This is a genomic window from Nocardia alba NBRC 108234 (genome assembly GCF_001612665.1).
Taxonomy (GTDB): Bacteria; Actinomycetota; Actinomycetes; order Mycobacteriales; family Mycobacteriaceae; genus Nocardia; species Nocardia alba.
The window spans coordinates 57,672-108,735 of record NZ_BDAX01000035.1; the positions used below are offsets into that span (position 1 = coordinate 57,672).

Genomic DNA, 51,064 nt, shown 5'->3' on the forward strand with positions numbered 1-51,064 from the left:
ACCGCCGAGCTCACCGCCGCGGTGAAGCACGAGGGTCCGGTCCACGTGCACTACGCCGACGGCTGGGATTTCCTGGCGAACGCGCAGGCGGCGGGTACCCGCTACGACGTGATCGTCATCGATCTGCCCGACGAGCGCGTCGAGGACGCCCAGCACAACCGGCTCTACGAGTCGGAGTTCCTGTCCCGATGTAAGGCACTGCTCGCTCCCGGCGGCGTGCTGTCGGCGCAGGCCGGTTGCGCGACCATGTGGCGCAACGAGACGCTGAAGCGTTCGTGGGGTCGTTTCCACGAGCAGTTCGCCACCGTGGTCCCCTACGGCAGCGACGAGCACGAGTGGACCTTCCTGTTCGGTCTGAACGAGAAGATCGACGACCCGGTCCGCGGCATGCGCGACCGTCTCGCCCTGCTCCCCTACCGTGCCGCGACCATCGACGCACGGGCGCTGGAGCGCGGCGCGGTCGAGCCGTACGCCCTGCGCGGCTGATTCTCGCGCGCGAAGGCGGTGATCCGGAGGTTGCGGGTCACCGCCTTCGTCGTCCGGCGGGCCGATCCGATGCTGTTCACGGATTCATTGGTCCACCGAACGGCGATCGGGTGACACTGTCTGTACCGCGCCGCCGGACGGCGCGCTACCGCCAGCGACGAATCGAGCCCGCAGTGCCCCCTACGCAGTCGTCCACGGACGGCGTGATGCCGGTCCACCGGCCATCCGACCATCGCCCCCGCCTCGACGCGCTGTCCACGGCGGGTGTCGCCGCGTTCACGGAGTTGTTCACCACCGCGCCGGAGACGACAGCAGCCGATTTCGGCCGACTGACCGGCGATCTGGTGATGCGGTCCTTCCCCGCGACAGGCACCCGGTTGCTGGGACCGCTGATGGACCGTCCCGCCTACTTCTGGGTAGGCAAGTCCTTTCGTCACGTGGACGGCGGGATGGCATTCGGGCACAACATCTTCCGTCTGCTCGGCGGTATGCGGGCACTGAACTTCGTGGCAACGGTCGGCGCCTCCGCGGTCGACGGACGCGCGGCCGTGCGATTGGACTACGACGATCTCCGAGCCGGAAAGCCCGGACCCGCCCGCCGGATCTACGACGAGCTGCGCGAGATAGAACCGGGCCTGTGGTTGGGACCCAGCTACTTCAAGCGCGGCGCGACACTGACCTCCATGGGCTGGTTCGCCCTGGATGCCTCGATCGAGTTCGACGGTCCGCTGTGAGCCGTCCCCGCGCTCTCGCCCGGTGACGGTGCCCGGGCCGGGACTCACCCGGCCCGGTACCGATGATTCACTCCGTGGCGGCTCGACGGGCGCGATACTCGGTGACATTCACGCCACCGACGCCCCAATCCGTCAGCGGCACTTCATCGATCACGACGTAGGTGCTGTCGGGTGCCTTGCCGAGTACTTCGCGGAGCAGATCGGTGACGCCCCTGATGAGCTGCGCCTTCTGGTCGGTGGTGACGCCTTCGTCGGTGACCTTGATGTTCACGTACGGCATGAGCATGTCCTTTCGATGGTGCAGCTCTCACAGGGATGACCGGAAGTCGAGCCGCTGCGCACCCGAATCCGTCGCGTGGAAACGCTTTTCGCTGATTCAGGCAGCTCGGCCGGCAACGAAGCCGCCGTCGACCGGCAGGATGTGACCGGTGACGAACTCGGCGTCGACGAGATACAGCACGGCCGCGGTGGTGTCGGCGACCTCGCCGATCCGGTTCAGCAACGCCAGCGCACCCGATGCGCGCTCGTCGCCGTCACCGAACAGCGGCGTGCGGATGATGCCGGGGGCCACCGCGTTCACCCGGATTCCGGCGGCTGCGAGCTCGGCGGCCAGGCTGGTGGTGAGCGCGTGCACGCCGCCCTTGCTGACGAGCGCGGCCGAGGCTGGTAGACCGGCGAGGGCGTGGTCGATCAGAACCGTGCCGATGTTGACGATGCTGCCGCCATCGCCCTGGGCCAGCAGCTGCCGCACGACAGCCTGGGTGGTGAGATAGGTGCCCTTGAGGTTTCCGCCGAGGTAGCGATCGAGTTCGGCCTCGGTGACGTCGACGAACGGCGTGGCCCCGAAGACGCCCGCGCTGTTGATCAGCCCGTCGAGCCGGCCGAACCGATCGAGTGCGGTGCGCACATACGCCGAACCTGTTGCGGGCGAGGCGATGTCACCGGCCACGGCGGCCACCCGCGTGGGCGCCGCCAGTTCGGCGGCGACGGCGGCGAGCTTGTCGGCGTCGCGCCCGCCGAGGACGACATTGTCACCGCGAGCGACGAGAGCCCGAGCGACATCACGCCCGATGCCGCTGGAACCACCGGTCACCACGACCGTCTTCGATGTGGACATGAACTTTTCCTCTCGATAAATATACGACCGGTCGTCTTGGAATGACGACCGCGAGGCTGACGACCCGAAGGGCCGATGATGACAGTGAGGCCGACACCGGATCGGCGCCGACCGGAGTTACGGTCGGAAGTAGTCGTCGAGCAGCCGACGAAGGCATTTGTCGAGCGGCTCGACAGTGCGGTCGATCTTCATCCGGATCACCGCGCCCTCCCAGGATTCGAGGAGCAGATCCGCCAGATCCACGGCGTCGATGTCGGCGCGCACGGTGCCCTGCGCCTGTGCCGCACGCAGCGCACCGGCGATACCGTCGCGCCAGACGGCCCAGGCCTTGGACAGCGACGTCCGCAGCAGCTCACTGCCTTCCAGCTCGCCCCCGAGGTTGGCGATCAGGCAGCCGCCGGTGTATTCAGCGGCGACGAAATCGTCGGTCAGGGTCGCGAAGAAGGCACGGATACCGGCGAGTGGGTCTGGCGCCGCGGCGAACGCGGCGGCGAGGGTGCGTTGCACGCACTGCGAGTGATGCTCGATGACCGCCTGCGCGAAGCTCTCCTTGCTGTCGAAGTAGTTGTAGAACGAGCCTTTCGGCACGCCGACCTTGTCGAGCACCTGTTTGATGCCGGTGCCGTGATAGCCGTTGGACAGCAGGCCGATCGCGCCCTCCTCGATGAGAAGAGCTCTCGTGTCGTCGCTGCGCCGTGGTCGTGCCATGCGAGAACTATACGACCGGTCGTCTAGGAATGGCAAGAGCGACCCTCTCATCGTGGGAACTATGCGACCTCAGTCGTCGTCGACACCGCGTGCGGCCAGTGCCTCACCCATCGCGTCGGCGGTCCGCAGCGCCCGCACCAGTACCGGGGTGACCAGCGCGGTCGCCGACCAGGACACCCCCCGCGCGCGCCGCGCCTCGCCGACCTCGTGGACGATCTGCGCCAGCAAAGGAACGCACCGAATGGTCAGCGCGAGAAGCAGACCCACCCGCTCCGGGTTCACTCCGACGCGTCGCAGCGGACCGAGCGCGCGAGTGAGCGCGTCGAGCATGGCGGTGACCCGCGTGGTCACCGTGACCAGTGCCGCCAGGGCCACCGATACCAGCAACACCCCGCAGACCACCACAGCCCGCGCCGGCGAGGTGGTGAGCAGCTGGAAGACCCCGATGATCACGGTCATCCACAGCACCGGACGCACCTGGGCGTAGGCCACCCGCCAGGAGACACGGGCGAGCGCGAACAAGCCCGCCACCAGCGCCACGGCGACCAGCACGCCGAGCGGAGCGCGGACGAACACTGTCATCGCGAGGATCGAGATCAGCAACAGCGCCAGCTTCAGCCCCGCGGGCATGCGGTGCAGCGGCGAGTCGCCGGGGCAGTACAGGCCGATCATCCGATCAGGTGCCGATACGCCTCGATCGCCGCCGCGGGTGGGCCGTCGAAGACGACGGAGCCGTTGTCCAGCACCACGACTCGATCGAACCCGTCGAGCAAGCCGAGCTGGTGGGTCACCACGATCACCTGCTGATCGAGCGCGTTCAGCGCCTGGGATACCCGTCGGGCATTGCGCAGATCGAGCAGCGTGGTCGGCTCGTCGGCGACGATCACCTCGGGTTCGCGGATCAGCGCGGAACCGATGGCCAGCAGCTGCTTCTGCCCACCGGAGAGCAGGTGGGCCGGATGGTCGGTGTGCGCGGCGAGGCCGAAACGGTCGAGCACACGCTGTACCCGGTCCGCGATCTCGGTCTTGCTCAGGCCACTGCGGCGCAGCGAGAACGCCAGGTCCTCGGCGACCGTCGGCATCACGATCTGGGTGTCGGGATCGGTGAACACGAAGCCGACTTTGCGCCGCACCTGCGCGCCCTTGCGGGCGACGTCGAGCCCGTCGACGGTGACGGTGCCGGTGGTCGGCTTCAGCAATCCGTTGAGCATGCGGGCCAGCGTCGATTTGCCCGACCCGTTGGCGCCGATGAAACCGACCCGCCGTTCGGTGATCCGCAGATCGATCGCACGCAGCACGGTCCGGTCACCGAAGCGGTGTCCCACCGCGTCGATGACGATCTCGCTCACGGCGCGCCGCGATCAGGCACGGATCAGTCCGGGATAGGCGCGATGCACGCCCTTGGCGACCACCGTGGCGATCACGACCTTGGACAGGTCTCCCGGGATGAAGGCGAAGTTGGTCGACACCGCCGCCCACGGACTCAGATCCGTGCGCACCAGCAGTCCGGCGGTACCGAACAGGTAGATGATCACGATGCCGCCGAAGGCGTTGATCAGCAGGCCGAACACGATCGGATACTTCGGCAGGATCCTCGCGGTCAACAGCCCGATCACCAGCGTCGCCGGAATCCAGCCGATCAGGTAACCGGCGGTCGGCGAGGCCAGCGCGGTGAGTCCGGTGCGGCCACCGGACAGCAGCGGCAGTCCGACCATGGTGAGCGCGATGAACACCGCCACCGCGGCCGTGCCCTTGCGCGCGCCCAGGATCGCACCGGTGAGGATCACCCCGAGTGTCTGCAGCGTGATCGGCACCCCGCTGAACCCGACGGTGATCGCGCCGGGCAGGCCGAGCGCGGCGATCAGGGCCGCGAACACCGCGATCTGCGCCATGTCCCGTGCGGTGAACGCGGTTGCCCACTTCGGGGATTTCTCGACTTCGGGCACGGCGAACATCCTTCACTACAGAATTGAACAACGTTCAAAATAGCAGGCGACCAGGACAGTGTCACAACCACATCGACGGTGTGGGGCACGTCGCACCGGGGGCATACCGACTGCAAGCGCCGGGCCTGAACTACCCCGGCGCCAACTGCTTGCGCGCGTGACCGGGCCGCGTTCGGCCGAAGCCCGCGGCGGCCTCCGCGCGGAAAGCGGAAACGCGGTTATCGGTCCAGCCGGGCGTTGAGAATCCGGGCGATCTCGGCCATCGCTGCGGGTTGGGTCATTTCGAGGTGGCCCGCGTCGATGTCGAACATCGATATCTGCCCGCGAACCACTCGCGCCCAGCCCTCGTGACCCGCGGCGTCGGATCGCCGCTCCCTGGTGGCGGTGAAATAGAGCATGTCGCTGTCCACGACCGCGGGACGCCACGCACCGGCCGCCCGGATCGCCAGGTTGTAGGCATCGGTCAGGCGCTGGATCCGCGCGGCGTCGATACCGAGGCTGCCGCCCAGCTGCCGTTCGATCAGCTCGGCGGCCTCCTCGGCGGTCGCCTCGGCGCTGACGACATCGACGCCCATGACCGGGCCGAGATTGCTGATCAGCTCGCCGGCCGTGACAGCGCGCAGCGTCGACTCGTCGACACCGCCCACCTCGGCGTCCAACAGCGCCAGCAGCGCGACCTGCTCACCGGCGGCGCGCATCTCGACAGCGATGGCATGGGCGATCGCACCACCCAGTGACCAGCCGAGCAGGTGGTAGGGCCCGTGTGGCTGCACCGCGCGAATCTCGTCGAAGTAGCGCGCGGCCATCTCCTCGATCGAGGTCGGGCCGGGGAGCTCGCCGCCGATCTGCGGCGCCTGGATGCCGTAGATCGGTCGACCGTCGGAGAGGTAGCGGTCGAGTGTGCGGTAGCACCACGACAGGCCGACGGCCGGGTGGATGCAGAACAGTGGGGCTCGCGCACCCTCGGTCCGGATCGGCAGCAGCGTGTCGAAGCCGGCATCGGTCCCCTCGACGGCGGCACCGGAGCTGATCCTGGACTCGATTCGCTTGGCCAGGTCGGCCGGGCACGGATCGGACAGCATCCAGCTGATCGGCACCTCGTAGTCGATTTCCTTGCGCAACTCGCTCACCACCTGCACCGACTTCAGCGAGTTACCGCCCAGGGCGTAGAAGTCGTCATCCGCGCCCACGCGGTCCACACCGAGTACGGTGCCGAAGGCCCGGGCGACCTCGCCTTCCAGCCACGACGAGGGCTCGCGGAACTCCGCTACCGCGAGCACCGGCTCCGGCAGCCGCAGCCGGTCCAGCTTGCCCGACGAGCTCACGGGCACGGTGTCGAGCACCATCATCGTGGCGGGCACCATGTAGTCGGGCAGTTTGGTCGACGCGTGCGCCGACACCGCCGCGGTGTCGACCGTGCCGCCTGTGGCGGGCACGAGGTAGGCGACGAGGTGCTCCATCACGCCGATGGGGCGCACCACCGCGATCGCCCGCGCGACGCCGGGGTGCTCGGCCAGGACCGACTCGATCTCGCCGAGTTCGATCCGCAGGCCACGCAGCTTCACCTGGAAATCGGTGCGGCCCAGGTAGTCCAATTCCCCGGTCCGGCGCCAGCGCACCAGGTCGCCGGTGCGGTACAGACGCTCGCCGTCACCGTACGGGTCGGGCACGAACCGTTCCGCGGTGAGGCCGGGACGGGACTGGTAGCCGCGCGCGAGCTGGGTGCCCGCCAGGTACAGCTCCCCCGCGACACCGGGAGGAACCGGCTGTAACCGGTCGTCGAGGACGTAGGCGCGCGTGTTCCACACCGGGGAGCCCATCGGCATGGTCGCGCTCTCCGCGTCGGTCACCCGATGCGCGGTCGAGCACACGGTGGCTTCGGTCGGCCCGTACAGATTGTGCAGCGCGACCCCGGGAGCGAGTCTGCGTGCCGCGGCCACCGTCTCGGGGCTGAACTCCTCACCACCGACCAGCAGCGTCCGCAACGACTCGAGCGACCGCGCGGGCGCCATGTCGGCGAGCACCGCCAGCATCGACGGCACGAGCGCGGTGAAGGTGACCCGCTGGGCGGCGATGATGTCGGCGAGGTAGGCCGGGTCGGTATGCCCGTACGCGCGGGCGATCACCAGTCGCGCACCCACCGCCATGGGCGCGAACAGCTCCCACACCGACATGTCGAACGTAGCCGGGGACTTCTGTAGCACGACGTCATCGTGGGTCAGCGCGTAGGTGTCGTCGACCCACCGCAGCTGGTTGACCACCGAACGGTGCGATATCGCAACACCTTTCGGTCGTCCGGTCGATCCCGAGGTGAAGATCACGTAGGCGACATTGTGCCCTCGCAGTGGTGCGAGCCGATCGGCGTCGGTCACCGGACCGTCATCGAATCCGGACAGGTCGAGCCCCTCGAGCGACGACAGCTCCAGCACCGGTGCGGCGATGGACATCATGTAGGCGACGCGGTCCGCAGGCAGGTCCGGGTCGACCGGCACATATCCGCCGCCGGCCGCGTGCACCGCGTAGACGGCGACGTACTGGTCCAGCGAACGCCGCATCCGCAACGCCACCAACGACTCCGGACCCACGCCACGCGAGATCAGATACCGCGCCAACCGGGCGACCCGCGACGCGAATTCCGCGTACGTCAACGTCTGCTCGCCTGCGGTCACCGCGGGCAGGTCCGCGTACACGCGCACGGAGTGGTCGAACAGGGAGGTGAGCGTCTCGCCCCGCGGGAGGCGGTGCTCGGTCGAATTCCACTGCGTCAGAATGGTTTCACGCTCATCGGCGCCGAGCAGATCCACCTCGCGGACCGGCTGTGTCGAATCGGTCACCGCCGCGGCGAGCATTCGCAGCAGGCGATCGACGATCTCTGTCGCGGTCGTCGCGTCGAACAGATCGCTCGCGTAGATCAGCCCGCCGCTGATGCCGACCGGGTCACCGGCGGCATCGTAGGAATCCGACAGGGTGATCAGCAGATCGAACAGCGCGATGTCGGTCTCGGCCGTCACGGCCGACGCCGTGAGCTCGGGAAGTTCGAACCGGGCGTCGGTGACGTTCTGGAACGCCAGCATCACCTGGAACAGCGGATGGTGGGCGTGCGAGCGCACCGGGTTCAGCTCCTGCACCAGCCGCTCGAACGGAACATCGGCGTGCCCGAACGCGGCCAGATCGGTCTCGCGCTGGTGTTCGAGCAGCTCGGTGATGGTCATCGTCGGCGTCAACCGGGTCCGCAGCACCAGGGTGTTGACGAACATCCCGACCAGATCGTCGAGTTCGGGCTCACCACGTCCCGCGAACGGCGTGCCGATCGCGACGTCGTCGGTATCGGCCAACCGGGCCAGCGTGGCCGCGAGCGCGGCGTGGAAGACCATGAACAGCGTGGTGTTGTGTGCTCGCGCGACCCGCTGCAATCCCGCGTGCAGTTCGGCGTCGACAGTGATCGGTACGCTCGCGCCCGCATGGGTCTGCACGGGCGGACGCGGTCGATCGGTCGGCAGCCCGAGCAGCACCGGCAATTGCGCCAACTCGCTTGTCCAGTAATCGATCTGGGCGTGCAGAAGTGACTCCGGATCGTCCTCGGCGCCCAGGACCGTGCGCTGCCAGATCGCGTAGTCGGCGTACTGCACCGGTAGCGGCGCCAGATTCGGCGTCTCCCCGAGCAGGTGTGCCGCGTACGCGGTCATCATGTCCCGTGCCAGCGGACCGAGCGAGGACCCGTCGCAGGAAATGTGGTGCACCACCACGGCCAGCACCCACTCGTTCGGCTCGAGCTCGTACAACCGGACCCGCACCGGCCCTTCGACCGTCACGTCGAACGACGTCGAGACGAACTCCGACAGCGACTCGGCCAGTTCCGGTTCCGCGACCGAGAGCACGGTCATCGGCGCGGATGCCGGCGCGCCCGACAGCACCACCTGCGATGGCGCACCCTCGGCATAGGGGTACACGGTCCGCAGTACTTCGTGCCGATCCAGCACGTACTCGAGCGCGGCGCGCAGCGCGTCGAGATTCAACTGCCCCGACATCCGGAGCACGATCGGAATGCTGTAGGCGGCCGAGCCCGGCTCCAGCCGGTTCAGGAACCACATCCGCTGCTGTGCGTACGACAGCGGAATGCGCTCGGGTCGGGGCTGCGCGGTCAGCGCGACCCGACCGGTGTCGGCCTGGGTTTCGGCGCGCGCGGCCAACCTCGCGACCGTCGGCGCTTCGAAGATCGCCGACACCGGGATGGTCACGTCGAGCGCCGCGCCGATCCGCGCGGCGACCCGGGTGGCCACCAGGCTGTTGCCGCCGAGGTCGAAGAAGTCGTCGTCGGCGCCGACGGGACCGTCGCTGCCCAAGACGTCGGCGAAGACGCCCGCCACTATCTCCTCCGCCGGTGACGCCGGAGCGCGGAATCGCTTGGCCTGCACCACGGGTGCGGGCAGGGCCGCGCGGTCGAGTTTTCCGTTCGGCGACAGCGGGATCGCGTCGAGCATCATCACCGCGGCGGGCACCAGGTACGACGGCAGCGCCTCGACCAGCGCCGCGCGCAGCTGTTCGCCCGACGGGCTCGCCCCGGCTTCGGGCACCACATAGGACACCAACCGCGCCGGCCCCTCGCCCGCACGCCACGGCAGGGTGACCGCGTACGCCACCTCCGCCCGCGCGCTCAGCACCGCGTCGATCTCGCCCAGCTCGACCCGGTAGCCGCGGATCTTCACCTGGAAATCGTTGCGCCCCAAGAACTCCAGCTCGCCGCCGACGTTCCAGCGCACCACATCGCCGGTGCGGTACATGCGGCGTCCCGATTCCGCGAACGGATGCGCCACGAACCGCGCCGCATCGGTGCCCACCCGGTTCAGATAGCCGCGCGCCAGCGCCGAACCCGCCAGATACAGCTCGCCGGCTACCCCGACCGGCACCGGCCGCAGCCGCGCGTCCAGGACCAGCGCCTGTATCCCCGGCAGCGGGACACCGATCGTCGGCCGATCCTCGGGCGCCAGCGGGCCTGTCGCCGTGGCGATGATCGTGGCCTCGGTCGGCCCGTAGAGCACCTGGAACTTCCGGGCGCCCGCGACGTCGGTACCCGCCCATCGGCTCACCAGATCCGCCGGGACCTCCTCGCCGCCCGACATCACCAGCCGCAAGTCGTCGAGCCCCGCCGGATCCACCGACGCGAGCGCGGCCGGGGTGATGAAGGCGTGGGTGACCCGCCGCGTGCGCAAGAACTCGGCCAGCTCACCGCCGCCGTAGATCCCCGTCGGCGCCACGATCAACGCACCGGCCCCACTGACCGCGATCAGGATCTCCAGCAGCGCGGCATCGAACGACGGCGACGCGAAGTGCAACACCCTCGACGAGTGCCCGAGCGCGCGGTCGGCGCGCCGCCCCGAGACGAAGTCGGCGATGCCGGAATGGGTGACGGCGACGCCCTTGGGCACTCCGGTGGATCCGGAGGTGAAGACCACGTAGGCGACGTCCGCTGGCCGCAGCGGGCGCGGGCGCTCGTCATCACTGATCGGGCCGCTCGCCTCCGTGTCGATCCGCGCGGCGACGGCCGGGTCGTCGAGCACGATCCAGTCCACCGCACCGGGCAGCTGGGCACGCACCGATGACACCGTGATACCCAGCGTCGCACCGGAATCCGACATCATCTGCGCGATCCGGCCTTCGGGATAGCTCGGGTCGACGGGCACATACGCCGCACCCGACTGCACCACCGCCCACCACGCGACGACGGATTCCATCGACCGCGCCACGGCCACCAGCACCGGACGCTCCGGTCCCGCGCCACGGCCGATCAGCGTTCTCGCCAGCCGACTCGATCGTTCGCTCAGCTGGGCGTAGGACATCGTGGTGTCCCCCGCGACGACGGCGATACCGTCGCCGTTGTCGCGGACGGCGGCGGCGAACACCTCCGGCAGCGTGGCCGACGGCTCCGACACCTCCACGGTGTGCGTCCCGACCCGCGAGGTGAGCGCCGCGCGCTCATCGGCTTCCAGCCAGTCGATATCGCCGACGACAACGGTGGGATCGTCGGCGACGGCTTCCAGTACCCGCACCAGCCGCCGGACGATCGACGCCGCGGTCGGCTCGTCGAACAGGTCCTGGGCGAAGGTCAGCATTCCCGACATGCCCTGGGCCGCACCGTCATCGCCGGTCGCGTCGGCCAGCACCAATTGCAGGTCGAACTGGATCGACCCGGTGTTCACGTCCGCGCGCGCGACCCGGACCTCGGGCAGCGCCACATCGACCGTCGAGACGTTCTGGAACGCCAAGGCCACCTGGAACAACGGATGGCGCGCCGCCGATCGCTCCGGGTTCAGCTCCTCCACGATCCGCTCGAACGGTACGTCCGCGTGCTCGAAGGCGAGCAGGTCGGTCTCCCGGGTGCGCATCAGCGTCTCGGCGAACGACTCGCCCGTATCCACCCGGGTCCGCAATGCCAGGGTGTTCACGAACATGCCGACCAGATCGTCCAGACCCGGCTCGCCCCGCCCCGCCACCGGGGTGCCGATCACTACGTCGTCGCTGCCGCTCAGGCGCGCCAACACCGTTGCCAGCGCCGCGTGCATCACCATGAACAGCGAGGTCCCCCGCGACCGTGCCAGGGCCACCAGCCGCTCGTGCAGGCTCGCATCGAGCTCTACCGGCACCCGGCCGCCCGACAGCGACGCGACCGCGGGCCGTGGCCGGTCCGTCGGTAGTTCCAGCCGATCCGGCGCACCCGCGAGCGTCGAGCGCCAGAATTCCAGCTGCTCCGACATCAACGACCCCGGATCGTCGGCGGCCCCCAGCATCTGCCGTTGCCACCACGCGAAATCCGCGTACTGCACGGCGAGTGGTTCCCATTCCGGCGCCTGCCCGGCCAGTCTCGCGACATAGGCCACCATCACGTCACGGGCCAGTGGCCCCATCGACTGACCGTCACCGGCGATGTGATGGACCACGAGCACCAGCAGGAATTCCCCGGTGCCACCGTCGCGCTCGGCGCCGAGCGCGAACAGTCCCACTCGCATCGGCACTCGCTCGGTCACGTCGAATCCGCCCCGCACGAACTCGCCCACCACCTCCGCGACCGCATCCGCGGGCACCTGGACCGGCACCACCGACACCGAGTGCTCATCGAGCACGACCTGTCGCGGCTCACCCGCGGTTTCGGGATAGATCGTCCGTAGTACCTCGTGCCGTCCGACCACATCGGCGAGTGCCGCCGACAGCGCCTCGGTGTCCAGGCGTCCGGACAACCGCAGCATCACCGGAATGTTGTGCACCGCGGAGTCCGGCTCGAACCGGTTCAGGAACCACATCCGCTGCTGTGCCAGCGACAGCGGCACAGCGTCGGAGTGCACTCCCGCCAGCAGCGGCAACCGACCCCCACCGCGCAGCCCCGCCGCCAGCTCGGCCAAGCCGCCGACGGTCGGCGCCTCGAAGACCGACCGCACCGGAACACGTGTGTCCAGGGCCGCGCCCAGGCGCGCCACCACTGTCGAAGCGCTCAGCGAATCGCCGCCCAGGGCGAAGAAGTCGTCGTCCACTCCCACCCGATCCACGTCGAGCACCTGCTCGAAGGTCCGCGCGACCAGCTCTTGCACCCCGGGCGACGGCGCCCGGAATTCTCGTGTGCGGGCAACCGGCTCGGGCAACCGCTCGCGATCGAGCTTGCCGTTGACGGTGAGCGGCATCTGCGCCAGCACCATCACCGCGGACGGCACCGAGGACCGGGGCAATACCTCGGCCAGCGCCGCACGCACCTGCTCGCCCGATACCTCCGTCCCGGGCTCGGGCACCACATACGACACCAGCACCCCGCGCTCGCCATCGTGACGCGGCACCGTCACCGCGTACGCCACGTCCGCACGCGCGTCGAGCACCGCGTCGATCTCCCCCAGCTCGACCCGGACGCCGTGCACCTTCACCTGGAAGTCGTTGCGCCCCAGGAACTCCAGCTCGCCGTCGGCGCCGCGCCGCACCAGGTCACCGGTGCGGTACATCCGCTGCCCCGGCCCCGCGAACGGGCAGGCGACGAACCGCGCCGCGGTCAGCCCCATCCTGGCCGCGTACCCATCGGCCAGGCCCACGCCGAACAGGTAGAGCTCGCCCGCGACACCGGAGGGCACGGGCCGCAACCAGGTATCGAGGACGACGACCGCGACCGGGCCCACCGGCCTGCCGATCGTGATCGCGGCACCGGGCACCAGCGCCTCGCCTGCGGTGGCCCAGATGGTGGCTTCGCTCGGACCGTAGAGATTGATCATGGTGCGTCGCGGCGCCCACCGGTCGACCAGTTCCGGCCCGACCGGCTCCCCGGCTGTCGCCAGTACGCGCAGGTCGTCGAGACCGTCGCACGAGACGGTCGCCAGCGCCGAAGGGGTGATCACGGCATGTGAGACATGTTCGCGCCGTAGCAGATCCGCCAACTCCGGTCCGGCGTAGACGTCGGCGGGCGAGATGACCAGTCGGCCGCCCGAGCCGTGCGCCATCAGCAACTCGAACACCGAGGCGTCGAAGCTGGGCGAGGCCACCTGCACCACCACCGACGTCGGGTCGACGCCGAGGATCCGCCGCTGCGCCGCGACGATATCGGCCAGGCCGCGATGGCTGACGAACACACCCTTGGGTACACCGGTCGACCCGGAGGTGTAGCTCACGTACACGATCTGATCGCGTCGAATCGGTCCGCCGCGTTCGGCGTCGGTGATCGGCGGCGTGGCAACCGGGTCCACGGCATCGAGCGTCGGTTCCTGGTCGAGGACCAGCCAGTCGACGTCGTCGGGGAGGTGTTTCCTGGTGGACGCGTCGGTCAGCCCGACCGTGGTCTTCGAGTCCGACAGCAGGAATTCGATCCGCTCCGACGGCAGGATCGGATCTATCGGAAGGAAGGCGGCGCCGGTCTTGGCCACGGCCCACAGGGCGGCCGTGGCCGCCGGGGATCGCGGAAGCACCGCAGCGACGATCTGTCCCCGCCGGACGCCGTGGCGCAGCAGGATTCGGGCCAGCCGGGTGGATCGCTCGTCGAGCTGACGGTAGGTCAGGTCGGTGCCGTCGTATCGCACGGCGATCGCGTCGGGTTCGGCGACGGCCCGCGCGGCGAGGATTCGGTCCAGCGTGTCCGGGATCGCCTGGTCCGCAACCGAAATCGGCCACGACGGCCCCGTTTCCTCGTCGAGCAGCAGCTCACCCAGCCGGACGTCGGCGTCGACGGCGATCCGGGCGAGCAACTCGACGAACCGGTCGAGGATCCTCCGCGCCGCCGCGGTGCCGAACGCGCGGTCGTGGAATCGCAGGGTGATCCGCAGGCCCTGCGCTTCGCCGTGCTCGGACTGCTTCGGTTCCACGACCAGGCTCAGCGGGTACGGCGTCGCGTCGACACCGCTGAGTTCGTCCACCCGCAGGCCCGCCGAATCGATGAGCCGCTGCAATACCGTGCGATCGACGGGGAACGACTGGAAAGTGACAGCGGTGTCGAAGAGCTCGGGCAGACCGACGCTGCGGTGGATCTCGGGTAGGCCGATGTGGTGATGGTCGAGCATGCGGGCGTGCTCGGCCTGGATGCCGATCAGCAACTCGCGCACCGTCGAGGTGGGTTCGAGCGGGACCCGGACGGGCACCGTGGTCAAGAACATGCCGAGCGTCTGCTCGACCAGCGGCAACTCCGGTGGCCGTCCCGACACCGCGGAGCCGAAGATCACATCGGTCTCCCCGGTCAGCACACGCAGATTCAGCGCCCAGGCCGCGGCGACCGTGGTGTTGAGGGTGACGGCCGCCTCCGCCGCGACTCGGCGCAGTCGCGCGAAACGATCAGCGGTCAGCTCGGCCACGGCCTCGGCGGCGGAGACCGAACCCACCGCGGCTACGTCGCGCGACACCCGAGTGGGGGCTTCGACATCCGAAAATGCCTGCGCCCATGCGGCTTTGGATGCGGCACTGTCCTGGCGACCCAGCCAGGACAGGTAGTCGCGGTAGGAGGGAGCGGGTCCGGCGGAATCGATGTGGTCGGGAGATCCGTAGTAGTCGAGCAGTTCTCGCATCAGCAACGGCATCGACCAGCCGTCCAGGATGGCGTGGTGGTTGGTGACGAGCAGCCGGAAGGACCGCGCGTCGAGGCGGATCAGCGTCAGGCGCAGCAGTGGCGGAGCAGACAGGTCGAAGCCCGCCGCCGCGTCGGCCGCGGCGATCGATTCCGGGGACCGCGCATCGCCACCACCGGCGAGATCGATCTCCCGGAACTCGATCTCGACGTGGTCGAGCACGATCTGGTACGGCCCGTTCGTCGTCTCCACGAAGGCGGCCCGCAGGATGTCGTGGCGCTCGACCAGTGCCGCGGCGGCCCGGCGCAGGCGCTCACCGTCGACCGCGCCGGTGAATCCGATCATCGTCTGGACGGTGTAGTTGTCCCCGGCATCGGCGTCGAACGTCGAGTGGAAATACACCCCGGATTGCATGGGCGACAACGGCCATACATCGGACAGGCCGCGGTAGCGCTGCTCTAGCCGTGCGATGTCGGGTGGGGTGAGCGCGACGAGCGGCGAATCCGAGGCGCGTTCCGCCACCGGCGCCGCGTCGTCGCGTGCCATCGCGGCGAGGGCGGCGACTGTCTTGGCCTCGAATACATCTCGGGGCGTGAAGGTGAGCCCGGCGGATCTGGCCAGCGCCACCAGACGCATCGAGACGATACTGTCCCCGCCGAGCGCGAAGAAGTTGCTGTCGGCGGACACGGTGTCGAGATGGAGCACCTCGGCGAAGAGCTTCGCCACCACCCGCTCGGTGGGCGTCGACGGTGTTCTGCCGCCGGAGTCGGCGTCGAAGGCCCTCTGCCGCAATGCTTTCCGGTCGAGCTTGCCGGTCGGAGTACGCGGCATCTCCTCGAGCTGCACGATCGCCGCGGGATTCATATAGTGCGGCAGCGTGCCCGAGAGGTCCTCGCGCAGTGCCGCCACATCGATCGCGGCACCCGAGGCGGAGACGACATAGGACACCAGCACCGGTTCGCCGGCGGGCCCCTGCACCACGACCGTGGCGACGCTCGCCACGTCCGGGTGCCGGACGAGGTGGGCATCGATTTCCCCCGGCTCGATCCGCAGGCCGTGAATCTTGACCTGCTGATCGCGCCGGTCCAGGTATTCCAGTTCCGACCCGGCACGGCCACGGACCCACCGCACGGAATCACCGGTGCGGTAGATCCGTTCGCCACCCGTGGATCGCGGATCCGCGACGAAGCGCGACGCGCTCACACCCGGTCGATCGAGGTAACCGCGGGCGAGTCCGGGTCCACCGAGATAGAGTTCGCCCGCGACCCCGACCGGCGCCGGTCGCAACCACCGGTCGAGAACCAGCGCGGACACGCCGCGGATCGGGCCGCCGATCGTCACCGCCTCGCCGGGTGCGAGGGCGTCCGATCCCGTCGCCCAGATCGTGGCTTCGGTCGGTCCGTAGTGATTCATCAGCCGTCGCCCGTGCGCCCACCGATTCACGGTGTCGGACCCGGTCGCTTCGCCGACGACCGCCAGCGTCGTCAACGACGGCGTCCGGGACGGATCCATGGTCTTGAGCACCGTGGGTGTGATGATCGCGTGCGAAACCCGCTGTGCCCGAATCAATTCCTCGAGGTCGGTCCCGGCGTACACCTGCGGCGGCGCCACCACGAGACAGGCGCCACTGCCGTGCGCCAGCAGCAATTCCGACAGACACGCGTCGAACCCCGGCGACGCGACCTGCAACACCACCGATTCCGTACCGACGTCGAAGGCGTCGGCCTGCGCGGACACGAGGTCGGCCAGCCCGCGATGGCTGAGGTGGACCGCCTTCGGCTTGCCGGTCGATCCGGACGTATAGATCACATACGCCGCGTTGTCGGCCGACAGCCGAGCGGCCTCGATCTCGGACACCCGGGCGATACCTTCGTCCGCGACGGGAGCCGAGGCGTCCAGCGTCAACCAGTCGACCGTATCCGGAAGGCGTTGCGCGGCATCGCCGGTCGTCACGCCGACGCGTGTCCCGGAGTCGGCCAGCAACTCCGCGATCCGTGCGGCGGGATTGCCGGGATCCAGTGGCAGGAATGCGGCGCCGGTCTTGGCCACCGCCCAGATCGCGATCACCAGTTCGGCCGAACGGGGAACGGCCAACGCGACGATCGACTCGGCGCGCGCGCCTCGGCGAGCCAGCTGATGGGCGAAATCGTCGGCGCGGCGCTCCAGTTCCCGATAGGTCAGGGCGGTGTCACCGCACCGCAGGGCCACGGCATCCGGATACTTGCGCGCGGTGTCCCACAGGATCTCGCGCAGCACGAGTTCGGCGGCGGGCGGCTCGTCGTTGCCGCCCGAAAGTAGTTGGGCCCGTTCGGAATCCCAGCAGGCGGAGATCTCGACGACCTTGCGCGCGGGGTGGCTGATGATCTGTGTGAGCAGCAGTTCGAAACGTTCGAGCAGCGTGCGAACCTCGGGCGCGTCGAACCGGTCGGTGGCGAACTTCAGCGCCACCGTGAAGGTGGCGGGCTTGTCGGCGGCGTCCGATCGACGGTCGCGACTCGGCGGGGAAACCTGCAAACTCAGTGGATACGGGGTGGCATCGTGTGCGGTGACCTCCACGAACCGCAGGCCGGCCTCGGAGAGATTGCGCGCCAGCAGTTCCCGGTCGAGCGGATAGGACTCGAGCACCGTCGCGGTGTCGAACATCTCGGTGATACCGGTGGCCCGTTGCAGTTCCGCCAACCCGATGTACTGGTGATCCAGCATGGCGGCCTGCTCGGACTGCACCCGGCCGAGCAGGTCGGCGACGGTTTCGTCGGGTTCGAGTCGGACGCGAACGGGTAGCGTGTTGACGAGGAGCCCGACCATGCGCTCGATATCGGGGATCTGCGGCGGGCGGTGCGCGATCGTATTGCCGAACACCACGTCCGAGCGTCCGGTCAGCGCGGCCACCAGCAAGGCCCACGCGACCTGCAGGGCCGTGTTGGCGGTGACGCCGTGTGAGCGGCCCAGATCGAGCAGCGCGGCGGTAGTCGCGGCATCAAGGTCCAGTTCGACCTCACCCGCCTGCGCGGTGACCGACCGATCCGGGCTGCCCGTGACCCGCGTCGGACTGTCGATTCCGGCGAGCGTCCGCTGCCACGCGGCGATCGCGGCGTCGCGATCCTGAGCTCGCAGCCACCGCAGATACTCCCGGTACGAACGCGGGGGCGCGAGCGCGGCGGTATCGCCGTCGGAGCTGTACAGCGAGAGCAACTCGTGGATCAGCAGCGGCATCGACCAGCCGTCCAGCACGAGATGGTGGTTGGTGACCAGCAATCGGAAGGTATCGATATCGGTGCGCACGAGGTGGAAACGCACCAGCGGCGGGTGGGCCGGGTCGAACGGCGCCGTCGCCGCCGTCGCGAGTCGCCGCAGCGCGTGTTCGCGCCGACCGGGATCGATGATGTCGGTGATACTCGACTCGCCCCAATCGACTTCGGTGTCGCGCACCACGACCTGACGCGGCCCGTCGGCGCTCGCGACGAAGGCGGTCCGCAGGCTGTCGTGCCGGTCGATGAGCACCTGCGCGGCCCGCCGCATCCGCGCACCGTCCACCTGCCCGGCGAACGTCAGCCCCACCTGCACGATGTAGCCGTCGTCGCCGTCCCGGTCGTAGACCGTGTGGAACAGCAGGCCCGACTGCAGGGCGGTGAGCGGCCACACATCGAGCATCGACGGGTATTCGTCCAGCCAGTGATCGACGTCGTCCTGCGAGACCTCGGTGAGCGGGAAATCGGAGGGAGTGAAGCCGAATCCGGTGTCGGACCGGACGTGATCGGCCAGCGCGCCCAGCGCGCGAGCCCACAGTCGCGCGAGCTCGTCGACCTCGTCCTCGCTCAGCACCTGTGCGGCGAACTCCCAGGTCACGTCGAGTTCGAGGCCGTCGCTCCCTTCTTCGGCGAGCGCATTGACATCGAGCACGGCTGCCAGCGCCATCGCCGGATCGCTCGTCGCGGTCAGGGCGGTGAACTCGCTGGTGGGCGCCCATGGCATCGAGCGTTCACCCATGCCGACCCGGCCGAGGTAGTTGAAACTGATCTGGGGTTCTGGCAGGTCCGCGAGCTCGGCCCGGCCCTGGGAATCGAGATGACGCAGCACCTGATAGCCGAGGCCGTCGCCGGGCACCGCGCGCAGCTGCTCCTTCACCCGCTTGATCGCCCGGCCCGCCCCCGCGCCGCCGGCCATGGCATCGTCGAGGTCGACCTCGTCGCAGTCGAGCCGGACCGGGAAGCGGGTGGTGAACCAGCCCACGGTGGCGCTGAGATCGGCGCCGGGCACGGCCCGCTCCTCGCGGCCGTGCCCCTCCAGTGAGATCAACTCGCCTTCGGCCGCCGTCTTGCCCCGCCTGCGCCGCCACTCACCCAGTGCCAGGACCAGCGCCGCAAGCAGCGGATCGTTGGCACCGCAGTGGAATCGGTCCGGAATGGTCGTGAGAACCGCCTCGGTGACCGACGCCGGGATGCGCTGACGCACCCGGCCCGCCGTGGCCCCGACGTCACGATCCGGATCCAGACGCCGCGATCCGAGTAGCTGGTCGCCTCCCGCGAGGATGGCTTTCCACCCGTCGAGCTCCGCCGACCGTCTGTCCGGCGCCCCCTCGACCAATCCGTGCGCCCACCGCCGGAACGAGGTGGTGGCCGGGCCGAATCGCGCTTCGCCGCCGTCGCGGATCTGCGACCAGGCCTGCGCGAGGGCGGTGAGAATGATCCGCCACGACACCACGTCGACGGCGAGATGGTGGACCACCAGCCACATCAGGTCGGGTGCCGAACCGTGGCCATCCCGCATCCAGACGGCTTGCACGAGCACACCGTTGCCCGGATCCAGTCGATCCGCGGCCTTCTGCAGGTGCCGGTCGACTTCGGCGGCGTCACGTCGATCGAGCCGAACGTCGACGAGCGCGGCGTCCGGGTCGACCGATTTCGGCTCGAGTACCTCGACGTGCCGATCAGCGCCGTCGACGCGCAAGACCGCGCGCAGCATGTCGTGGCGATCCAGCAGCGTCCCCAGCGTGCGCACGAGACCCGCTCGATCGACCCCTTCGGGCAGCTGGACGAGCGCGGCCTGCCCGAATCGGTCGAAATGACCGCGATCGAGCATCGCGTACATGATCGGCGACAACGGCAGCGGTCCTACGCCGCCGCCGGGCAACTCGGCCAATACGGGGGTATCGCTGCCCTGCGATGCCGTGGCCGTGGCCGCCAAGCCCGCGACGGTCTTGTGCACGAACACGTCCTGGGTGGAGAAACTCAATCCCTCGGCCTTGGCCCGCGCCACCAGCCGGATAGACAGAATACTGTCGCCGCCCAGGGCGAAGAAGCTGTCGTCCGCCCCGACGAGGGGCGCGCCGAGCACCTCGGTGAACAGCGTCGCGACCGCCTTCTCCCTGGCGGTGGCCGGCGGTCGGCCGACCGGCGCGGTGCCGAATTCCGGCTTCGGCAGCGCCTTGCGATCGAGCTTGCCGAAGGCATTCACCGGCAGGCTGTCCAACGCGAGGATCACCGCCGGGACCATGTGCGGCGGTAGCGAGTCGCGGGCGAAGCGTTCGAGTTCGAGCGGTTCGATCCGACGGCCATCGACCGGGACCACGTAGGAGGCCAGCACGGTCGTGCCCACGTTGTTGGGCACCGGCACCGTCACCGACAGATCCACGTCCTCGTGAGTGGTCAGCGTGGCGTCGACGTCGCCCGGTTCGATCCGGTATCCGCGGATCTTGACCTGGAAGTCGCTGCGTCCGGCCAATTCCAGCGTCATTTCGGCGTTGTCGCCGGTCCAGCGCGCGATATCGCCGGTGCGGTACATCCGCTCACCGAAACCGCCGTACGGGTCCGCGATGAACCGGGCGGCGGTTTCGACGAACAGATGGCTGTACCCACGGGCCAATCCCGGCCCGGCGAGGTACAGCTCGCCCACGGTGTTCTTCGGCACCGGTTGCAGCGCCCGGTCCAGCACCATCGCCGAGACGCCGCGCAGGGGCCCGCCGACCTCGTGGGCGTGGCCGGGTCTGAGCAGGGCGCCGACGGCCGTCACGGTGGCCTCGGTGGGACCGTACTCGTTGTACATGGACAACGACGAGGTCCACCGCTCGATGACGTGCGCAGGACAGGCGTCGCCGCCGACCACGACGACGCGCAGATCGGTCGCCGACTGCGGGTCGACGGTCGACAGCATCGTGGGCGTGAGCGTCAGGTGGGTCACGTGCTCATCGGCCAGCAGCCGGGTGAGCGGTTCGCCGCCGGTGACCTCGGGCGGCACGATCACCAGCGTGGATCCGCTCGCGAAGCAGGTCAGGAACTGTTCCATGGAGGCGTCGAAACTGGGCGAGAGCGCATAGGACACCCGCGAGGTCGTGTCGATTCCGTACGTGTCGGCGCGGTCGGCAACCAGATTCGCGAGCCCGGTATGGGTGACCTGGACGCCCTTCGGCGCGCCGGTGGAACCCGAGGTATAGGTGATATAGGCGATATTGGACGGCCGGAGCGGGCGGATACGGTCGCCCTCGGTGAACGGGCCGCTCGCGGCGTCGCCGTCGACCATGGTCGCATCGTCGAGAACCACGGCACGCATCGCCGACGGGAGCCGGTCACGCAGAGGGTCGATCGTGATCGCCACGGTCGCGCCGCTGTCGGCGACCATATGCTCCACCCGCTTACGCGGGTACTCGGGGTCCATCTGGACGAACGCGGCACCGCATTTCGCGACCGCCCACGTCGCCACGACGGATTCCACCGAGCGATGCAGCATGATCGCCACCGCCGTGTCCGGTCCACAACCCAGCGCGCTCAGCTGCCGGGCCAGCTGGGAGGACCTGGCGTCCAGCTCGCCGTAGGTCATCGTCTGCCCGGCCGAGATGATCGCGCACCCGCTCCGGTTCCGGCGCGCGCTCTCGGTCAGAATCTCCGGGAGCAGGCGTGTTCGCACGCCGCGTTGCCCCCGCACCCGCGGCAACGCGGACCGCTCCGGTCCATCGAGCAGCGACAGTCGGGCGATCGGGCATTGCGCTCCCCCGGCGAGGAATTCGTGCAGGAACATGCGGAACCGCCGATGGTGATCGGCGAGCTCGTCCGGGGTGTAGGCATTCGGATTTCCCTGGAAGTCGATATGGGTACTGTCCTTGCCGGCGCCCGGGTAGATATTGACGAAGAGGTCGGCGGTGGGGCCCGAGGTGAGGACATTCAGGCGGCCGGTGGTGTTGCCCAGCACCACCTCGTTCTCGATCATCATGAGATTCACGGCCGGTCCGAAGGACGCCGCCTCGTCGCGCGCGATACCCATGTCGTGGAAGATGTCCTCCTGGCGGTAGCGCTGGCGCCGCAGCGCACTCGTCAACTCGCTCTGTACCGCGGCGATCAGTTCACCGACGTTGCGGCCGGCCACCTCGATCCGCAGGGGGACCACGTTGGCCACCATCCCCCCGGAACGGCGCAGCACCGCGGAGTGCCGACCCGAGACCGGCAGGCTCAGCATGACTTCGTCGCTTCCGGTCATCCGCGCGAGGTAGGCGGCGAACGCGGCGACGATGATCGGAGCCACGCTGCGGCCCTGTTCGAGCGCGACGCTGTTCAGCAGACTCGCGGTGTCGTCGGGCAGTTCGGTACTGACCAGCGTGGGATGGATGGTCGGCTTGCCGACGCGACCGGACAGGCTGACAGCGGGCGGCGCGCCCTCCAGGTGTTCGAGCCAGTAGCTGCGGTCGTTGTCGAAACGGGTGGAATCCCGGTAGGCCAGATCCTGCTCGACGATGACACCGAGGTCCTGCGCCGCACACGGCGCCGGTTCCTCGGACTTCACCCAGGCGTTGTACAGCTCGGTCATCCGGTGCAGCATCGTTACCGCGGCGAATCCGTCCAGCGCGATGTGGTGCGCGCGCTGGTACCAGAGGTAATGGTCCTCGCCGACCTCGAAGACGATGCTCGTCACGAGGTCGTCGTTCGACATGTCCAGCGGCGTGGAGTAGTCCTGAGTCATCAGCTCGCGCGCGGTCGCGACCGGATCGGCGTGCCGGCGCAGGTCCATCACAGAGACCGGGGCTCCACGTTCCTCGTCGACGAACTGACGCGGCTCCCCGTCGACCTCGGTCAGTCGCGTATGCCCGGACCCGAACTCGCGACTGGCGGTTCTACAGGCCCGCGCGAGCAGTTCGGCGTCCAGCTCGCCGACGATCTCGACGTACTGGGCCACCGAGATCGGTGACGAATCCGTCAGGTGCTGGGCAAACCAGATCCCCCGCTGCGCCGCCGTCAGTGGAAAGACATCGGGTGACGGGCCCCCACTGCCGTTGGAGCCGGCGCTGGAACCGTTGCCCGATTCCACGTTTCGGGAAGAACGGAATGCGCCGATTTCCAGCCACTTCGACCCATCCGTACTGCCATCGATGCGACTCTGTCGGGCCATTTCGACCTCCATTGATACCGCTCGTTTCAAGAGGTCGATTATATAGCCGAAAAGTTGCCATATTTGCTTGGAGAAACCTTGCAACATGGTCACGAACGAAGAATCGGAAGTTTACGAACCAGCGGACATCCCGCTCGGCGCCACCGCTCACGGCACCGAGATCGACGCACTCACCGGCGGGTCGGATCGACCACCGATCCATCGTCGGACCAACTCGCCGCGCATGGATCCGATACCGAATTCAGCACGATTCAGAATCGATCAGCAAATTTTTCACAGACCCTTGCCGCGCCGCCATGATCGCTATACCGTGTCGTGGGGGCCATGGGGAGACAACAACAGAGCACGAACCGGTGTACCAGCGGCTATGCGGCAAACAGGTTCCGATGATCAGTCACGTGCACGCTGCCGACGGGTCCACCACCCCACGGTCGACCGCGAAATACCGAACTACGGCGTGGCCTGTTTCGAACGCGCCAGCATCAGTTGGGCATCGAATACAGCGGGAGACTCAGGACTCCCCATCCGACTACCGGATCCCCCAAACAAAAGAATGCCAATAGTTAGCTGACGAAATTTTTTGACCGGCCGAAGTAGGGAAATTTATCGCCGCAGAATCCCCGCCCATACTCCACGGGCGAGGGATGAACAAACCACTGCGCGAAATACAATTCACGATGTCGGTGACGATTGTCGCTCGAACAGATCAGAAAGGCCGCTTGGACCGGATGACCGCCGCGAGGTACTCGTAGTCCGCGGCGCGCGCGGACGACCCCCGATAGGCGAGCCCGATCGTGCGGCCCGGAGCGGGGGCCGCGAAGCGGGCGGTGTCCAGGCTCGCGCGCGTGGTCTCGGCGGCCACCGCCATCTCCGGGATGAGCGTCACCCCGAGCCCGCCCGCCACGCACTGCACCACCGTGGTCAGCGACGCGGCCCTGGTATCGCCGACCGTCCCCGGTTGCACGTCGGCCGAGCGGCACAGGTCCAGGGTCTGATCACGCAGGCAGTGACCCTCGTCCAGCAGCAACAGCGGCAGGTCGGCGAGCGCGGGCGCGGCCAGGTCGGTGCGGCCGGCGAGCTCGTGACCGCGCGGGGTGACCAGCACGAATTCCTCGCTGTAGAGCGGAATCTCCACGAGGCCGTTGGCCTCGGTCGGCAGCGCGAGCACCGCCACGTCCAGCACACCCGTGCGCAGCCCGTCCAGCAGCCGCGCGGTCTGGTCCTCGACCACCTGGGGCAGCACCCCGGGCAGCTTGCGACGTAACTCGGGCAGCAGTTCGGGCAGCACATAGGGGGCGACGGTCGGAATGATGCCCACGCGCAAGGTGCCGCCGAGGGTGTCGCCCGTCGCCGACGCGACGAATCGCTCGGCCGCCTCCAGCGTCGCGATGGCCTGCGGCAGCAACCGCATCCCGGCGGCCGTCACCAACACGCGACGGGTGCTGCGCTCGATCAACTGGAGCCCGAGTCCGTTTTCCAGTGATGCCAGGGCCTGCGATAACGTGGGTTGACTCACAGTCAAACGCGCTGCGGCGGTGCCGAAATGCCGGTATTCGGCGACGGCAACGAACGCACGCAGCTGCGACAGGGTTGGCTGATAAGTCTGATCGCTCACGCCTATCAGTGTACGTCCAGCAATCGGCTTTACCTTTCAGTAGGCTCACATCAACCCCACACCACGAATGAGGAGACGACGCATGGCTCTGCTGACCATCGGCGACCAGTTCCCGGCATACAACCTCAAGGCCGTCATCGGAGGCGACCTCTCCAAGGTCGACGCACAGCAGCCCGATGACTACTTCACCCAGATCACCAGCGACGACCACGCGGGCAAGTGGCGCATCGTGTTCTTCTGGCCCAAGGACTTCACCTTCGTGTGCCCGACCGAGATCGCCGCGTTCGGCAAGCTGAACGACGAGTTCGCCGACCGCGACACCCAGGTGCTCGGCGCCTCGGTGGACAACGAGTTCGTGCACTTCCAGTGGCGCGCCCAGCACGAGGATCTCAAGACCCTGCCCTTCCCGATCCTGTCGGACCTCAAGCGTGAACTGGCCATCGCCACCGGCGTTCTCAACGCCGACGGGGTCGCCGATCGCGCCACCTTCATCGTGGATCCGAACAACGAGGTGCAGTTCGTCTCGGTGACCGCCGGTTCGGTCGGCCGCAATGTCGACGAGGTGCTGCGCGTGCTCGACGCCCTGCAGTCCGACGAGCTGTGCGCCTGCAACTGGAAGAAGGGCGACCCGACGATCAACGTGGGCGAACTCCTTTCGGCCAGCGTCTGATTCACCCTTTTCCACCGAAACATCCCAGAGGAGCCCCACTGTCATGAGCATCGAGAACCTGAAGAACTCTCTTCCCGAGTACGCCAAGGACCTCAAGCTCAATCTGTCGTCGCTGGCACGCACCACGGTGCTCAACGAGCAGCAGCTGTGGGGCACCCTGCTGGCCTCGGCCGCCGCCACGCGTTCGGACACCACCCTGCGCGAGATCGCCGAAGAGGCCGCCGACGTGCTCTCGGCCGAGGCGTACGACGCGGCGCTGGGCGCCGCGTCGATCATGGGCATGAACAACGTGTTCTACCGCGGTAAGGCGTTCCTGGACGGTCGCTACGACGATCTGCGCGCGGGTCTGCGGATGAACATCATCGGCAACCCCGGCGTCGACAAGGCCGACTTCGAGCTGTGGTCGTTCGCGGTGTCCTCGATCAACGGCTGCGCGCACTGCCTCGAGGCGCACGAGAAGACCCTGCGCGAGGCCGGTGTGTCACGCGAGGTGATCTTCGAGTCGCTGCGTGCGGCGGCGATCGTCGCCGGTGTCGGCCAGGCGGTGGCGTCCACCGAGGCGCTGGCCTCGGCTGCCGTCTGATTCGTCGCCTTTCGCACCCTTTTTCAGGCGCTGAGCGGCCCCGATCCGGATTCCGGGTCGGGGCCGCCGCCGTGCTCGCGGCGGGCCCGTCGCGGTTCGATGGGCGCCGCCGCGCGGCCGGTAGGCTCGCGATCATGAACGCACATGATGTGCCCGATACCCCGAACATCCAGGTCGAGGTCGTCCGAGTGTTCACCGATCCGGCCGGAAATCTCGGCAATGCGCTCGGCATCGCCCGCTCCGACGACGTCGTCGCCCTCGACAAGCAGGAACTGGCGGCACGGCTGGGATTCAGCGAGACCACGGTGGTCTCCGACCCTGTCGACGGCGTCGCCGACGTGCGCATCTACACCCCCGTCGTGGAGTTGCCCTTCGCCGGGCATCCCACTGTCGGCACAGCGTGGTGGCTCGATCTGCGGCGCACGCCCGTGCACACCCTGCGGGTGCCCGCGGGGACGGTGCCCGTCGACCGCACCGACGGACTGACCTGGATCACCGCGCGCGCCGAGTGGGCGCCGAAATTCGCCTTCCAGCAACTGGATTCGGTCGACGAGCTAGCGGCATTGGCACCCGTCGACTTCACCGACGGCCAGCATTTCTTCTGGGCCTGGACCGACGAGTCACGCGGCGCGCTGCGCGCCAGGATGTTCGCGCCCGCGATGGGCATCGCCGAGGACGAGGCGACCGGTGCGGCGGCGGTGGCGCTCACCGCGCAGTTGCGCCGCGGGCTGATCATCACCCAGGGACAAGGCTCACAGCTCTACACCGAGTGGGACTCCGACGGGTGGGTTCGCCTCGGCGGACGCGTTGCCGAAGACCACGTGGTGGTGCTCTAACCCTCCGGCTGACCGCCGAAGCGGCGCAGCCACGGCGGTTTGGCCGTCCAGTGGCCGCGACGCTGCGGCGCGGTGCCCAGATCGGCGAGGATGCGGGTCTCGAGTGCGCGGGGCGGGGTGTGCTGGTCGTCCGCGGCCAGTAGCGCGAGCACATCGTGCACCCCACGTACCCGGGTGGCGAACTGCGACAGACTGTCCGGCGTGGTGGCGGCGAGTTTGTTCTCGATGTGGTGGTGTTCGAGTTCGGCGACCGCGTCGAGCGCGTAGGCGTCGGCCAGCGACAGCACCGAGCCGGGCGGGCTCCACGGCTGTTTGGCCGTCCACCGGGGAATCCGCTGTTCGGCGAGCCGTTCGATGCCCTCGGCCAGCAGCCTCGTGACCATCGGTACCCGCATGCCCAGTTCGCGGCCGATGGCGCGGTAGGTTCGGCCACCGTAGTAGGCGAGGACGAAGATCTCGCAGTGGCTGTCGAGCGGGTCCTCGAAGCCGAGTCTGGCCGCGGCTGCCAGCCACGGCATGTCGTCGCCGCGCAGGTCCAGGCGCAGGCGCTGGACCGCGAGGCGATGGATCTGGGCCAGGAGCCAGGACTGGTCGGCGGTGAACGCCGGGCTGTCGCGGCCGGGCGCGTCGGCATGGTCGCGCCCGAGATGTTCGAAGTCGATGCCGGGGTAGGCAGCGCCCGGTCGGTCGACCTCGGCAGGGCCGAAGCTCCGCAGGTCGGCTCCGACCTGGTCGGTTCCGACGCCGTCCTGGCCTGCGGCCTCGCACGCGTGATCCGAGTGCGGTCGTCGGTCGCGGGGATCTGCGCTCTCGCGCCCTGAGACAGAGCAGTCGACGAGATGATCCGAGGCCCGAGAACTGGAGTCGTCGACACGGTCGAGGGGGCGGGAACCGTCGGGTGAGTAGACGATGCCACGGCCGAAGGCGATGTCCATCGCACCGTAGTCGGGCGTCAGATCGGACCGCTGCTCGGTCGCGACGAACGCCGAACGGCCCCACGGTGTCCCGAGGTCCGGCCCGGGAAGGGGCAACGGGGCGGTCATCGCGTCTTCCCCGGATTCCGTGGTGGGCGAATCGGGTTCCCGGTCGGCGTCGTCCTCGGCGGCGATCCACTGCGCCGATCTCGCACGGCGATAGCCTTCGCGGACAACGTCTTCGGCGGCACCGCGGCGATGTAGCACCCGCAGGGCCAGCCCGAACGCGGCGGCGCCGGTGGCGTGGTAGAGCGCGCGCATCTCCTCACGATCGTCGGCACCGGACCGGATCGGCGGAACCCGCGCACCGCCGCCGCGCGACCCCGGTGGCGGTTGGGGACCGCGCTGCCCGCTCATCGTCGAATTCCTGCCCGCACTAAGGCAATTCGCAGCGCGAGCGGTTGTGGATCGGTATTCACCGCCCGATCGCGGCGATCAACATGAACGCGGTCCCGATATCCATCACCACATGGGGCACCAGCGCCGAGGTCAGCGGGTGGGAACCGGCGGGATGGACGAAGCGATGCCAGCGTGAGCGGTGACCAGCCGACCCGAGGGCCAGCAGCGCGTCGAGGCCGAACAGCACCGCCAGCACCAGGGCTGGCCACCTCGCCCCGCCGGCGCCGTGCGCCGCCGTGTGCCCGGCCATCGCGTACAGCATCGCCGCGGCGGCGACGGTGTGGTAGCCCAGCGCCAGCACCCCGTCGGGCGCCGAACCGGCGCGCCACCCCCGCACACGTTCGGCGAGCAGGATCGCGAAGGCCACGGTGAGGGCGGTCAGCAGCCCGCGCATCGCGTGCGGGTCGGTGGCGGCGGGGAACACCAGCATCACCAGCATGACCAGGCACATGAGCAGGTGCGCGCTGTCGGACGCGGTATCGACCCGGTATGTCGACGGGGTTCGCCTGATCAACCGGGTCGCCACGATCAGCGCTGCCAGCACGAACGCGACGACCACCGGCCACCGGACGAACGCGTATTGCTCCACGAAATCGGCCACACCCCACCACTTTCGAGTCGACACCCGCCCCACCATGCTCGCATCCCGGCGGGGGCCACGGGCTGTTTTCCGAGGTCGCGCGCATCCGACGGAGGTGTCCCTCCGTTCGCCGCCCCGGTGAGATCGCCCCGGGCGGAACCGACCCGGTGCATCGGGCGTCGAGCTCGACCCGCAAACTGGACTGATGACCGACAACCCGATCGGCGCGGTCGGCCGACTCCGGGTGGTGGCCGATGATCTCTCCGGCGCCGCTATCGCTGCCCTGCTGGCCGCGCATCACGCGGAAATGGCGGACACCTCCCCCGCCGAGAGCATGCACGCCCTCGACCTCACCGCCCTGCGTGATCCGGCGGTCACGGTGTGGAGCGCGTGGACCGGCGACGACCTCCTCGGGTGCGGCGCGCTGAAGGAACTCGATGCCGAGCACGCCGAGATCAAGTCCATGCGCACCGCCGACGGACACACCGGGCGCGGGGTGGCCGCCGCCGTGCTCGCCCACCTGGTCGCGGTGGGCCGAGAACGCGGGTACCGGCGGCTGAGCCTGGAGACCGGCGCCGAGGACTTCTTCGCCCCGGCCCGCCGCCTCTACCTGCGCCACGGCTTCACCGAATGCGGCCCGTTCGGCGACTACTCCGCCGACCCGCTGAGCCGATTCTTCACCCTGCGGCTCGTACCCGGCTGATCCCGCATGCGGACATCGGCGCAATGTGGCGGTATCGCGTCCGCCTCACCACCACCGATACCCGTGTTCGCCCGCACGGAGCGCGGCGGCCTCGTACCAGTCCGGGCCCACCAACGGGTCTCGCCGACAGGTCCGGTGTGGATCGACAGCCGAATCAGCCGAGGGCGCGGGCGAATCCGTCGGCCAGTTCAGCGACCTGGGCATCGGTCATGACGAACGACGGCGAGATCTGCATGGCGCCCGCACCGGCCGCGCGGCCGGAGATGCCGTGTTGGCGCAGGGTTTTCACCAGGGCGGGCCCCTCGGACGGGTCGACGAGCTGCACGGCCGCCACCGCACCGAGACCGCTGCGGATCTCGGCGACGCGGGGGTGCTCGGCCAACGGTGCCAACGCGGTGTGCAACGTGGACTCGAGGCGGGCAGCCTCCTCGAGCAGACCCTCACGCTCGATGATGGCGAGGTTGGCCAGGGCCGCGGCGGCCGCACCGGCGTGACCGCCGTAGGTGTAGCCGTGGCGGAACCAGGTGCCGCCGGCGAAGAAGGGCTCGGCCAGGTGCGGGGCGATGAAGACCGCGCCCATCGGGAGGTAACCGGAGGTGAGGCCCTTGGCGGTGGTCATCAGGTCGGGCCGCAGATCGAAGCGGGTGGAGGCGAACCAGGAGCCGCCGATGCGGCCGAACCCGGTGACCACCTCGTCGGCGACGAACAGGATGTCGTGCTCGCGGCAGATCTGGCGGACCTCGGCCAGGTAACCCTCGGGCGGCAGGTACACCCCGCCCGCGCCGATGATCGGTTCGCAGAAGAACGCGGCGATCTGTTCGGCGCCGACCTCGTCGATCAGGGCGAGCAGTGATTTCGCGTCGTCCCATTCGACCGTGCGGGTGTCGGCGACCAGCACGCCGTAGCCCTCCTTGTTCGGCGTCAGACCGCCGAGCGAGGTGCTCGCGTAGTGCATGCCGTGGTAGGCCAACCGGCGACCGACCAGGATCTTCTTGTCGGTACGGCCCTGTTCGTGCCAGTAGCGGCGGGCCAATTTGGCCGCTGTCTCCACCGAATCGGAGCCACCGGAGGTGAAGAAGATCTTGCTGCCCGCCACGGGAGCGATCGACGACAGTTTCTCGGCGAGTTCCTGGGTGGGCGCCTCGGTGAGGTCGCCGAAGTTGGAGTAGTGCGCGATGGTGCGCAGCTGATCGGCGACGGCGTCGGCGATCTCGCCGCGGCCGTGGCCGACGTTGGCGAACCACAGCCCGGCGGTGGCGTCGAGATACCGCGTGCCCGCTGTGTCGAAGACATGAGCGCCTTCACCGCGAGCGATAACGAACGCACCGTCACGATCGACGGCACCCATGTCGGCGAATCCGTGCCAGAGCGCATTCATGGCTCCACATTTACCCCACCACGCCGACCGGCGCGTGCCGGGCCCGCCGCTGGGTCAGCCCGCCGACTCGCGTTCGCGCCACCGAGCGGGCAGATCGCCCAGGCTCGCCATCGCGACCGCGAGTACCACGAACACCACGAGCAGCACCGCCAACCCGATCGTCAGCGACACGTATCCCTGCGTCCGTGGGTCGATGAACGGGTACGGATACCAGTCGGCGATCGGGCCGCGGATCAGGCTGTAGACGCCGTAGGCGACCGGGAAGATCAGCCACAGACCGATCAGCTCGGGAGTGGGTCGCAGGCGTCGCGCCATCGCGACGAACAACCAGTCGAACAGCAGGACCAGCGGCAGGATGCGATGCAGGATGTCGTTGATCCACCGGTCCACGAGCATCACGTCGACATTCGCCAGCAGGACCGCGTAGACGACCATCGTGATGAGCATGTAGAGCGTGACCGCGCCACGCAGGATCTGCCACCGCGAGCTCTGCGGCGCTGCCAGGCCGCCGACCAGCAACACGAGCACGGCCGCGATATTGGACTCGATGGTGAAGTAGCTCAGGAAATTCGTGAGCGAGAACGTCGCCGAGTCGATGTTGCGCAACGGTATCCACACCAGCGCCACGATTCCGAGCAGCCCGAAACCGAGCCGGTAGGCCCTGATCCACCACGCCGTTCGCACCGATGCGCTCATGCTGTGTGCCTTTCACAGGGTCGGGCGACCCGCGTGCTGACGCGAAGCGCCAGCCGGGCGCGCATTCCCGGATCCTCGCATGAGCGAGGGCCCCCGACCGGGACCTCGTGCGCGCAAGATCGTCGCGTCCCGTGGTGGGGCCCCGACGCGCGGACCACGACGGGTGGGTGCTGTGGTGTGTCGTCGGTCTCGGCGAGTATGCCGGGCAGACACGCGCGGGAAAAACCGGTGGCGGGCTTCGCTAGGCTGGTAGGCGCAATGACCAGGACAGCTAGCACCGGAACCCGCGCGCTGCGCACCCGCCTGGCGGAGGTCTCGCTGCGCGACGAACATCGGCTCCAGCGCAAGCTCGACCGTGCGCGCCCCGACGATCTGCCCGCACTAGAGGCCGAGATCGCCACCGCCGCCACCCGCGTGGCCAACCGCCGCGCGGCGCTTCCGCAGATCACCTACCCGGAACAACTTCCCGTTTCCGCGCGTCGCGACGATATCGCCGCCGCCATCGCCGCCAACCAGGTCGTGATCGTGGCCGGTGAGACGGGTTCGGGCAAGACCACCCAGATCCCGAAGATCTGCCTCGAACTCGGTCGCGGTATCCGTGGCACCATCGGGCACACCCAGCCGCGCCGGCTCGCCGCGCGCACCGTGGCCGAACGCATCGCCGACGAGCTCGGCGGCGAACTCGGCGACGTGATCGGCTACACCGTCCGCTTCACCGATCAGGCTTCCGATCGCACGCTGGTCAAACTGATGACCGACGGCATCCTGCTCGCCGAGATCCAGCGCGACCGGATGCTGCGCCGCTACGACACGATCATCATCGACGAGGCCCACGAACGCAGCCTCAATATCGACTTCCTGCTCGGGTACCTGAAACAGTTGCTGCCGCGCCGTCCCGATCTCAAGGTGATCATCACCTCGGCGACGATCGATCCCGAACTGTTCGCCCGCCATTTCGCCGACGCGAACGGCACACCCGCGCCGATCGTCGAGGTGTCGGGCCGGTCCTATCCGGTGGAGTTGCGGTACCGGCCGCTGTCGCTGGAACTGCCCGGATCCGACGAGGACGAGGACACCCGTGTCGTCGACCGCGACCCCACCGACGCCATCGCCGACGGAGTTGTCGAGCTGTTCGCCGAAGGCGACGGCGATGTGCTGGTATTCCTGTCGGGCGAACGCGAGATCCGCGACACCGCCGACGCCCTGCGCGATCTGAAACTGCCCCGCACCGAGATCGTGCCGCTGTACGCGCGCTTGTCGGCCGCCGAGCAGCACCGGGTGTTCGCCCCGCATACCGGTCGCCGGGTGGTGCTGGCCACCAATGTCGCCGAGACCTCGCTGACCGTGCCGGGCATCCGCTACGTCATCGACCCCGGCACCGCGCGCATCTCGCGCTATTCGATGCGCACCAAGGTGCAGCGGCTACCCATCGAAGAAGTCTCGCAGGCCTCGGCTCGGCAGCGATCGGGTCGCTGCGGCCGTGTGGCGGACGGCATCTGTATCCGGCTGTACTCCGAGGACGATTTCGAGGCGCGGCCCGCGTTCACCGAGCCGGAGATCCTGCGCACCAACCTCGCCGCCGTGATCCTGCAGATGACGGCGCTGGGACTGGGCGATATCGAGAGCTTCCCGTTCGTGGAGGCCCCCGACCGTCGGGCCATCCGCGACGGAATCGCGCTGCTCGAAGAGCTGGGCGCGCTGGCGCACGGCAGCACGAAATCCGTTGACGGCGACACGGATTCGGGCAAGCACCTCACGCTCACCCCGATCGGGCGGGAGATGGCGCAGCTGCCGGTGGACCCGCGGATGGCGCGAATGCTCGTCGAGGCGCAGCGCAACGGGTGCCTCGACGAGGTGCTGATCATCGTGGCGGCGCTGTCGATCCAGGATGTGCGCGAACGCCCCGTCGAACATCAGCAGGCCGCCGACGCCCAGCACGCGCGCTTCGTCGTCGAGGGCTCGGACTTCCTGGCCTACCTGCGCCTGTGGGATTACCTCACCGAGCAGCGCAAGTCGCTGTCGTCCAACCAGTTCCGCCGGATGTGCCGCGACGAGTTCCTGCACTACCTGCGCATCAGGGAGTGGCAGGACCTGCACGGTCAGTTGCGCACCATCGCCCGCGGGATGGGCTGGAACGACCCGGGCGCACGGGCGAATTCCGAACACGAGGCGCCGGCTTCCGGAGCGGGCCGATCCGCAGCGGGCGAGGGCTCTCGCCAGGGCGGACAGCCTCGACGATCCCGTGGCCGCGGACCCGACGTGGGGCAACGCGGGAAGGACGGGCCCCAGCGCGGGAACGACGCAGCACAGCACGGAGACAACCCGGCGCAGCGCGGAACCGAGCCGGCGCAGCGCGAAAACAACACGGCGCAGCGTGGAAACGACGGGGCGCGGCGCGGGAACGAGCCGGCCCAGCGTGGCAGGCAGTCCGGCCGGGCCGCGGTGAAATCCCTTCGGGCGTCTTCGGATTCCGCCGACGAGGATGCGATGCCGTGGCCGAGTGCCCAGATCCACCAGTCGCTACTGGCGGGCATGCTCTCGCATATCGGCGTCCGCGAGGCGGAATCGCGCGAGTTCCTCGGGGCGCGCAACGCGAAGTTCATGATCTTTCCCGGGTCGTCGCTGGCCAAGAAGGCGCCACGCTGGGTGATGGCGGCCGAACTGGTGGAGACCTCGCGGCTGTGGGGGCGGATCGCGGCGAAGGTGGAGCCGGAGTGGGCCGAACGGCTCGCCGGCGACCTGGTGAAACGGACCTACTCCGAACCACATTGGTCGGCCAAGCGCGGATCGGCTCGCGCCTACGAGCGCGCCACGCTGTACGGGGTGCCGTTGGTGACCGGGCGTCCCGTCGACTTCGGGCGCATCGACCCCGAACAGTCGCGCGAGCTGTTTCTGCGCCACGCCCTGGTACAGGGTGAATGGCAGACGCGGCACGGGTTCTTCGCCCGCAATCGCGCCCTCATCGACGATGTGGCCGACCTCGAGCATCGGGCCCGGCGCCGCGACATCCTCGTCGACGACGAAGTGCTCTTCGAGTTCTACGACAAGCGAATTCCCGCCGACATCGTGTCGGTGCGCCATTTCGACAGCTGGTGGCGCAAGACCGAACGCGCCGACCCCGCACTGCTGGACTTCTCGACCGACACCGTGGTCAATGCCGGTGTCGCCGCCCTCGACCCCACCGATTTCCCCGACGCGTGGCGGCAGGGTGAACTCAGCTTTCCGCTCACCTACCAGTTCGAGCCGGGCCGAGACGACGACGGCGTCACCGCGCGGATCCCGGTGGAACAACTCGCGCACGTGCGCGCGGTCGGCTTCGACTGGCTGGTGCCGGGGATGCGCGAGGAACTGGCCGCCGCGTTCATCAAAACGCTCCCGAAAACCTTGCGGCGCGCGGTCGTTCCCGCACCGGACTTCGCGTCGGCGGCGTTACGCGGGCTGACCCCGCGCGCCGAACCGCTGCGCACGGGACTGTCGCGGGAGCTGTCGCGACTGGGTTCGGTGACCATCACCGCCGACGATCTCTCCCCCACGGCGCTGCCCGATCACCTGCGGATGACCTTCGCCGCTGTCGATCGCGACGGCAAGGTACTCGCCAAGAGCAAGAGCCTGCCGCAGCTGAAAGCACAACTGGCCGAACAGGTTTCGGCGTCGGTGGCCCGCGCCACCGCCGGTGCCGAACGCGCGCCCGCGACAGTGTGGACCTCGGAGTCCCTCGGTTCGGTTGCGCCGACCGTGAGCCGCGAAGTCGCCGGTCAGACAGTGACCGGCTATCCGGCGCTCGTTCCCGAGGGCGAAGGGGTGGCGGTGCGGGTGCTCAGCTCACCGGGAGAACAGGCCGCCGCGATGCGGGCCGGTGTGCGCACCCTGCTCCTGGCCGCGATCCCCACCTCGACCCGGGCGGTCACCGCCGGACTGCCCGCTCGCGATCGACTGGCACTGAGTCAGAACCCCGACGGCTCCCTGGACAAGCTGGTCGAGGACTGCCGCAGCGCCGCCGCCGACGAACTGATCGCCAAGGCGGGCGGCCCGGTTCGCTCGCCGCAGGAGTTCGACGCGCTGGTGGCCGCCGTCCGCCCGCAGCTGTCGACGGCGGTCGTCGCGTTGATCCGTACCGTCGTGCCCGTGCTGGCCGCCGCCCAGCAGGCGCGGGCCGCGCTGGCCGACACCCTCGAAGCCGATATCGCCGACGATGTGCGTCAGCAGCTCGACGACCTGCTGTTTCCCGGATTCGTCGCCGAATGGGGCCGGGTGCGGCTACGCGAACTCCCACGCTACCTGCTCGCCGCGGCCCACCGCCTGGAAGCACTGCCGGGGTCGGCGGTGCGTGACCGGCAGGCGATGGTCGAGGTGGACCGGATGCTCACCGCCTACGACAAGCTCGTTGGCGCGCTGCCCCCGGCGCGCAAGAACGCGCGCGAGGTCACCGAGATCTGGTGGATGATCGAGGAACTGCGCGTCAGCCTGTTCGCCCAGAAGCTGGGCACGCCGTATCCGGTGTCGGCCAAGCGCATCGAGAAGGCGATCGGCTCGATCCGACGCTGACCGGCGCGGCAGGGACGTGGATCAGTCGACCGCGGCGGCCGCGCGAGCAGCCCGCATCTCGGTGATCTCGCGTTCGAAATCGGCTGCGCTCGTGAAGGATCGGTACACCGAGGCGAAGCGTAGATAGGCCACCTCGTCGAGGTCGCGCAGGGGGCCGAGGATGGCGAGGCCGACCTCGTGACTCGGCACCTCCGGAGATCCCTTGGCGCGCACCGCGTCTTCGACCTGCTGGGCGAGCAGGTTCAGGGCGTCGTCGTCGACCTCGCGGCCCTGGCAGGCTCGGCGCACACCGACGATCACCTTCTCCCGGCTGAACGGCTCGGTCACGCCACTGCGCTTGACCACCGACAGGACCGCGGTCTCGACGGTGGTGAATCGGCGGGCGCAGCTCGGGCAGGAACGACGACGGCGGATCGCCGTACCCTCCTCGGCTTCCCGCGAGTCGACGACGCGCGAGTCGGGGTGTCGGCAGTACGGGCAATGCATCCGAGGGTTCCTTCGTCGATGCGCATTTCTATTCCATGGCTCTTGACAGGATACCGGTCAGGATGGCACAAGCTGCCACTGCGTGGTCAGGTCCGCGATGATGTCGGGAAGTCGGGCGAGCATCCGGCCCCGGTCGAGTTTGACGGCGAACGGTTCGCGATACACCGTCGCCGCGCGTGCCGCGTCGGTCGCGAGCTCGAGATGGCGCGGCAGCAGGTCGGCGGTGATGTAATCCCAGCGAGATTCGCGGTCGGCCCAATTGAACGCGGGCAGCGGCGTCCGCAGGCCGAGCGGACGCCCCGCGGCGACCGGCGACCACACCGTGACCGGGGCGTACACGCCGGGAGCGCGGGTACCGGGGACGGCGGGCTTGCCCGCGACCGTGGTGACATAGGTGAGCACTCGCCCCATGCCGCCGCGACCGCGTGCGGTCGCGTCCCACTGGTCGGCGACGATCTGGTTCTGTTCCCGATCGGCCATGGCGACCAGCGCGGCGGCGCGGCCCGCTTCGGTGCCGCCGTCGATCCCCGTCCACGCCGCCCGCATGCCGTCGTCGAGCAGGCCGGCCGCGTGCATCTCGTCGATGCCCGCCATCCCGTCGGCGAGGTAGGCCTCGTGCATGGGAACCAGGTCGATGAAGATGTGTTTCTGCATGATCGCCAGCCGCGTCTGATACCAGGCGAGGTCGGCGGCGGTCAGACTGGGGGCGCGGACGGCCAGGTCGGTGATATCGGCCGGGACGCCGGTGCGCAGTTCCGGCGGGGTGGCACCCAGCAGGTCGGCGACGACGTTGCCCAGTTCGTGTATCCCGCCGACGGACACCACGCCGCCGATATCGCCGACGTCGAAGAAGCCGGCGGCGAAGGACGCGCCCGCGATGCCCGCCATGCCCGCCCAGTAGAGATCGGAGCGCGTGGCGGCGAGGCGGAAGTAGTTCACATACACCTGGCTGAAGGTGGTGGAATTGGCCGCGACGCCGCGCTCGGGTGCCCAGGCGTCGAGGTCGATCGCGGCGTTGTCGGTAGCCACGACGAGCCAGTACTGGTGCAGCAGCGTCGCGTACCGCGTGGGGTCGATGCCGTCCGCACGGGCCTGGGTCAGCGCGTCGCGCAGCGGTTGCCGCGTCGAGGGCAGCTCCGGGTGCAGACCGCCGCCGTATTCGCCGTCACCGTTGAGCGTGGGCAGGTCGAGGTAGGCGAGGTAGGCGGGAGCCGCGTGCGCGGCGGGAGCCAGTAGCGCACCGAGCAGTACAACGAGCAGTACAACGATCGAGCAGCGGCGCACCGAAACCTCACATCCGAGTTCGATCGGGGCACCGCCCCGATTCAGGATGCCCGTCACCGTAGCAACGTGTTCTAGTTTCAGGACGCGATTCGTCGATACCGCCGATCTGCCGTACTTCCGGCAGCGCCGCGAAAATATTGTCCGCGCAGCGATATTCGACTCATCGCCCCGGGGTGAGCTGCGTACCGAACCCCGCCTGCCCGGAAATGCCAGGGGTGGTCGAGTCGACCCGGTCGACGAAACCGCCCGCACGCACATGCGCCAGCCCGAGGAAAGCCACGACGATCAGCGCGGTCATCAGCGCCGTGACGGCCAGCGCGGCCAATCCGACCTTGGCCTGCTCTACCCGGCGCAGCGGATGGACGCCTCGCGCACGTCCCGCGCGCACGGGACCGCGGGCGTAGAGCGAGAGTTCACTGCGCGGCGCGTGGTGCCGCGGACCGCGATCGGCCGGCGGCCGTACGAGGTCGCGGGTTCGGTGCGCAGGCGTGGCGCGGGGCACGGTGGCGAAGGCGAGATCGAGTTCGGCGTCGGTGAGTTCGATCCGCCGGGGGGCGCGGACGATGTCGCCCGGTTCGACAACGGGCAGGGCGTTCGCGGGCGCGCTCAGGACGCCGGATCGAACGATACTGCGCACGATTTCCGCCGGCGCGTGCGTAGGAGCGGGCCGAGGCGGGGCCGGTAGTGAGATGGACTCGGTCGACGACGCTTCGGCGGCGTGCCGTTCGGCGCCCGCCCGCCGCGGCATCGCCGATCGGACCACCGCGAAAGGACGTGGGGCGCGGGCGGTCCGGCGCCGACGGAGCATCGGCTCCGGCTCGTCGGTACGCAGGGCGCTGGTTGCTGTGCTCATCGGAAGAACCTCCGGGGTGGTGTACTCCACTGCTGCGAGAAAGTGCTGATGAGGCGGCAATGCCTCCCGGTATTCGAACACCTGTGCGATGAACTGATGTTCGATTTCTACCAGATCCCCGAGCTGCTGTCAGCACGAAACGCCCGACATGCTCGAACAGATGTTTGATAGTTCGGCGTGGCACGACTAGCCTCGAGATGGCGAATTCGACAACTGGAAGGGCGGGACACGGTGACCCACACAGACGACACGGGTGACGAAAGCGGCACCGGCACCGTCACATCGGGATCCGGAACGGATCTCACCGTGCGTCAACGCACGGTCCTCGATGTCATCCGTTCCTCGGTGACCGAACGCGGCTATCCGCCCAGCATCCGCGAGATCGGCGACGCCGTCGGTCTCACCTCCACCTCCTCGGTGGCCCATCAACTGCGCGCCCTGGAACGCAAGGGCTACCTGCGCCGGGATCCGAATCGACCGCGCGCGGTGAATGTTCGCGGGCTCGACGAGGCGGTCCACTCGGTCACCGCACTGCCGCAGCAGACCGACGAGGTCGACCCGAGCCGCCCGACACCGACGTTCGTCCCCGTCCTCGGCCGGATCGCCGCCGGTGGCCCGATCCTGGCCGAGCAGGCCGTGGAAGACGTGTTCCCGCTGCCGCGCGAACTCGTCGGCGAGGGTTCGCTGTTCCTGCTCAAGGTCGTCGGCCAGTCGATGATCGACGCGGCCATCTGCGACGGCGACTTCGTGGTGGTGCGCCAGCAGAACGTCGCCGAGGGTGGCGACATCGTCGCCGCGATGATCGACGGCGAGGCCACCGTGAAGACCTTCAAGCGCAGCGGCAAGGACGTGTGGCTGATGCCGCACAACCCGCACTTCGAACCCATCCCCGGCAACGACGCGCAAATTCTGGGCAAGGTCGTCACTGTGATCCGCAAGGTCTAGCGGCGCGCGGTCTCGGTCATCTCCCAGATCAGCAGCTCGACGGCGGTCAGCGCGGTGACGCGGTGGCCGCCGGTGGCGGTGAGGCGGACGGCGTCGCCCTGCTCCAGGGTGCCGTAGCCCTCGTAGTCGGCGGTGCCGCGCGCGAGGAAGACGTGACCGTAGGGCGCGTCGGGGACCGTGATCGTGCGCCCCGGGTCCAGCCGCGCGACATGGAAGGCGGCATGACGATTGCCGATGCCGATCGCTGCCTCGCCCCGATGGCGCGGCAGCCCGGATGCCACCGCCACGAGCGCGTTGCGGGCGAGTTCACCTTCGATATCGAGTTCCTGATAACTCGGGGCGAGGCCCGTCGTGTCCGGCGGGATCCACATCTGCACCACATGCAGGCGTTCCTTCTCCCGGTAGCCCGCCCCGTTGCGCTCCGAATGCAGGATGCCCGTGCCCGCGCTCATCCGTTGCGCGAGGCCGGGACGGATGAGGCCCGAGTGTCCGGCCGAATCCTGGTGCACCACGGTGCCCTCCAGTACCCAGGTGAGGATCTCGGTATCGCGGTGCTGATGGGTATCGAAACCCTCGCCGGGGTCGACGATGTCCTCGTTGTGCACGAGCAGCAGCCCGTGCGCGTGGTCCTCGAGCACGAAGTTGCCGGTGACCGGGAACGACTGGCGCGAGTCGAGCCATTCGTTGCGCCAGCGCCTGCGGTCGGCGCCGGGCACGACCTGGACGTGTTCGGTCACGGTCATCGCCACCCTCTCATTATCCGGACCCTGGTCCGCATAACTGGGTAACGGAATCGGCGCCGCGCGCATTCCGCACCCCCACAAGTGCGGCTGTCGGCGCCGATCAGGCGATGGCGGTCACCAGGGCAGCGCGTCGCGCAGGCGGCCGACCAGCGTGCGGCCGCGGTCGCGGTCACGCTCGTTGAACAGGAACTGCAGTTCCTCCTCCAGCCCCTTACGCACCACATCCCGCAGATCGGCGGACGCGCCGTCGAGATCGTCGGCCTCCAGCCACGGCGTGGGGTCGATCGGCGCGCCCGCCGAGAAGTAGAACCGCTCGGGGCGGGGCAACGGCGTCGGACCGACGCCCTTCACCAGCGGCGGGCTCAGCTCAGGATTGATGCCGAGCAGGCGGCAGGTCCAGCGCAGCGGCGACATCACCGGGTGCTGGCCGTCGAAGACGATGTCGTAGGCATCGTCGATACCGATCATCGCCAGCGGCACGATCGGCACGCCCGCCTGGATCGCCATCCGCGCGAAACCCGTGCGACCCTCCCACTTCAGCTCGTACTTCTCGCCGGCGCGGCGGATCGCCTCACGGCCGCCCCCGGGGAACACCACCACCGCTTCCCCTCGCTCGAGCAGCGCGAGGCAGTTCGAGCGCGTGCCGCGGACCACGCCGAAATGATGCAGGAAATCCCGCACGCCGGGCACCATCAGCACGTGCTCGGCCAGGCCGCGCACCAGCCTGCCGCGCACGCGCAGGATCTCCGGCAGGAGCAGTGGCGCATCGATCGCGCCGAGCAGATTGTGGTTGGCCACGATCAGCACCGGTCCCTGCGCCGGAATATTCTCCAGACCGTAGAACTTCGGACTCGTCCACGCCCGCAGCGGCGCGAGTACCGCCTCGAACGCGCGGATATCGCCCGCACTGGGCGCCGGACTCAGCGGCGCTCCGTCCGAGAGAACAGGGTCCGAGAGAACAGGGTCCGAGAGAACAGGGGCGCCCACCGCGACCCCGTTCCCCGTCCCATCGTTGTTACCTTGATGGTCGTTCGACATAACACCCTCCTGCTGTCGATATTCGACCATAGCGTCCGAAAATCCCTGTGTCGCATCGGCATTTGTCCGCAACCAGCGGGCAAATCAGCGAAAAAGATCAGTTCAGCACCGGCTCCGCGGGGCCGGAATGCGCGTACTCGGACAGGGCCGCGGCCAAGGCGTGCGGCACGCGCGCGCGAACCCGGGTACCACCCTCCTCGTGCTCGGCGGTGACGATCCGGCCGTCCGCGTGGATGCGGGCGAGCAGGTCGCCACGGCTGTAGGGCAACAGCACGCTGATGTCGACATCGAGTCCACCGAGTACCTCCGAGAGCCGCTCGCGCAACTCCTCCACGCCCGCGCCGGTCTGCGCGGACACGAAGGCCGCCTGCGACAGCAGGCCCCGCAACCGGGTGAGCTCGTTGGGGTCCGCGGCGTCGATCTTGTTGACCACCAGCAGCTCCGGCGGCGCGGGCGTGCCCTGCTCCCTGATCACGTCGGTGATCACCTCGCGCACCGCCCTGATCTGTTCCAGCGGCAACGGATCGGCGCCGTCGACGACATGCAGCAGCAGATCGGCGCCGGTGACCTCTTCCAGGGTCGAACGGAAGGCCTCGACCAGCTGGGTCGGCAGGTGGCGGACGAAGCCGACGGTGTCGGTGAACACCATCTCGCGACCGTCGTCGAGCGCGGCCCGGCGGGTGGTCGGGTCCAGGGTGGCGAACAGCGCGTCCTGCACGAGCAAGCCCGCGCCGGTGAGCGCGTTCATCAGACTGGATTTGCCCGCGTTGGTGTAGCCGACGATCGCGATCGAGGGCACTCCGCTCTCATTGCGACGCGCGCGCATCGTGTCGCGGGCGGTCTTCATCTCCCGGATCTCGCGACGCAGTTTGGCCATCCGCTCGCGAATCCGGCGGCGATCGGTTTCGATCTTGGTCTCACCGGGACCTCGGGTGCCGACGCCGCCGCCGGCGCCACCCGCCCGGCCACCGGCCTGACGCGACATCGACTCACCCCAGCCACGCAGGCGAGGCAGCATGTACTCCATCTGCGCCAGCGCGACCTGGGCCTTGCCCTCGCGCGAGGTGGCGTGCTGGGCGAAGATGTCGAGGATCAGCGCGGTGCGGTCGATGACCTTCACCTTGACGACCTTCTCCAGCGCGGTGAGCTGCGCCGGGGTGAGTTCACCGTCGCAGATCACCGTGTCGGCGCCGCTGTCGAGAACGACCGTGCGCAGCTCCTCGGCCTTGCCGGAGCCGATATAGGTGGCCGGATCGGGCTTGTCGCGGCGCTGGATCAGCGCCTCGAGGACCTCCGAGCCCGCCGTCTCCGCGAGCGCGGCCAGCTCGACCATGCTCGCGTCGGCCTGGGCCACACTGCCCGTGGTCCAGACACCGACCAGTACCACGCGCTCGAGGCGCAGCTGCCGGTACTCGACCTCGGTGATATCGGTGAGTTCGGTGGACAGACCGGCGACACGGCGCAGCGACGTGCGCTCGTCGAGCTGCATCTCGCCGACCGTCGGATCGGCCGCCCAACCGGGCTGTTTCATGCGGGCCGCGTGGCGGGCCAGCGCGTCATCGACGTCGCCGCGATCGGCGGTGACATCGGGATCGGCCGCGGTGGTGTGCTCGGCCGATGTGGTTTCTGTGGGTTCTACTGGTTTCGTCATACGCTCTCCATGCTGCCACGTCCGGGTGACAGCGTGCACGGGGTTATCGGTCCGCCTGCGCGTCCCACCAGGAACGCGACAGTGTTCCCGAGGCCACCAGCACCGAGGGGCCGCGCAACCAGGCGCGTCCGTCGGCGATCCCGACGCGCACCTGTCCCCCGGGTACCCGCACGGTGACCTCGCCGTTGCCGGTGCCGATCGGCACACCGGCGGCGGTCAGCGCGGCAGCGGCCGCCGCTACGGTTCCGGTGCCGCAGGAACGGGTCTCGCCCACGCCGCGTTCGTACACGCGCATGTCCACGGAGTTGTCGGTGTCGAGCGCGGTGAGGATCTCGACATTCACCCCGTGCGGGAACAGATCGGGGTCGAAGCCGGGGGAAACACTCAGGTCGAGCTTGGCGAGCGCGTCGACGGTCAGGCTGTCGTCGACGCAGGCCAGATGCGGATTACCGACATCGATGCCGATTCCGGGCAGTGCCCAGCCGGCCAGGGTGGCGGTGGACGGACCGAGTTCACGGACAACGCCCATCTCGACCGTGACCTCACCGTCGGTCGGACCGGCGGCGTGCACGACAACCGGGCGAGCCCCCGCGCGGCTGCCGACGACGTATTCGGTGCGCTGTTCGAGCGCGGTGGCGTTGAGGTAGTGCGCGAAAACCCGGACCCCGTTGCCGCACATCTCGGCGATCGACCCGTCGCCGTTGCGGTAGTCCATGAACCAGTCGTCGGCGCCGACGCCATCGGGCAGCGCGGCCAGCACGCCCGCGGCGAGCAACGCCCCGGCCTTCGCCACGCGCAGCACGCCGTCGGCGCCGAGGCCACGCTGCCGGTCGCACAGCGCGGCGACGCGGTCGGCGGTCAGGTCGAGGCGCACCTCGAGGTCGGGCAGCACCACGAAGTCGTTCTGGGTGCCGTGGCCCTTGCTGAATTCGATGTCGGACACGTCGGCCATTCTCCTCTGCGCCCGCACCGGATCCACTACCGGGCGAAGGTGCGCCGCTGCCGGGCGATCTCGTAGAGGCTGATCGCCCCCGCCGACGGCGCGCCGAGCGAGCTGGCGGTGCCGCCCATCGGGATGGTGACCAGGTCGTCGCACGCCTCGGCCCAGGCCGCGCTCATCCCGGTGGTCTCGTTGCCCACGACCAGGATCGTGGCCTCGGTGAAGTCGTGGTCGTAGATGGTGCCCGGTGCGTGTTCGTCGGTGCCCACGATCCGGGTGGGGATGCCGCGCGCCACTTGGCGGTCACGGAACTCGCGCACCTGACCGGGACCCGCCGCACGCAGCACCGGCACGGCGAACAGCGAGCCGGTCGAGGCGCGCACCGCCTGCGGGTCGAACTGGTCGGCGCCGTGGCCGGTCACGATCACGCCCGAGGCCCCGAACGCGTCGGCCGAGCGGACCAGGGTGCCGAGGTTGCCGGGTGAGTTCGGGCGATCGAACACCACGACGACCGGCGCGTCCTCACCCGGCTCACCGGGTGCGTAGTCGGCCAGGTCGGGGTGTCGCGAGACCGCGACCGCCACGACCTCCGGCACGCTCGCCGACTTCTCCCCCAGCTCGGCCATGAGTTCGGGGACGAGGCCGACCTGCGGAACGTCGGCGGTGTCGAGAATCTCGCGCGCCCAGCTCGACAGCTCGGGACCACCGAGCCGGTAGAGCAGCGTTTCCAGGGGCCAGTCATGGGCCAGCGCCTGGGTGATCGGGCGCACGCCCTGTACGAGGAACCGGCCGTCACGATGACGTTTCGTTCGGTTGTTGAGATAGGCCTGCCACACCTGCACCGAGGCGTTGCGGGTACTCACTCGTCGCGTCACTTTGCGCTGTCCGTCCTATCGAGTCGGGGGTTGGTTCGTCAGAGCAGGGCCAGCGCGGTCGCGGCGAGCTCGGGATCGGCACCGTCGACCCAGCGGACCCGGGGATCGCGGCGAAACCACGACCGCTGCCGTCGCACGTAGCGGCGGGTACCGATCAGGGTGCGTTCGCGGGCATGGTCGAGGTCGTACTCGTCGTCGAGGTAGGCCAGCACCTGGGCGTAGCCGATCGCGCGGCGGGCGGTCTGGCCTTCGCGCAGGCCCACATCGAGCAGTCCGCGGACCTCCTCGACCAGACCGCTGTCGAACATCGTGGCGGTGCGGGTCTCGATGCGGGCGTCGAGGGCGGCGGTCTCCCGGTCGACGCCGAGAATCACGGTGTTCCAGCGCGGGGCGCCGATGGTCGGGGCCGAGGCGGCGAACGGGCGACCGGTCAGCTCGACCACCTCGAGCGCGCGCACCATGCGTCGGCCGTCGGTGGGCAGAATGGTCGCCGCGGCGACCGGATCGGCCCGGCGCAGCGCCGCGTGCAGCGCCTGCACCCCGCCCTCGTCCAGCAGCGCCTCCCAGCGGGCACGCACCTCGGGGTCGGTGGCCGGGAAGTCCCATTCGTCGAGCAGGGCCTGCACGTACATCATCGAACCGCCCACGATGACCGGGGTCTTCGCGCGCGCCATGATGTCCTCGACGACCGCGCGGGCCGCGCTCTGATAGGCGGCGACGGTGGCGGTCTCGGTGACATCGAGCACGTCGAGCAGGTGATGGGCGATCCCGCGGCGCTGGTCGGGCGGCAGTTTGGCGGTGCCGACATCCATCCCGCGATAGAGCTGCATGGCGTCGATATTGACGATCTCACCGCCGAGTTCGCCTGCGAGATCGAGCGCGAGGTCGGATTTCCCGGTGGCCGTGGGGCCGACGACCGCGATCGGTCTGCTCGTCACTCGTCGATTCCTTCCCGTCCGCCCGGTTGCCACACGCTCACGTCGTAGCCGACGCCATAGGGTGCGCCCTGGTACAGGGTACGGACCCGCGGATCGGCCGAATCGGCGGCGAACAGACCACCGAGCACCTGGTAGGCGGCGCGTCCGTCGACCAGCAGCGCCGCGCACAGATCCGGCTCCAGCGCGGCCAACCCGGCGCGCGAACCCGTGCGCAGCGCGGTGTCGAGGTCGTGCTGAACGGCGGTGGCCCGCTCGTCGAGATAGCCGGGCGAGGTCCGGGTCAAGGTCGCGGCACCGTCGGCGACGACGAGCACCGCGCACGGGTCCGGCTCACTGTCGAGTTCGGCGCGCAACGCGGCCCCCGCCGCGGCGCAGGCGGTGGCCGAGGTGTCGGCGGCCACCAGCACGGCCCGGATCGGGATCCGGGGCGCGACCTGCTCCCGCAACCATCCGGCGACCAGGACCGGAAGCGGAAGCTGGGAGTCTGCTGGACCGGTTGCATCGTCGGCCGGACCGAGCCCGACCACCACGTCGGCCCCGAACCCACGGAAGGTTCCCCGCGTCGCCGAACCGTAGGTCCGATCATGGCTACCGACCCCGACGACGACCCACCGCTGCGCGGACGCGGCAAGCGCGGACACGGCGTCGAGGGCGGCCGCGCGCAGCACCACGGTCGGATCGTCGGGATCGCTGCCGGACACCGGGACTCGCCCACACAGTTCGGGCACCAGCATCGGCGGCGACGGGACCAGGGCCGCTATCGAGAACACGCCGTAACCGTAGCCGCAGCGCGCGGCGGAGCCCACATCCGGCGCGGCGCGCACGCGCGGCGGTCTGCGAGTGTCCGACGTAGTGATGCTCGCCGAGATTGCTACTGTTTTCAGGTGCGACTACCCACGTCGCCCGGGACGAAAACCCAGGAAATCCGCTCCTCGATCGTCCGGATCGATGGTTTCCTCGACTCGAACCGGGTTCAATGGGATGTGCTAGGGCGTAACCAGGCAGCCGTGACGCGCGGCAGGGACGGAGAGCAATGACCGACAGCAACGGAACCGCGAAGCCCACCCCAGGTCCGGCCCCGCGACCGTCCGGTACCCCCAAGCCCGGCGGAAAGGCTCCGCGCCCGCCGAAACCACATGCCGTGAAGCCGGCGCCGGGCCCCGATCAACCGCATCCGCACGCCGTGATCGTGCCCAGTGCCACCGACCCGGGCAAGTGGGGTCGCGTCGACGAGGACGGCACCGCCTGGGTGCGGACCGCCGAGGGTGAACGAACGGTCGGATCCTGGCAGGCGGGCGACGCCGCCGAGGGCCTGGCCCACTTCGGCCGCCGCTTCGACGATCTCGCGACCGAGGTCGCGCTGCTCGAGGCCAGGCTGGCCGCGGGCGCCGACGCCCGCAAGACCAAGGCCGCCGCGCTGGCGCTGGCCGAGACGCTGCCGACGGCGGCCGTGATCGGCGATATCGACGGCCTCACTGCCCGGCTGCAGGTGATCACCGAACACTCCGAGGAAGCCGCCGCGCACGCCAAGGAGGAGAAGGACCGCGCCCGCCACGAGCACACCGAGCGCAAAGAAGCCCTCGCCGCCGAGGCCGAGCAGATCGCCGCCGACTCCACCCAGTGGAAGGCCGCGGGCGATCGGCTGCGCGAGATCCTCGACGAGTGGAAGTCGATCCGCGGAGTGGACCGCAAGGTCGACGACGCGTTGTGGAAGCGCTATTCCAAGGCCCGCGAGGCGTTCAACCGCAGGCGCGGCGCCCACTTCGCCGATCTCGATCGCGAACGCGCCACCGCCAAGACCCGCAAGGAAGAACTCTGCGAACGCGCCGAGGAGCTGGCCGACTCCACCGACTGGACCGGCACCGCCGCGGTGTTCCGCGACCTGCTCACCGAGTGGAAGGCCGCAGGCCGGGCACCCCGTGAGGCCGACGAGTCGCTGTGGCGGCGGTTCAAGAGCGCCCAGGACGTGTTCTTCGCCGCCCGCAACGCGGCGGTCTCCGAGCGCGACGCCGAGTTCGACCACAACGCCGCCGCCAAGCTGGAGCTGCTGGCCGCCTACGACCACATCGACCCGGCCAACGGCGTCGACGCCGCGCGCAACGCGCTGCGCGAGCTGCAGGACAAGTGGGACGCCATCGGCAAGGTCCCCCGCGAGCGGATGCAGGAGCTCGAAGCCAAGCTGCGCGCCATCGAGAAGCGGGTCCGCGACGCGGCCGATCAGCAGTGGCGTCGCTCCGATCCCGAGGCGGTCGCGCGGGCCGCGCAGTTCCGCGAGCGGGTGGCCCAGTTCGAGGAGCAGGCCGCCAAGGCCACCGCGGCGGGCAAGAAGCGCGATGCGGAGAAGGCGCTCGAGCAGGCACAGCAGTGGCGCGAGTGGGCCGAGGCCGCGGAGGGCGCGGTCAGCAATCTGTGAGTGACGAAACGAAACCCCCGACCGGATCGGTCGGGGGTTTCGTTGTCTCGCAGGGCTATTCGCCGTGCAGGCGCTTGCGGTCGCGGTCCTCGGCTTCGCGGGCCGCGTTGCGGCGCTGTTCCTCCGCCGCGAGTTGCACGGCGGTACGGCTCCAGACGACGCGAACCCAATGGAAGGTGAGCACCATGATCGCGAGGGTGCCCAGGATGAGACCGATACCCGGACCCGCGCCCGAGTAGTTGCCCAGCCCCGGGGTCTGACGGTGCCAGATCGAGAGCACACCGAACACCGAGCCGACGGCCGAGCCCGCGCAGGCGATCCAGGCCAGTACCCACCGCCGGGTGGTCAGTGCCAGCAGCGAGAAGCCGACACCGAAGACGATGACCAGCCACACGAAGATGCGCGACGGCAGACCGATGTGTTCCACGCCCGCGGCATCGGTGCCGAGCAGCACGTCGAAGCCGCGCGCTGCGCCCGCGGTCGGTAGGACCAGCGAGATCAGCAGCGCGAAGACCGCGCCCGCCACCACCAGCGCCCGCGCGCCGGGGTCGATCTCACCGGCGATGCGGCGCTCGACGGCGTCGAGTTCACCGCGGAATTGTTCGAAATCCTCGTCGTTGCGCGCCGGGTTCACCGCGTGTCCGCTCCTGTCCACAGGCTGGTCGTTGGCGGGTCCCACTGTGCCATCCCCGGACGCGTCGTGCGCAGCCGACCCACTACGACCGGTAGTAGATTCGTCGTCGCTCACGACGAGCACCCCGTGGAACAGCCGCTCTCGACCGCCTCGAGGACCGGTGCGCCGATCCGGGGCAGCCCCAGCCCGACGCCGATCGGCGCCGTTTTGGGCATCACACCCCGCTCGTGGGCATCACCGGCGGCGGTGCGCCGATGCGAGCTCACCGCGCTGTCGGCGATGAGATGGTGCGGGGCCGCCTCGGTGATGTCGACGGTGACGATGTCGCCGGGACGAATCCCGGTCACGTCGCCGGGACGGAAGTGCACCAGCCTGCCGTCGCGCGCACGACCGCTCATCCGCGCGGTCACGGCGTTCTTCTTGCCCGCGCCCTCGGCGACGAGCAGTTCCACCCGCGTGCCGATGAGCGCCTGGTTGTTCTCCCAGGAGACCTGATCCTGCAGGGCGATCAGCCGTTCGAAGCGTTCCTGCACGACCTGCTTGGGCAGCTGATCGGGCAGATCGGCGGCCGGGGTGCCGGGACGCTGGGAATACTGGAAGGTGTAGGCGCTGGTGAAGCGAGCGCGACGGACCACGTCGAGGGTCTCGAGGAAATCCTCCTCGGTCTCGCCGGGGAAGCCGACGATGATGTCGGTGGTGATCGACGCGTGCGGCATCGCGGCGCGCACCTTGTCGATGATGGCGAGGAAGCGCTCCTTGCGGTAGGAACGGCGCATCGCTTTCAGCACCCGGTCCGACCCCGATTGCAGCGGCATGTGCAGCTGCGGGCACACATTCGCGGTGGCCGCCATCGCCTCGATGACATCGTCGGTGAACTCGGCGGGATGCGGGGAGGTGAAGCGCACCCGCTCCAGGCCTTCGATCTGCCCGGTCGCGCGCAGCAGCTGCGCGAACGCGCCGCGGTCACGCGGCTGCTCGGGATCGACGAAGTTCACCCCGTAGGAGTTGACGTTCTGCCCGAGCAGCGTCACCTCGAGGACGCCCTGGTCGACCAGTGCCTGCACCTCGGCGAGCACGTCGCCGGGACGGCGATCCACCTCTTTGCCGCGCAGCGAGGGCACGATGCAGAAGGTGCAGGTGTTGTTGCAGCCCACCGAGATCGACACCCAGCCCGCGTAGGCGGACTCCCGCTTGGCGGGCAGGGTCGACGGGAACGCCTCGAGCGATTCGAGGATCTCCACCTGCGCCTGCTCGTTGTGGCGAGCCCGTTCGAGCAGCACCGGCAGCGAACCGATGTTGTGGGTGCCGAACACCACGTCGACCCACGGCGCCTTGCGCACCACGGTCTCGCGATCCTTCTGGGCCAGACACCCGCCGACTGCGATCTGCATGCCGGGGCGCCCCTGCTTGACCGGGACCAGCTGACCGAGCGTGCCGTAGAGCTTGTTGTCGGCGTTCTCCCGCACCGCGCAGGTGTTGAACACCATCAGATCGGGCGTCTGCCCGGTCGCGGCCTTGATATAGCCCGCTTCCTCGAGCAGCCCGGACAGGCGTTCGGAGTCGTGCACGTTCATCTGGCAGCCGAATGTGCGAACCTCATAGCTGCGCTGCGCCACAGAGCCGTGCCGCGTCGCGCCCTCTGTCGCGTCCTGAACTGTCGAATCCACCTGTCCAGGGTACGGGCAGGCCCGACTGTGATGCGCGTCACGGTTGCGTTCGCACGATAATACGCAGAGGTAACGGGCTGACGTCCGGTTACCAGCAGGTGTCGTTTCGGCGTGCCGTCCTGGGCATGTCTTCGAAAGCCGGGCAATTCTCCAGAATGGACATAAGGTTTCTGACCATGACCGACGACGCCGCACCCGCGAACGGGAACGCCGCCGCCGCAGCCACCACCGCTGCGCC

Annotated in this window: 33 protein-coding genes (1 of these 33 running past the window's edge); 9 read left to right on the plus strand and 24 right to left on the minus strand. The window is 69.1% G+C overall.

Going from position 1 to position 51,064, the window contains the following annotated elements; all coding sequences use genetic code 11:
- Positions 1-486: the end of an adenosylmethionine decarboxylase gene (speD, locus tag NA12_RS29535; RefSeq protein WP_067458818.1), read on the plus strand. It extends 717 nt beyond the left edge of the window; 486 of the gene's 1,203 nt are visible here — the last part of the coding sequence; its start codon lies off the left edge, out of view; the stop codon is at positions 484-486.
- Between the two features lie 206 nt (positions 487-692).
- Positions 693-1,220, plus strand: a complete 528-nt coding sequence (locus tag NA12_RS29540) for a hypothetical protein (RefSeq protein WP_067458821.1) — start codon at positions 693-695, stop codon at positions 1,218-1,220.
- 67 nt (positions 1,221-1,287) lie between these two features.
- Here the strand turns inward: NA12_RS29540 and NA12_RS29545 are convergent, their stop codons facing one another.
- From NA12_RS29545 to NA12_RS29580, 8 genes are all read right to left on the minus strand, one after another.
- Complete coding sequence (locus tag NA12_RS29545; protein WP_067458926.1) at positions 1,288-1,500, minus strand: tautomerase family protein; 213 nt, start codon at positions 1,498-1,500, stop codon at positions 1,288-1,290.
- A 96-nt stretch (positions 1,501-1,596) separates the two neighbouring features.
- On the minus strand, positions 1,597-2,337 hold the full coding sequence (locus NA12_RS29550) for an SDR family NAD(P)-dependent oxidoreductase (protein WP_067458824.1): 741 nt from the start codon (positions 2,335-2,337) through the stop codon (positions 1,597-1,599).
- A gap of 117 nt (positions 2,338-2,454) precedes the next feature.
- A complete protein-coding gene (locus tag NA12_RS29555; protein ID WP_067458827.1) occupies positions 2,455-3,045 on the minus strand; it encodes a TetR/AcrR family transcriptional regulator in 591 nt (196 codons plus the stop codon).
- A gap of 69 nt (positions 3,046-3,114) precedes the next feature.
- Positions 3,115-3,717, minus strand: a complete 603-nt coding sequence (locus NA12_RS29560) for an energy-coupling factor transporter transmembrane component T family protein (protein WP_067458830.1) — start codon at positions 3,715-3,717, stop codon at positions 3,115-3,117.
- Positions 3,714-4,394 (minus strand): energy-coupling factor ABC transporter ATP-binding protein, encoded by a 681-nt coding sequence (locus NA12_RS29565; RefSeq protein WP_067458834.1) that lies wholly within the window; start codon positions 4,392-4,394, stop codon positions 3,714-3,716. Before NA12_RS29565 ends, NA12_RS29560 begins: the two co-directional genes overlap by 4 nt.
- A 12-nt stretch (positions 4,395-4,406) precedes the next feature.
- The gene (locus tag NA12_RS29570; protein ID WP_243655164.1) at positions 4,407-5,000 is read right to left on the minus strand and encodes a biotin transporter BioY; all 594 of its coding nucleotides are present in this window, start codon (positions 4,998-5,000) and stop codon (positions 4,407-4,409) included.
- Between the two features lie 209 nt (positions 5,001-5,209).
- Entirely contained in the window at positions 5,210-23,467 is an 18,258-nt protein-coding gene (locus NA12_RS29575; protein WP_255284113.1) for a non-ribosomal peptide synthetase, read from the minus strand.
- A 619-nt stretch (positions 23,468-24,086) separates the two neighbouring features.
- A complete protein-coding gene (locus tag NA12_RS29580) occupies positions 24,087-24,995 on the minus strand; it encodes a hydrogen peroxide-inducible genes activator (RefSeq protein ID WP_067458836.1) in 909 nt (302 codons plus the stop codon).
- Between the two features lie 82 nt (positions 24,996-25,077).
- Between NA12_RS29580 and NA12_RS29585 the strand changes: the two genes are divergently transcribed.
- The 3 genes from NA12_RS29585 (at position 25,078) to NA12_RS29595 (ending at position 27,084) form a co-directional block, all read left to right on the plus strand.
- Positions 25,078-25,665: a peroxiredoxin gene (locus NA12_RS29585; RefSeq protein WP_067458839.1), complete on the plus strand. Its 588-nt coding sequence runs from the start codon at positions 25,078-25,080 to the stop codon at positions 25,663-25,665.
- A gap of 43 nt (positions 25,666-25,708) precedes the next feature.
- Positions 25,709-26,248 (plus strand): alkyl hydroperoxide reductase, encoded by a 540-nt coding sequence (locus NA12_RS29590; RefSeq protein WP_067458842.1) that lies wholly within the window; start codon positions 25,709-25,711, stop codon positions 26,246-26,248.
- A gap of 134 nt (positions 26,249-26,382) precedes the next feature.
- Positions 26,383-27,084: a PhzF family phenazine biosynthesis protein gene (locus NA12_RS29595; RefSeq protein ID WP_067458935.1), complete on the plus strand. Its 702-nt coding sequence runs from the start codon at positions 26,383-26,385 to the stop codon at positions 27,082-27,084.
- On the opposite strand, the gene NA12_RS29600 is transcribed toward NA12_RS29595, so the two are convergent.
- A complete protein-coding gene (locus NA12_RS29600; protein ID WP_067458845.1) occupies positions 27,081-28,415 on the minus strand; it encodes an RskA family anti-sigma factor in 1,335 nt (444 codons plus the stop codon). The genes NA12_RS29595 and NA12_RS29600 overlap by 4 nt on opposite strands.
- 58 nt (positions 28,416-28,473) lie before the next feature.
- Positions 28,474-29,082, minus strand: a complete 609-nt coding sequence (locus NA12_RS29605) for a DUF5134 domain-containing protein (protein ID WP_165914891.1) — start codon at positions 29,080-29,082, stop codon at positions 28,474-28,476.
- 160 nt (positions 29,083-29,242) lie between these two features.
- Here NA12_RS29605 and NA12_RS29610 point away from each other — a divergent pair, with 160 nt between their 5' ends.
- Positions 29,243-29,740, plus strand: coding sequence for a GNAT family N-acetyltransferase (locus NA12_RS29610; RefSeq protein WP_067458851.1), 498 nt, complete (start codon positions 29,243-29,245; stop codon positions 29,738-29,740).
- A gap of 154 nt (positions 29,741-29,894) precedes the next feature.
- Here the strand turns inward: NA12_RS29610 and NA12_RS29615 are convergent, their stop codons facing one another.
- Positions 29,895-31,118: an aminotransferase family protein gene (locus tag NA12_RS29615; RefSeq protein WP_067458854.1), complete on the minus strand. Its 1,224-nt coding sequence runs from the start codon at positions 31,116-31,118 to the stop codon at positions 29,895-29,897.
- 54 nt (positions 31,119-31,172) lie between these two features.
- A complete protein-coding gene (locus NA12_RS29620) occupies positions 31,173-31,814 on the minus strand; it encodes a Pr6Pr family membrane protein (RefSeq protein WP_067458857.1) in 642 nt (213 codons plus the stop codon).
- 258 nt (positions 31,815-32,072) lie between these two features.
- Between NA12_RS29620 and hrpA the strand changes: the two genes are divergently transcribed.
- Entirely contained in the window at positions 32,073-36,359 is a 4,287-nt protein-coding gene (gene hrpA, locus NA12_RS29625; RefSeq protein ID WP_067458860.1) for an ATP-dependent RNA helicase HrpA, read from the plus strand.
- 21 nt (positions 36,360-36,380) lie between these two features.
- Here the strand turns inward: hrpA and nrdR are convergent, their stop codons facing one another.
- The 3 genes from nrdR to NA12_RS29640 form a co-directional block, all read right to left on the minus strand.
- Entirely contained in the window at positions 36,381-36,845 is a 465-nt protein-coding gene (gene nrdR / locus NA12_RS29630) for a transcriptional regulator NrdR (RefSeq protein WP_067458862.1), read from the minus strand.
- A 57-nt stretch (positions 36,846-36,902) separates the two neighbouring features.
- A complete protein-coding gene (locus NA12_RS29635; RefSeq protein ID WP_307188365.1) occupies positions 36,903-38,186 on the minus strand; it encodes a hypothetical protein in 1,284 nt (427 codons plus the stop codon).
- 103 nt (positions 38,187-38,289) lie between these two features.
- The gene (locus tag NA12_RS29640) at positions 38,290-38,982 is read right to left on the minus strand and encodes a hypothetical protein (RefSeq protein WP_132370433.1); all 693 of its coding nucleotides are present in this window, start codon (positions 38,980-38,982) and stop codon (positions 38,290-38,292) included.
- Between the two features lie 231 nt (positions 38,983-39,213).
- Between NA12_RS29640 and lexA the strand changes: the two genes are divergently transcribed.
- Positions 39,214-39,927 carry a transcriptional repressor LexA gene (gene lexA, locus NA12_RS29645; RefSeq protein ID WP_067458868.1) on the plus strand — a complete coding sequence of 238 codons (714 nt, stop codon included), beginning with the start codon at positions 39,214-39,216 and terminating at the stop codon, positions 39,925-39,927.
- Here the strand turns inward: lexA and NA12_RS29650 are convergent.
- From NA12_RS29650 to NA12_RS29680, 7 genes are all read right to left on the minus strand, one after another.
- Positions 39,924-40,670, minus strand: coding sequence for a pirin family protein (locus NA12_RS29650; RefSeq protein ID WP_067458871.1), 747 nt, complete (start codon positions 40,668-40,670; stop codon positions 39,924-39,926). The two genes, lexA and NA12_RS29650, sit on opposite strands and share 4 nt — an antisense overlap.
- Before the next feature lie 114 nt (positions 40,671-40,784).
- On the minus strand, positions 40,785-41,708 hold the full coding sequence (locus tag NA12_RS29655; protein WP_084473204.1) for a lysophospholipid acyltransferase family protein: 924 nt from the start codon (positions 41,706-41,708) through the stop codon (positions 40,785-40,787).
- Between the two features lie 97 nt (positions 41,709-41,805).
- A complete protein-coding gene (gene hflX / locus NA12_RS29660; protein ID WP_067458943.1) occupies positions 41,806-43,239 on the minus strand; it encodes a GTPase HflX in 1,434 nt (477 codons plus the stop codon).
- A 163-nt stretch (positions 43,240-43,402) separates the two neighbouring features.
- Positions 43,403-44,293 (minus strand): diaminopimelate epimerase, encoded by an 891-nt coding sequence (gene dapF / locus NA12_RS29665; protein WP_067458946.1) that lies wholly within the window; start codon positions 44,291-44,293, stop codon positions 43,403-43,405.
- Between the two features lie 44 nt (positions 44,294-44,337).
- On the minus strand, positions 44,338-45,174 hold the full coding sequence (locus NA12_RS29670) for a TrmH family RNA methyltransferase (RefSeq protein WP_067458874.1): 837 nt from the start codon (positions 45,172-45,174) through the stop codon (positions 44,338-44,340).
- A 38-nt stretch (positions 45,175-45,212) separates the two neighbouring features.
- The gene (miaA, locus tag NA12_RS29675; RefSeq protein ID WP_067458878.1) at positions 45,213-46,112 is read right to left on the minus strand and encodes a tRNA (adenosine(37)-N6)-dimethylallyltransferase MiaA; all 900 of its coding nucleotides are present in this window, start codon (positions 46,110-46,112) and stop codon (positions 45,213-45,215) included.
- Positions 46,109-46,936, minus strand: coding sequence for a class III extradiol ring-cleavage dioxygenase family protein (locus NA12_RS29680; RefSeq protein ID WP_243655163.1), 828 nt, complete (start codon positions 46,934-46,936; stop codon positions 46,109-46,111). The genes miaA and NA12_RS29680 overlap by 4 nt, the downstream gene beginning before the upstream one ends.
- Positions 46,937-47,145: 209 nt before the next feature.
- Between NA12_RS29680 and NA12_RS29685 the strand changes: the two genes are divergently transcribed.
- The gene (locus NA12_RS29685; RefSeq protein WP_067458881.1) at positions 47,146-48,525 is read left to right on the plus strand and encodes a DUF349 domain-containing protein; all 1,380 of its coding nucleotides are present in this window, start codon (positions 47,146-47,148) and stop codon (positions 48,523-48,525) included.
- Between the two features lie 55 nt (positions 48,526-48,580).
- Here NA12_RS29685 and NA12_RS29690 read toward each other — a convergent pair whose 3' ends face one another.
- Together NA12_RS29690 and miaB are read right to left on the minus strand one after the other, a co-directional pair.
- A complete protein-coding gene (locus NA12_RS29690) occupies positions 48,581-49,180 on the minus strand; it encodes an Rv2732c family membrane protein (protein ID WP_243655162.1) in 600 nt (199 codons plus the stop codon).
- Between the two features lie 89 nt (positions 49,181-49,269).
- Positions 49,270-50,826 carry a tRNA (N6-isopentenyl adenosine(37)-C2)-methylthiotransferase MiaB gene (miaB, locus tag NA12_RS29695; protein WP_084473205.1) on the minus strand — a complete coding sequence of 519 codons (1,557 nt, stop codon included), beginning with the start codon at positions 50,824-50,826 and terminating at the stop codon, positions 49,270-49,272.
- Positions 50,827-51,064: the final 238 nt, after the last annotated feature.

What these genes read in the sequence shown, in the direction of transcription:
- NA12_RS29550 (WP_067458824.1), bottom strand. Translation starts at nt 2,337, where the DNA reads ATGTCCACATCGAAGACGGTCGTGGTGACCGGTGGTTCCAGCGGCATC.
- NA12_RS29640 (WP_132370433.1), bottom strand. Translation starts at nt 38,982, where the DNA reads ATGAGCACAGCAACCAGCGCCCTGCGTACCGACGAGCCGGAGCCGATG.
- nrdR (WP_067458862.1), bottom strand. Translation starts at nt 36,845, where the DNA reads ATGCATTGCCCGTACTGCCGACACCCCGACTCGCGCGTCGTCGACTCG.
- NA12_RS29650 (WP_067458871.1), bottom strand. Translation starts at nt 40,670, where the DNA reads ATGACCGTGACCGAACACGTCCAGGTCGTGCCCGGCGCCGACCGCAGG.
- NA12_RS29560 (WP_067458830.1), bottom strand. Translation starts at nt 3,717, where the DNA reads ATGATCGGCCTGTACTGCCCCGGCGACTCGCCGCTGCACCGCATGCCC.
- NA12_RS29685 (WP_067458881.1), top strand. Translation starts at nt 47,146, where the DNA reads ATGACCGACAGCAACGGAACCGCGAAGCCCACCCCAGGTCCGGCCCCG.
- NA12_RS29655 (WP_084473204.1), bottom strand. Translation starts at nt 41,708, where the DNA reads ATGTCGAACGACCATCAAGGTAACAACGATGGGACGGGGAACGGGGTC.
- NA12_RS29595 (WP_067458935.1), top strand. Translation starts at nt 26,383, where the DNA reads ATGAACGCACATGATGTGCCCGATACCCCGAACATCCAGGTCGAGGTC.
- NA12_RS29610 (WP_067458851.1), top strand. Translation starts at nt 29,243, where the DNA reads ATGACCGACAACCCGATCGGCGCGGTCGGCCGACTCCGGGTGGTGGCC.
- NA12_RS29615 (WP_067458854.1), bottom strand. Translation starts at nt 31,118, where the DNA reads ATGAATGCGCTCTGGCACGGATTCGCCGACATGGGTGCCGTCGATCGT.
- NA12_RS29545 (WP_067458926.1), bottom strand. Translation starts at nt 1,500, where the DNA reads ATGCCGTACGTGAACATCAAGGTCACCGACGAAGGCGTCACCACCGAC.
- NA12_RS29585 (WP_067458839.1), top strand. Translation starts at nt 25,078, where the DNA reads ATGGCTCTGCTGACCATCGGCGACCAGTTCCCGGCATACAACCTCAAG.
- NA12_RS29590 (WP_067458842.1), top strand. Translation starts at nt 25,709, where the DNA reads ATGAGCATCGAGAACCTGAAGAACTCTCTTCCCGAGTACGCCAAGGAC.
- NA12_RS29555 (WP_067458827.1), bottom strand. Translation starts at nt 3,045, where the DNA reads ATGGCACGACCACGGCGCAGCGACGACACGAGAGCTCTTCTCATCGAG.
- hflX (WP_067458943.1), bottom strand. Translation starts at nt 43,239, where the DNA reads ATGAAACAGCCCGGTTGGGCGGCCGATCCGACGGTCGGCGAGATGCAG.
- NA12_RS29600 (WP_067458845.1), bottom strand. Translation starts at nt 28,415, where the DNA reads ATGAGCGGGCAGCGCGGTCCCCAACCGCCACCGGGGTCGCGCGGCGGC.
- hrpA (WP_067458860.1), top strand. Translation starts at nt 32,073, where the DNA reads ATGACCAGGACAGCTAGCACCGGAACCCGCGCGCTGCGCACCCGCCTG.
- NA12_RS29540 (WP_067458821.1), top strand. Translation starts at nt 693, where the DNA reads ATGCCGGTCCACCGGCCATCCGACCATCGCCCCCGCCTCGACGCGCTG.
- NA12_RS29575 (WP_255284113.1), bottom strand. Translation starts at nt 23,467, where the DNA reads ATGTTGCAAGGTTTCTCCAAGCAAATATGGCAACTTTTCGGCTATATA.
- NA12_RS29570 (WP_243655164.1), bottom strand. Translation starts at nt 5,000, where the DNA reads ATGTTCGCCGTGCCCGAAGTCGAGAAATCCCCGAAGTGGGCAACCGCG.
- NA12_RS29620 (WP_067458857.1), bottom strand. Translation starts at nt 31,814, where the DNA reads ATGAGCGCATCGGTGCGAACGGCGTGGTGGATCAGGGCCTACCGGCTC.